The 55,926-nt window shown below is 67.6% G+C and carries 52 protein-coding genes and 1 pseudogene (1 of these 53 only partly in view); 31 read left to right on the top strand and 22 right to left on the bottom strand.

The window, feature by feature from the left end:
• Positions 1–263, top strand: a pseudogene (locus BST28156_RS18460) (hypothetical protein); the annotation flags it as partial.
• A 4-nt stretch (positions 264–267) separates the two neighbouring features.
• On the opposite strand, the gene BST28156_RS18465 reads toward BST28156_RS18460, so the two are convergent.
• On the bottom strand, positions 268–762 hold the full coding sequence (locus BST28156_RS18465; RefSeq protein WP_174903050.1) for a plasmid fertility inhibition factor family protein: 495 nt from the start codon (positions 760–762) through the stop codon (positions 268–270).
• 741 nt (positions 763–1,503) lie between these two features.
• Between BST28156_RS18465 and BST28156_RS18470 the strand changes: the two genes are divergently transcribed.
• Positions 1,504–1,701, top strand: coding sequence for a hypothetical protein (locus tag BST28156_RS18470; RefSeq protein WP_174903013.1), 198 nt, complete (start codon positions 1,504–1,506; stop codon positions 1,699–1,701).
• 60 nt (positions 1,702–1,761) lie between these two features.
• On the opposite strand, the gene BST28156_RS18475 is transcribed toward BST28156_RS18470, so the two are convergent.
• Positions 1,762–2,310: a GNAT family N-acetyltransferase gene (locus BST28156_RS18475; protein ID WP_060241520.1), complete on the bottom strand. Its 549-nt coding sequence runs from the start codon at positions 2,308–2,310 to the stop codon at positions 1,762–1,764.
• Complete coding sequence (locus BST28156_RS18480; protein ID WP_174903014.1) at positions 2,307–2,960, bottom strand: helix-turn-helix domain-containing protein; 654 nt, start codon at positions 2,958–2,960, stop codon at positions 2,307–2,309. Before BST28156_RS18480 ends, BST28156_RS18475 begins: the two co-directional genes overlap by 4 nt.
• A 137-nt stretch (positions 2,961–3,097) precedes the next feature.
• On the opposite strand from BST28156_RS18480, the gene BST28156_RS18485 reads away from it, so the two are divergent.
• On the top strand, positions 3,098–3,334 hold the full coding sequence (locus tag BST28156_RS18485; RefSeq protein WP_060241526.1) for a ParD-like family protein: 237 nt from the start codon (positions 3,098–3,100) through the stop codon (positions 3,332–3,334).
• Positions 3,334–4,140, top strand: coding sequence for a type I methionyl aminopeptidase (gene map, locus BST28156_RS18490; protein WP_174903015.1), 807 nt, complete (start codon positions 3,334–3,336; stop codon positions 4,138–4,140). Before BST28156_RS18485 ends, map begins: the two co-directional genes overlap by 1 nt.
• An 87-nt stretch (positions 4,141–4,227) precedes the next feature.
• Here the strand turns inward: map and BST28156_RS18495 are convergent, their stop codons facing one another.
• Together BST28156_RS18495 and BST28156_RS18500 are read right to left on the bottom strand one after the other, a co-directional pair.
• Positions 4,228–4,731, bottom strand: a complete 504-nt coding sequence (locus BST28156_RS18495) for a GAF domain-containing protein (protein ID WP_060241530.1) — start codon at positions 4,729–4,731, stop codon at positions 4,228–4,230.
• A 192-nt stretch (positions 4,732–4,923) separates the two neighbouring features.
• The gene (locus BST28156_RS18500; RefSeq protein ID WP_174903016.1) at positions 4,924–5,841 is read right to left on the bottom strand and encodes a LysR family transcriptional regulator; all 918 of its coding nucleotides are present in this window, start codon (positions 5,839–5,841) and stop codon (positions 4,924–4,926) included.
• A 110-nt stretch (positions 5,842–5,951) separates the two neighbouring features.
• Between BST28156_RS18500 and BST28156_RS18505 the strand changes: the two genes are divergently transcribed.
• Together BST28156_RS18505 and BST28156_RS18510 are read left to right on the top strand one after the other, a co-directional pair.
• Positions 5,952–6,818 (top strand): pirin family protein, encoded by an 867-nt coding sequence (locus tag BST28156_RS18505; protein ID WP_174903017.1) that lies wholly within the window; start codon positions 5,952–5,954, stop codon positions 6,816–6,818.
• A 155-nt stretch (positions 6,819–6,973) separates the two neighbouring features.
• Positions 6,974–7,465 (top strand): GNAT family N-acetyltransferase, encoded by a 492-nt coding sequence (locus tag BST28156_RS18510; protein WP_060241536.1) that lies wholly within the window; start codon positions 6,974–6,976, stop codon positions 7,463–7,465.
• Positions 7,466–7,498: 33 nt separating this feature from the next.
• Here the strand turns inward: BST28156_RS18510 and BST28156_RS18515 are convergent, their stop codons facing one another.
• From BST28156_RS18515 to BST28156_RS18525, 3 genes are read right to left on the bottom strand one after another with little or no spacing between them, the layout of a single operon-like run.
• Entirely contained in the window at positions 7,499–8,371 is an 873-nt protein-coding gene (locus BST28156_RS18515) for a cytochrome c oxidase assembly protein (RefSeq protein WP_174903018.1), read from the bottom strand.
• Between the two features lie 10 nt (positions 8,372–8,381).
• On the bottom strand, positions 8,382–8,822 hold the full coding sequence (locus BST28156_RS18520) for a copper chaperone PCu(A)C (RefSeq protein ID WP_060241540.1): 441 nt from the start codon (positions 8,820–8,822) through the stop codon (positions 8,382–8,384).
• 8 nt (positions 8,823–8,830) lie between these two features.
• Positions 8,831–9,466 carry an SCO family protein gene (locus BST28156_RS18525; protein ID WP_174903019.1) on the bottom strand — a complete coding sequence of 212 codons (636 nt, stop codon included), beginning with the start codon at positions 9,464–9,466 and terminating at the stop codon, positions 8,831–8,833.
• 391 nt (positions 9,467–9,857) lie between these two features.
• Here BST28156_RS18525 and otsB point away from each other — a divergent pair, with 391 nt between their 5' ends.
• Positions 9,858–10,610 (top strand): trehalose-phosphatase, encoded by a 753-nt coding sequence (gene otsB, locus BST28156_RS18530; protein WP_060242175.1) that lies wholly within the window; start codon positions 9,858–9,860, stop codon positions 10,608–10,610.
• Positions 10,607–11,986: an alpha,alpha-trehalose-phosphate synthase (UDP-forming) gene (otsA, locus tag BST28156_RS18535; protein ID WP_060254971.1), complete on the top strand. Its 1,380-nt coding sequence runs from the start codon at positions 10,607–10,609 to the stop codon at positions 11,984–11,986. The genes otsB and otsA overlap by 4 nt, the downstream gene beginning before the upstream one ends.
• Positions 11,987–12,076: 90 nt before the next feature.
• Here otsA and BST28156_RS18540 read toward each other — a convergent pair whose 3' ends face one another.
• Positions 12,077–13,906, bottom strand: a complete 1,830-nt coding sequence (locus BST28156_RS18540) for an ABC transporter ATP-binding protein (protein WP_060241542.1) — start codon at positions 13,904–13,906, stop codon at positions 12,077–12,079.
• A gap of 567 nt (positions 13,907–14,473) precedes the next feature.
• Here BST28156_RS18540 and BST28156_RS18545 point away from each other — a divergent pair.
• The 3 genes from BST28156_RS18545 to BST28156_RS18555 all read left to right on the top strand — a co-directional run bounded on the left by BST28156_RS18545 (position 14,474) and on the right by BST28156_RS18555 (position 17,097).
• Positions 14,474–15,538 (top strand): glycosyltransferase family 4 protein, encoded by a 1,065-nt coding sequence (locus tag BST28156_RS18545; RefSeq protein WP_009693853.1) that lies wholly within the window; start codon positions 14,474–14,476, stop codon positions 15,536–15,538.
• 235 nt (positions 15,539–15,773) lie between these two features.
• Positions 15,774–16,592: a hypothetical protein gene (locus BST28156_RS18550; RefSeq protein WP_174903020.1), complete on the top strand. Its 819-nt coding sequence runs from the start codon at positions 15,774–15,776 to the stop codon at positions 16,590–16,592.
• 40 nt (positions 16,593–16,632) lie between these two features.
• On the top strand, positions 16,633–17,097 hold the full coding sequence (locus tag BST28156_RS18555; protein WP_040126975.1) for a DUF2214 family protein: 465 nt from the start codon (positions 16,633–16,635) through the stop codon (positions 17,095–17,097).
• A 52-nt stretch (positions 17,098–17,149) separates the two neighbouring features.
• Here the strand turns inward: BST28156_RS18555 and gudD are convergent, their stop codons facing one another.
• Positions 17,150–18,502, bottom strand: coding sequence for a glucarate dehydratase (gudD, locus tag BST28156_RS18560; protein WP_060241549.1), 1,353 nt, complete (start codon positions 18,500–18,502; stop codon positions 17,150–17,152).
• A gap of 372 nt (positions 18,503–18,874) precedes the next feature.
• Between gudD and BST28156_RS18565 the strand changes: the two genes are divergently transcribed.
• On the top strand, positions 18,875–19,636 hold the full coding sequence (locus tag BST28156_RS18565; protein ID WP_009689415.1) for a FadR/GntR family transcriptional regulator: 762 nt from the start codon (positions 18,875–18,877) through the stop codon (positions 19,634–19,636).
• A gap of 201 nt (positions 19,637–19,837) precedes the next feature.
• Here BST28156_RS18565 and BST28156_RS18570 read toward each other — a convergent pair whose 3' ends face one another.
• The 3 genes from BST28156_RS18570 to pdxY all read right to left on the bottom strand — a co-directional run bounded on the left by BST28156_RS18570 (position 19,838) and on the right by pdxY (position 24,631).
• Complete coding sequence (locus BST28156_RS18570; RefSeq protein WP_060241551.1) at positions 19,838–20,986, bottom strand: branched-chain amino acid ABC transporter substrate-binding protein; 1,149 nt, start codon at positions 20,984–20,986, stop codon at positions 19,838–19,840.
• A 349-nt stretch (positions 20,987–21,335) separates the two neighbouring features.
• Positions 21,336–23,489, bottom strand: a complete 2,154-nt coding sequence (locus BST28156_RS18575) for a phosphocholine-specific phospholipase C (RefSeq protein ID WP_174903021.1) — start codon at positions 23,487–23,489, stop codon at positions 21,336–21,338.
• A 281-nt stretch (positions 23,490–23,770) separates the two neighbouring features.
• Complete coding sequence (pdxY, locus tag BST28156_RS18580; protein WP_174903022.1) at positions 23,771–24,631, bottom strand: pyridoxal kinase PdxY; 861 nt, start codon at positions 24,629–24,631, stop codon at positions 23,771–23,773.
• A 175-nt stretch (positions 24,632–24,806) separates the two neighbouring features.
• On the opposite strand from pdxY, the gene BST28156_RS18585 reads away from it, so the two are divergent.
• Positions 24,807–25,871 carry an alpha/beta fold hydrolase gene (locus tag BST28156_RS18585; protein ID WP_059481490.1) on the top strand — a complete coding sequence of 355 codons (1,065 nt, stop codon included), beginning with the start codon at positions 24,807–24,809 and terminating at the stop codon, positions 25,869–25,871.
• Positions 25,872–25,910: 39 nt separating this feature from the next.
• On the opposite strand, the gene BST28156_RS18590 is transcribed toward BST28156_RS18585, so the two are convergent.
• Positions 25,911–26,909, bottom strand: a complete 999-nt coding sequence (locus BST28156_RS18590) for an LLM class flavin-dependent oxidoreductase (RefSeq protein ID WP_174903023.1) — start codon at positions 26,907–26,909, stop codon at positions 25,911–25,913.
• A gap of 643 nt (positions 26,910–27,552) precedes the next feature.
• On the opposite strand from BST28156_RS18590, the gene hpnI reads away from it, so the two are divergent.
• From hpnI to BST28156_RS18635, 9 genes are all read left to right on the top strand, one after another.
• Complete coding sequence (gene hpnI, locus BST28156_RS18595; RefSeq protein ID WP_040126980.1) at positions 27,553–28,728, top strand: bacteriohopanetetrol glucosamine biosynthesis glycosyltransferase HpnI; 1,176 nt, start codon at positions 27,553–27,555, stop codon at positions 28,726–28,728.
• A gap of 187 nt (positions 28,729–28,915) precedes the next feature.
• On the top strand, positions 28,916–30,337 hold the full coding sequence (gene hpnJ, locus BST28156_RS18600) for a hopanoid biosynthesis associated radical SAM protein HpnJ (protein ID WP_174903024.1): 1,422 nt from the start codon (positions 28,916–28,918) through the stop codon (positions 30,335–30,337).
• 3 nt (positions 30,338–30,340) lie between these two features.
• On the top strand, positions 30,341–31,225 hold the full coding sequence (hpnK, locus tag BST28156_RS18605; protein ID WP_174903025.1) for a hopanoid biosynthesis-associated protein HpnK: 885 nt from the start codon (positions 30,341–30,343) through the stop codon (positions 31,223–31,225).
• Complete coding sequence (locus tag BST28156_RS18610; RefSeq protein ID WP_174903026.1) at positions 31,222–32,253, top strand: lysylphosphatidylglycerol synthase domain-containing protein; 1,032 nt, start codon at positions 31,222–31,224, stop codon at positions 32,251–32,253. Before hpnK ends, BST28156_RS18610 begins: the two co-directional genes overlap by 4 nt.
• An 85-nt stretch (positions 32,254–32,338) precedes the next feature.
• Entirely contained in the window at positions 32,339–32,896 is a 558-nt protein-coding gene (locus tag BST28156_RS18615) for an outer membrane protein assembly factor BamE domain-containing protein (RefSeq protein ID WP_009690867.1), read from the top strand.
• A gap of 298 nt (positions 32,897–33,194) precedes the next feature.
• On the top strand, positions 33,195–33,884 hold the full coding sequence (locus tag BST28156_RS18620) for an ABC transporter permease (RefSeq protein WP_009690868.1): 690 nt from the start codon (positions 33,195–33,197) through the stop codon (positions 33,882–33,884).
• Positions 33,881–34,594, top strand: a complete 714-nt coding sequence (locus tag BST28156_RS18625; RefSeq protein ID WP_006401214.1) for an ABC transporter permease — start codon at positions 33,881–33,883, stop codon at positions 34,592–34,594. The genes BST28156_RS18620 and BST28156_RS18625 overlap by 4 nt, the downstream gene beginning before the upstream one ends.
• Before the next feature lie 21 nt (positions 34,595–34,615).
• A complete protein-coding gene (locus BST28156_RS18630; protein WP_174903027.1) occupies positions 34,616–35,416 on the top strand; it encodes an ABC transporter ATP-binding protein in 801 nt (266 codons plus the stop codon).
• A gap of 25 nt (positions 35,417–35,441) precedes the next feature.
• Positions 35,442–36,482 (top strand): GlxA family transcriptional regulator, encoded by a 1,041-nt coding sequence (locus tag BST28156_RS18635; RefSeq protein WP_009693189.1) that lies wholly within the window; start codon positions 35,442–35,444, stop codon positions 36,480–36,482.
• 213 nt (positions 36,483–36,695) lie between these two features.
• Here BST28156_RS18635 and BST28156_RS18640 read toward each other — a convergent pair whose 3' ends face one another.
• Genes BST28156_RS18640 through BST28156_RS18650 form a run of 3 tightly spaced genes read right to left on the bottom strand, consistent with a single transcriptional unit; the run spans position 36,696 to position 38,237 of the window.
• Positions 36,696–37,034, bottom strand: a complete 339-nt coding sequence (locus BST28156_RS18640) for a hypothetical protein (RefSeq protein WP_174903028.1) — start codon at positions 37,032–37,034, stop codon at positions 36,696–36,698.
• Positions 37,031–37,663: a type VI secretion system amidase effector protein Tae4 gene (locus tag BST28156_RS18645; protein WP_174903029.1), complete on the bottom strand. Its 633-nt coding sequence runs from the start codon at positions 37,661–37,663 to the stop codon at positions 37,031–37,033. Before BST28156_RS18645 ends, BST28156_RS18640 begins: the two co-directional genes overlap by 4 nt.
• The gene (locus BST28156_RS18650; RefSeq protein WP_174903030.1) at positions 37,656–38,237 is read right to left on the bottom strand and encodes a PAAR domain-containing protein; all 582 of its coding nucleotides are present in this window, start codon (positions 38,235–38,237) and stop codon (positions 37,656–37,658) included. Before BST28156_RS18650 ends, BST28156_RS18645 begins: the two co-directional genes overlap by 8 nt.
• Before the next feature lie 615 nt (positions 38,238–38,852).
• Here BST28156_RS18650 and BST28156_RS18655 point away from each other — a divergent pair.
• The 7 genes from BST28156_RS18655 (at position 38,853) to BST28156_RS18685 (ending at position 47,129) form a co-directional block, all read left to right on the top strand.
• Positions 38,853–40,085: an aspartate aminotransferase family protein gene (locus tag BST28156_RS18655; protein ID WP_009689374.1), complete on the top strand. Its 1,233-nt coding sequence runs from the start codon at positions 38,853–38,855 to the stop codon at positions 40,083–40,085.
• A 31-nt stretch (positions 40,086–40,116) separates the two neighbouring features.
• Positions 40,117–41,169 (top strand): arginine/ornithine succinyltransferase subunit alpha, encoded by a 1,053-nt coding sequence (gene aruF / locus BST28156_RS18660; RefSeq protein ID WP_009689375.1) that lies wholly within the window; start codon positions 40,117–40,119, stop codon positions 41,167–41,169.
• Positions 41,166–42,197, top strand: coding sequence for an arginine N-succinyltransferase (gene astA, locus BST28156_RS18665; RefSeq protein WP_060241577.1), 1,032 nt, complete (start codon positions 41,166–41,168; stop codon positions 42,195–42,197). The genes aruF and astA overlap by 4 nt, the downstream gene beginning before the upstream one ends.
• A 7-nt stretch (positions 42,198–42,204) precedes the next feature.
• Entirely contained in the window at positions 42,205–43,668 is a 1,464-nt protein-coding gene (gene astD / locus BST28156_RS18670; RefSeq protein ID WP_174903031.1) for a succinylglutamate-semialdehyde dehydrogenase, read from the top strand.
• A gap of 14 nt (positions 43,669–43,682) precedes the next feature.
• Positions 43,683–45,023: an N-succinylarginine dihydrolase gene (astB, locus tag BST28156_RS18675; RefSeq protein WP_060241581.1), complete on the top strand. Its 1,341-nt coding sequence runs from the start codon at positions 43,683–43,685 to the stop codon at positions 45,021–45,023.
• Between the two features lie 7 nt (positions 45,024–45,030).
• Positions 45,031–46,059, top strand: coding sequence for a succinylglutamate desuccinylase (gene astE / locus BST28156_RS18680; RefSeq protein ID WP_174903051.1), 1,029 nt, complete (start codon positions 45,031–45,033; stop codon positions 46,057–46,059).
• 275 nt (positions 46,060–46,334) lie between these two features.
• Positions 46,335–47,129 (top strand): ABC transporter substrate-binding protein, encoded by a 795-nt coding sequence (locus BST28156_RS18685; RefSeq protein WP_174903032.1) that lies wholly within the window; start codon positions 46,335–46,337, stop codon positions 47,127–47,129.
• A 104-nt stretch (positions 47,130–47,233) separates the two neighbouring features.
• Here BST28156_RS18685 and BST28156_RS18690 read toward each other — a convergent pair whose 3' ends face one another.
• Together BST28156_RS18690 and cdpA are read right to left on the bottom strand one after the other, a co-directional pair.
• Entirely contained in the window at positions 47,234–48,718 is a 1,485-nt protein-coding gene (locus BST28156_RS18690; protein ID WP_174903033.1) for an HDOD domain-containing protein, read from the bottom strand.
• A gap of 25 nt (positions 48,719–48,743) precedes the next feature.
• Positions 48,744–50,486: a cyclic di-GMP phosphodiesterase CdpA gene (gene cdpA / locus BST28156_RS18695; RefSeq protein WP_217451813.1), complete on the bottom strand. Its 1,743-nt coding sequence runs from the start codon at positions 50,484–50,486 to the stop codon at positions 48,744–48,746.
• A 277-nt stretch (positions 50,487–50,763) separates the two neighbouring features.
• On the opposite strand from cdpA, the gene BST28156_RS18700 reads away from it, so the two are divergent.
• Positions 50,764–51,312 (top strand): peroxiredoxin, encoded by a 549-nt coding sequence (locus tag BST28156_RS18700; RefSeq protein WP_174903035.1) that lies wholly within the window; start codon positions 50,764–50,766, stop codon positions 51,310–51,312.
• Positions 51,313–51,387: 75 nt separating this feature from the next.
• Here the strand turns inward: BST28156_RS18700 and BST28156_RS18705 are convergent, their stop codons facing one another.
• Positions 51,388–52,017, bottom strand: a complete 630-nt coding sequence (locus BST28156_RS18705; RefSeq protein WP_060241593.1) for an SDR family oxidoreductase — start codon at positions 52,015–52,017, stop codon at positions 51,388–51,390.
• 245 nt (positions 52,018–52,262) lie between these two features.
• Between BST28156_RS18705 and BST28156_RS18710 the strand changes: the two genes are divergently transcribed.
• Positions 52,263–53,738 (top strand): NYN domain-containing protein, encoded by a 1,476-nt coding sequence (locus BST28156_RS18710; protein WP_174903036.1) that lies wholly within the window; start codon positions 52,263–52,265, stop codon positions 53,736–53,738.
• 162 nt (positions 53,739–53,900) lie between these two features.
• Here BST28156_RS18710 and BST28156_RS18715 read toward each other — a convergent pair whose 3' ends face one another.
• Entirely contained in the window at positions 53,901–54,284 is a 384-nt protein-coding gene (locus tag BST28156_RS18715; RefSeq protein ID WP_174903037.1) for a VOC family protein, read from the bottom strand.
• A gap of 116 nt (positions 54,285–54,400) precedes the next feature.
• Positions 54,401–55,926: the 3' end of an efflux RND transporter permease subunit gene (locus BST28156_RS18720; protein WP_174903038.1), read on the bottom strand. It continues 1,783 nt past the right edge of the window; the window shows 1,526 of its 3,309 coding nt (coding positions 1,784–3,309); its start codon lies beyond the right edge, outside the window — the gene reads right to left on this strand; the stop codon is at positions 54,401–54,403.

The following is a 55,926-nucleotide window of genomic DNA, read 5'->3' on the forward strand; positions in this document are numbered from 1 at the left end:
GTCCGCTTGATCCCTTGCTCCACTTGGCACCTCTTCGGTTAGGCGAAAAAGTGTCAACCTATTTCAGGACGGGGCATAGGAAGAGAAAAAGCCCTGAGAAATCAGGGCTTTTTCTTTTTCCGGTTCGGTTTTTTTCTGTGCAGGAAAGTCGCCTGGAGTGGTGCAAAGTCGCTTCGAGCCGACTACGTGCGTGGCCACGCACGACGAACATCGAGGCCGCTCGCGCGATGCTGCAGCGCTATCCGGCGGACGAGATTGCCTGAGGACTCAAAGCAACTTGGGCGTTACGTTATCCAATCGCTCGCCGCAGTAGCGTTCCAGCAAATCGGCTTCTGTTTCATGGACTTCCACCGGCAGGCTTGTCGCGCCTGCAAACGCCAGATAGCGTGCACGATGCTGCCCGTTCCGAAACGAAACGACACCCACCTTCGACAGGCCGAGCATCCCGAACAGGGTCGGTGGCCTTGCCATGCGGAAGGTAACGTAAGGCATGTCGGGAATCCGCTCCTGCCGCGGGTCGAGAAATCCCCGAATGCCATGCGCCTTCCCCTGAGCCCAATACTGAACTGACGGCAGCACGTAGTCCGTCGTGTCGCGGTCGGCGCACGCCAGCAGCTTCTTCGTGTCGACGGTCACGACCCGGTGCCGGGTATCGGTGGACGGAAATACCCGTTTGAGGCGCGCGTAGGTGTACGGCACATGTTCGGGAAGCAGAACAGTCCAGACTTCATCATCCCCGTGCCGCGCGTGATCGATCTCCACCTTATCCTCAGGCGATGTAATTTGAATGATTGATGGTGGATTATCTCCAAAAAAGAAATTGACGAGGTGCTTTCGTCGCCGTCGTTCCGCAGGGACGGGAGGATCACCGGATCCGACGGCGACCGGCCCCGCTGCCGGATGTTTGGCGAGGGCCGGGTTTGAGGGGAGGGGGCTGCGGCCGGATGGGAGCAATTTTCTGAAGTTCATCCCGGCGGTCGTCGAAATAGGAGCGTTCGATTTTATCGGTGCCGAGCAATTGTTGCGGCTGGCGATTTTGGGAAGGGAATAATTGCCGATAAATTCGAGTTATTGTCGATGTGGAAATTTTCGTCAATGAATATGAAATCCTCCGCTTGACTAGTGCGGGGGATTGCCGAATAGACAGTCGCGACTTGAAAACGATTTCGGCTGATTTGCGATGAATTGACCGCCCGAACTCTCCGTCATACCGCCGACACAAGGCGTGTCCCCCGGTGTGCCCTCGCTCGCGGGCTATCGGCCCGTCTTTCGTGTCGATTGCGAGGCGTTGCTAATATGGTATTACCATAAGGATTAAATCTTCTTCGTGTAATCCATGAGGGAATTTCGCGTGTTTAAAAAACTGAGAGTTGTTAATATGGGCGGCCTGGATTTGTTGTTCGGTTAATTGCAGGGTGGGATCAATTGAGAAATCGCCGGTTTCGACCGGACGGGAATCTATTGTCTTCCGCCGCCTTAAATCAGACTATATACGGAACAACCATGCTCAGCGCCCACGAATTTGCAACGCTCATGCTCGTTCAGTCCGCACCGGACCAGATCGATCTCGATCGCGAGGATCTCAATGCGCTGCTCGAGCACCAATTAGTGGCACTGCAAGAAATGGGCAGTGGACGCCGGCGTCCCTGCCTCACGCCGAACGGCCAGTCGTTCGTTCAAGCAGTCGTGCGAGTCCGATGAGTTGCTTCGCCCGTTGACGCGGCACAGTCCTTCTCGTTGTGTGCGCAACGAGAAGGGCGATCAGCCATCCACCGGCTGCACCGGCGTCTCCAGCTTGAGCTGGTAGAACGCCGCGTCGAGCCAGCGCCCGAACTTGAATCCCGCTTCCGCGATCGTGCCCGAGTGGACGAAGCCGAGCCGCGTGTGCAGCGCGATGCTGCCGGCATTGGTCGCATCGATGCAGCCGACCAGCAGGTGCACGTCGGCCGCCCGCGCGCGCCGGATCAGCTCGCGCAGCAGGCATTCGCCGAGTCCGCGTCCGCGCTGGTCGCGATGCACGTAGACGCTGTGTTCGACCGTGTACTTGAACGCCGGAAACGCGCGGAACGTCCCCCAGCTCGCGAAGCCGAGCAGCGTGCCCGCCGCGTCCACCGCGCCGACGACCGGAAACCCGCCCGCGCGCTTGGCCGCAAACCACGCGACCATCGCCTCCGGCGGCCGCGGCCGGTAGTCGTACAGCGCAGTCGAATTGACGATCGCGTCGTTCAGGATCTCGAGAATGGCCGGCGCGTGCTCGGCCTCGGTGCAATCGATCAGACGCACGTCGTCGCGCTGTGTCGGGGAATTCATTCGGGCTCCTTGGTGCTTTGAGCGGGTTGCGCATGCGGGCGCGCGCCGGCGGCGGGTGCGTCGCAGATCGCGACGAGATACCGTGCGGCGTGCGGCGACGGATTGCTGAAAATCAGCGGCTGATCGAGCTGCATCGCCAGGCAGTCGCCTTCATGAAGCGTGTGACGCTGGCTGCCGAGCGTCACGTCGATGCGACCATGCAGCACCCACACCTGCTGGTGCATCGCGCTTTCGCGTCCGCCGGTGTCGTACGCGATGCGCGCGCCGGGCGGGAAATCGACTTCGACGAGCTGGAACGGCGACGGCCAGCCGGGCGGCGACAGGTTGCGCCGCGCATAGCCGGACGCCGGGTCGCGCCATTCGGCCTGTTGCGCGCGGCGCACCAGCGGTTCCGCAGGCGCGTCGTCGCGCTCGCCGCCGAACAGCCCGGCCAGCGACACGCCGAGCCCGGCCGCGAGCTTGTCCAGCACGACGGCCGTCGGGCTCGCCGACGCGCGTTCGATGAGCGAGATCATCGAACGGCTGACGCCGGAGCGCGCGGCCAGCGCGTCGAGCGTGTAGCCTCGGATGGCTCGCAAGTCGCGCACGCGGCGGCCAATGCGTTCGTTGATGCCGGCGTCGTCGGCAGCGGACACGGTGGATTCCTGCATGATGGATTGATTTTCCAGCAAAGTGGAATTTGATGTCAACGCATGTTGCGGCCGATGCCTGCGTGCGAACCGGCTTGCCGGGCCGGCACACGCAGCGTATTATACGCAACGACTATATTTCGTTTAATTGGTGTCATATGGGAATCATCAAGATCTCCGAACACATGCACGAGCGGCTGCGCTCGACGAGCACGGCGCTGAGCCGTTCGATCAATGCGCAGGCCGAGCACTGGCTGCGCGTCGGGATGCTGGCGGAACTCAATCCTGCGCTGTCCTACGGCGAGATCTGCAAGATGCTGATCGACGCCGAGGCCCGCGGCGGCGAAGCGGGGCACGCAGAGCCGGTCGCGCACCGTATCGAGCAGGTGGCGTAATGGCGAAGCGCGATATCCCGATCCGCGGCAGCGAAGAAATCGCCAAGTCGCGCGAGGCCGCGAAGCTCGCGTCGCAGGTGCTGACGATGATTGCCGAGCATGTGAAGCCGGGCGTCTCCACCGACGACCTCGACGCGCTCTGCCGCGACTACATCGTCGACGTGCTCGGCGCGATCCCGGCGAACATCGGCTATCACGGCTATCCGAAGACGGTGTGCGCGTCGGTCAATCACGTGGTCTGCCACGGCATTCCGTCGTCGCGGCCGCTGCGCGACGGCGACATCGTGAATCTCGACATCGCGGTGATCAAGGACGGCTGGTTCGGCGACACGAGCCGCATGTATTTCGTCGGCGAGCCGGGCGAACTGGCGCGGCGCCTGGTCGCGGCGACCTACGAGGCGATGCACGCGGGCATTCGCGCGGTGCGTCCGGGCGCGACGCTCGGCGACGTCGGCTACGCGATCCAGCAGGTCGCGCATCGCGAGGGGTTCAGCGTGGTGCGCGAGTATTGCGGGCACGGGATCGGCGACGTCTATCACGACGAGCCGCAGGTGCTGCACTACGGCCGCCCGGGCACGGGCCTGCCGCTGCAGCCGGGGATGATCTTCACGATCGAGCCGATGCTCAACGCGGGCAAGCGCGAGACGCGCGTGCTCGGCGACGGCTGGACGGTCATCACGAAGGACCATTCGCTGTCCGCGCAATGGGAGCACATGGTCGTCGTGACGGAGCAGGGCCATGAGGTACTGACCGAGGACGTGAAGCCGCAGGCGTTCGCCGATCTGCCCGGCGCGCACATCGCCTGACGCACTGCATCGCGCGGGGCAGCGCCGTCGCCGCGCATGCGGCGCGGCAGCCTCCGGCCCAGCCGCCGCTACCGGCGCCTGCGGGCCTTACCCGCGCGCTTTCTGCCACGCGTGTTCGACGAACACGCGGCACAGTGCCTCCATCCCGTTGCGGTCCTCGTCGTCGAAACGCTCGGCGACCGGGCTGTCGACATCCCACACGCCGATCAGCGTGCCGTCGTTCGCGACGAGCGGCACGACGATTTCCGATTCCGACGCCGCATCGCAGGCGATATGGCCGGGGAACGCGTGCACGTCGCGCACGACCTGCGTTTCCCGCGTCTGCGCGGCCGTGCCGCACACGCCCTTGCCGAGCGCGATCCGTACGCAGGCGGGCTTGCCCTGGAACGGGCCGACCACGAGTTCGGTGCCGTCGAAGAAATAGAAGCCGGCCCAGTTGAGGCGGTCGAGCGAGTGATAGACGAGCGCCGAGAAGTTCGCGGCGTTCGCGATCAGGTCGCGTTCGGATTCGACGAGCGCGCGCGCCTGCTCGACGAGCGTCGCATAGTGTTCGGCCTTGGAGGCGTGAGAGTCGTTGGACAGCGTGAACATGGCTGAAAGGCGAAGGAGGTTGCAAAAGTGCGCGGTGCGCGTCCCGCAGTCTACGGCACGCGCGGCCGCCGTGCAGGATGATCTCGACGGGACCGGCAACCATGCGGCAGCGCCGGGCGTTCCTTCGATCCGGTGCGATGTCGCACGCCCGGCCGGCATCGCATGGCCGTCGACAAGACGGGCGCGATCCGCTCAATCCGGTTCGAGTTCCGCGAACCGCTCGCCGAGAAAATCCAGCAGCGCACGCACCGCGGGCAGCAGGCCGCGCCGCGACGCGAACACCGCATGGACGATTTCGCGGCGCGGCGCCCAGTCCGGCAGCACGGTCGCGAGTTCGCCGCGCGCGACTTCGTCGCGCACCATCATCGTCGGCAATTGCACGACGCCGACGCCGGCGACGGCCGCCGCGCGCAGCGCCAGCATGCCGCCGGTCACGAAGCGCGGCTGGTGATGGATCTCCGCGTGCGCGCCGTCGGGCCCGCGCAGCTTCCACACATGCGCGGCCTGCGGTGCGCCGTGATCGAGGCTCGGCAAGCGGGCGAGATCGGCGGGAACGGCCGGCACGCCGCGCTCGCGCAGCAGTGCGGGGCTCGCGACCAGACACTGGCCGCGCTCGGCCAGCACGCGCAACGCGAGATCGCTGTCCTCGAGCGGCGGCGGGCGCACGCGGATCGCGACGTCGATTCCTTCGCCGACCACGTCGACGCGCCGGTTGGTCGCCTCCAGATGGATTTCGACGCGCGGGCACGCGGCCATGAACGCCGCGATCATCGCGCCGACCAGCGAATCGAGCAGCACGATCGGGCAACTGACGCGCACGGTGCCGCGCGGCTCCTCGTGCATCAGCGCAATGGCCTCGTCGGCGGCGTCGGCCTCGACGAGCATCGCGCGGCAATGCGCGTAATAGGTCTGGCCGACGTCTGTGATCGTGAAGCGGCGCGTCGAGCGCTGGATCAGCCGCATCCCGAGCCGCGCCTCGAGCAGCGCGATGCGGCGGCTCAGCTTCGATTTCGGCAGGTTCAGCGCCCGGCCCGCCGGCGCGAAGCCGCCATGCTCGACGACCTGCACGAAGTAATAGAGATCGTTCAGATCCCGTGCTTTATCGTTCATCAAATAGAACGCTGAGTGTGATTTTCGCAGTCTACCGGACCGATCGTTCCACCACTATATTGCTATCCAGGATGCGAAACACCGGTTTCGCCGCAATACGGAGAAGGGCAATGAAGAAGATCCAGGGTGTGTACAGTGCGCCGCGCGGCCATTGGGTCGGCGACGGTTTTCCGGTGCGCTCGATGTTCAGCTACCAGTCGCACGGCGCGCATCTGAGCCCGTTCCTGCTGCTCGACTATGCGGGGCCGGCGACGTTCGAGCCGGCGTCCGCGCGGCGCGGCGTGGGCCAGCATCCGCACCGCGGCTTCGAAACGGTGACGATCGTCTACGACGGCGAAGTCGAGCACCGCGACTCGACCGGCGCGGGCGGCGTGATCGGCCCGGGCGACGTGCAGTGGATGACGGCCGCGCGCGGGATTCTCCACGAGGAATTCCATTCGGACGCGTTCACGAAGCGCGGCGGCCCGCTCGAAATGGTGCAGCTGTGGGTGAACCTGCCCGCAGCCGACAAGATGGGCGAGCCCGGCTACCAGACGCTGCTGAACGCGGATATCCCGACGGTCGAACTGCCGGACGGCGCGGGGCGCGCGCGGATCATCGCGGGCGAACTCGACGGGCGGCGCGGTCCGGCGCGCACGCACACGCCGATCGACGTGTGGGACGTGCGGCTCGTCGCGGGCGGCCGGGCGCGGTTCCCGGTCGCGGAAGGGCGCACGCTCGCGGTGGTCGTGCTGGCCGGCACGGTGCTCGTGAACGGCGAGACGGTCGCGCGCGAAGCGCAGTTCGTGCAGTTGAGCCGCGACGGCCGCGACGTCGAGATCGAGGCGAACGGTGATGCGAAGCTGCTGATCCTGAGCGGCGAGCCGATCGACGAACCGATCGTCGGCTACGGGCCGTTCGTGATGAACTCGCAAGCGGAGATCCGCACCGCGATCGACGACTTCAACAGCGGCAGTTTCGGCCGGATGCCGGGCTGATCGGGCCGATCGGACCGGTTACCGGCTGGATGACGAGGGCCCCGCGCAATGCGGGGCTTTTTTTGCGCGTGGCAGGCCGTCGCGCGCCGCGGGCGCTTCGAGGCATAATCGTCGATTGCCGCGCGCCGGCCGGCGCGCCCGAATCAGGACCGCACATGAACGCTTCCGCCTCCGCCGCCCCCGCGACCGCTGCCGATCTCGAGTGGCGCTGGAAATCCTTCGACGCGCTGACGGCGCGTGAAATCTATTCGATTCTCGAGGCGCGCAGCGCCGTGTTCGTCGTCGAGCAGAACTGCGTGTATCGCGACATCGACGATGCGGACCAGGCCGCCTGGCATCTGGCCGCATACGATCCGGCGGGGCGTCTGGCCGGCTATCTGCGCGTGCTGCTGCCCGATGCGCACAATACCGACGTGCGGATCGGCCGCGTGCTGACGACCGCCGCGTTTCGCGGCGCGGGGCTCGGCAACGGGCTGCTGTCGCGCGCGCTCGCGCATATCGGCGAGCAGTGGCCGGGCGTGCCGGTGAGCCTGCATGCGCAGGCCCATCTGCAGCGTTTCTACGGCGCATTCGGCTTCGCGCCGAGTTCGGACGTGCACGACGAGGACGGCATCCCGCACGTGTGGATGCGCAGCGCACGCGCGTGACCGCGCACGGCGGCGCGCTGCACGGCCGGCCGCTCAGTGCGCCGGCCGCGCGGCCGCCGGGTTGTCCGCGCGCGCCCTCGCGGCCCGCTCGTCGATCAGCCGTCCGCGGGCGGACAGCCGCAACCAGTGCCGCAGCGCGATCAGCGCGCCGATCACGCTCATCATCGAGCCCGGAATCCACAGCAGCAGCCCGCCGATCTGCTGGTCGCGCAGCGGGCTCAGCCACGTGAACGCGCGGCCGCAGATCGAATAGATCGGATACAGCTCGTGCGGCGTGAAGAAGATCAGCGCGCCGAGCGCGATCTGCGGCGGAATCGCCGCGACGACGATCAGGATCCGGCGCCCCGGCGACAGCCGCGCGGGCGGCGCCGGGCGCGGATCGACGACGAGCCACCAGAACAGCAGCCCGTCGATCACCATGCTCCAGTTCATCACGCGATACAGACGCCAGTCGAGCATCGCGACGAAGTGGATCGGCGACAGCAGCCAGAAATAGATCAGCCCGACGAACAGCACGACCGCGACGACGGGATGGAACAGCACGTCGAGCGTCGCGCGCACCGGCGCCCATGCGAGTGCGGGGCGCACGAAGCGCTGCCGCCAGCCAAACGGGATGCCGGCGCGGATCGCCGCGCCCGGATACGCGAGCGCAATGAAGAACGGCCCGAGGTGGTGCAGCACCAGGTGCTGCGCGCGGTGCATGAAGAATTCATGCTCGAAGAAATAGTCGAGCCGCGTGTGCAGCGCGACGTACAGCGCCGTCAGCCCGAGCCAGAACGAGAACTGCCGCAGCGGCGACACCTTCGCCTTCTTCACGCCGCGCGCGAACAGCACGGCGGCCGTCAGCACCGCGACGACCACGGTCGGCGACGGTTCCCACGGATCGAGCCAGTACAGGAGGTTCATCGCGCGCGCATCACTTTGCCTGCGCCGGCGATTTCACCGCGAACGGCGTGTCGAGCGTCTCGCCGTCGGAGAACTTCAGGCGCAGGTGCACGGTGTCGCCCGGCTTGATCGCGTGCTGCGGCTCCTCGAGCATGAAGTGATAGCCGCCCGGCGCGATGTCGACCTTGCCGCGCGCGGGGATCGTCAGCTTGTCGACCATCTCCATCTTCTGCGTGGAGCCGTTCGACACGGTCTGGTGCAGCATCGCCATTCCGTAGTCGGGGCTGTCGACGTCGACCAGATCGACCGGCTTGTCGCTCGTGTTGACGAGCGTCACGTAGCCGCCGGCCGGCAGCTTGTTCGGCAGCCAGCGCACCCACGCGCCCTGCGCGGTGATCGCGCCGGCTGCGTAGGCGTGGGCGCCGGCGCACAGCGCGGCGACGAGGGCGAAGGTCTTGAGGGTCGTCTTCATGTCGGGATTCAGGTAGTGGAGGCGGGGTCGATGATCCGGCGCACGTCGTCGGCGATGGCGTCGGGCGAGTCGCGGTCGGTCGCGAGCAGGCGCGCGCGACCGTTCGCATCGAAGATATAGACGGCCGAGCTGTGCGTGACTTCGTAACCGCCCGATGCGTCGCGCTTTTCCATCTGATATGCGACGCGGTAGCGCTTCGCGAGCGATTCGATCTGGCCGTCGGTGCCGGTCAGGCCGCGTGCGTGCTCGGCGTCGAACGCGGCGACGTACGACTGCATCGCCTGCGGCGTGTCGCGGGCGGGATCGACCGACACGAACAGGATGCGCACGTCCTTCGCCTGCGGGCCGAGCTTCGCGAGCACTTCCATCAGCCGCGCCATCGTTTCCGGGCAGACGTCCGGGCAATGCGTATAGCCGAAGTAGACGAGCGCGACATGGCCGCGGAACGCGGCGGCGTCGACCGGGCGGCCGTCGCCGCCGGTCAGCGTGAACGACAGGTCGGGCAGGTGGCCCGTGACGTCGGTCAGGTGCCAGCGCGGCTCGTCATGCGAGCACGCGGCGAGCGTCACGGCGGCGGCAAGGGCCGCGGCTGCGCGGATCAAGCGGGACAGGCGCCGGTGCGGCGCCGGAAGGGCAGACGACATCTCGGGGTCTGTTTCCATATGGGTTGCAAGCGTGGCAACCCCAAAGTAAAAAGTGCGCTCCAGGGGAAGGTCCGTCGGGCATTCGCCTGGTGTTCCATTGGGAAACGGGCCCTCAAGCCTTCGAGCCCGACCGGACGGAACGCTGGTCGGCCGGCGCGGCGCGATGCGCTGCGCGGCCGGCGGTTGCGACTGTAGCGCAATTCCCGCGCCGGCGTCCTTTCGAAACCCGTACGGTGCGGACCAGCGGGGCAATATGTCGCAGTTGACGCGGCGCGTGGCACGACGCTTGCGACGCACCGGTTTCGCCCATCTCCGCGCCGAGGCGCGGTAAGATGCGCACAATTCCATGCGCAGCGGCGGCCTCGCCGGCCGTCCTCACACTATCGAATCGATGCAATCCGTTCCGGCCTCCCTGTCTCTGACCGATACCGCGTTCTTCTTCGACTTCGACGGCACGCTCGTCGAGCTGGCGCCGACCCCCGACAGCATTCACGTCCCGCCACCGCTGCCGACGCTGCTCGACGAGTTGCGCCGCCGCTCGCACGGCGCGGTCGCGATCGTGTCGGGGCGCGGCATCGACAGCATCGACACGTTCCTGAAGATGCCCGACCTGCCGGTCGCCGGCCTGCACGGCGCCGAGCGCCGCGATGCGAACGGCGACACGCAGCGCATCGGCTTCAACGATGCGCGGCTGCTGCGCATCGAGCGCGAGCTCGCGGCCGTGGTCGACCGTCACGCGGGCATGCTGCTCGAAATCAAGGGCGCGGCCGTCGCGCTGCATTACCGCAACGCGCCCGAGCGCGAACCGGTGGCGCGTGAAGCGGCCGAGCGCCTCGTCGCCGAATACGCGGACGCGTACGTGCTGCAGCCCGGCAAGATGGTGTTCGAGATCAAGCCGAAGGGCGTCGACAAGGGGCGCGCGCTGGCCGCGTTCCTCGACGAACCGCCGTTCGCGGGCCGCGTGCCGCTGTTCGCGGGCGACGACCTGACCGACGAGAAGGGCTTCGCGGTCGTCAACGCGCGCGGCGGCCTGTCGATCAAGATCGGCGCCGGCGAGACCTCGGCGCGCATGCGGCTCGACTCGGTCGACGCGCTGCATGCGCAGCTCGCGCGCTGGCTCGGTGCCGGGCAGCCCGGCGCATGAGCCGGCTCATCATCGTTTCGAACCGCGTCGCACCGATCTCGGAAGGCGAACCGGCGGCGGGCGGCCTCGCGATCGGCGTGTACGACGCGCTGAAGGAGACCGGCGGCATGTGGTTCGGCTGGAGCGGCGAAGTCGTCGCATCCGGCGCGCCGCAGATGCGCGTCGAGGAGCACGGGCCCGTGACCTTCGCGACCATCGGCCTGTCGCGTCGCGACTACGACCAGTATTACCGCGGCTTCTCGAACGCGACGCTGTGGCCCGCGTTCCATTACCGCGCGGACCTGATCCAGTACGACCGCCACGAGTTCGACGGTTATCGCCGCGTCAACGTGTGGCTCGCGCAGCAGCTCGTGCCGCTGCTGCAGGACGACGATGTGATCTGGGTGCACGACTACCACCTGATCCCGTTTGCGCGCGCGCTGCGCGCAGCCGGCGTGAAGAACCGCATCGGCTTTTTCCTGCACATTCCGTTTCCGGCCGCGCAGGTGCTCGTCAACGTGCCGCCGCATCGCGAGCTCGTCGAGTCGCTGTGCGCGTTCGACCTGCTCGGCTTCCAGACCGAGCCCGACCTGCGCGCGTTCTGCGACTACGTCGAGTTCGAGGCGGGCGGCGAAGTCGAGCGCGACGGGCGCACGGTGCGCGTGCGCGCGTTCGGCCAGACGCTGCGCGCGGCCGCCTATCCGATCGGCGTGTATCCGGACGAGATCGCGTCGCTCGCGCAGGCGGGCGAGAACGGCAAGGCCGTGCGCACGCTCGCGACGTCGCTGCGCGGGCGGCAACTGATCATGAGCGTCGATCGGCTCGATTATTCGAAAGGGCTGGTCGAGCGGTTCCGCGCGTTCGAGAAGCTGCTCGAACACCAGACGTCGTTCCGCAATCGCGTGTCGTTCCTGCAGATCGCGCCGTCGACGCGTGCGGACCTGCGCGCGTACCAGGACATCCGCCTGCAGCTCGAGGCGGAGTCGGGGCGCATCAACGGACGTTATGCGGAGCTCGACTGGGCGCCGATCCTGTATATCCACCGGCAGTACGAGCGGCAGGTGCTTGCGGCGCTGTACCGGCTCGCGCGCGTCGGCTTCGTGACGCCGCTGCGCGACGGGATGAACCTCGTCGCGAAGGAATACGTGTCCGCGCAGGATCCGGACAATCCGGGCGTGCTGGTGCTGTCGCGTTTCGCGGGCGCCGCGCGCGAGTTGACGGGCGCGCTGATCGTCAACCCGATCGATATCGAGGGCATGGCCGACGCGCTGTCGCAGGCGCTGACGATGCCGCTCGCCGAGCGGCGCGCGCGCTATGCGGACATGATCGCGCAACTGCGCGAGAACAACGTGTCGGTGTGGCGCGACCACTTCCTGCGCGATCTGCAGCGCGTATGACGGCGCGCGCGGATTGCCGCGCGCGACGCGATGAAAAAAAGCCGCCGTGCGCGATGCACGGCGGCTTTTTTGTCAGGCCGGCGCCGGCCGTCAGGCCACGCGCTCGCCGGTCGGCGCGTTGCCGTCCGCCGCGTGATGGCGGCCGTGCTGCTTCGCGAGCAGGTCGCGATACAGGCCCGGGCGGCTGCGCAGCACGTCGGGGCTGCCGTCGTCGATCACCTTGCCGTTGTTCATCACGATGATGCGGTCGAAGTTGCGCAGCGTCGACAGGCGGTGCGCGATCGCGATCACCGTGCGGCCGACCATCAGGCGGTCGAGCGCGCTCTGGATCGCTTCCTCCGATGCGCTGTCGAGTGCGGACGTCGCTTCGTCGAGCAGCAGGATCGGCGCGTCCTTCAGGATCGCGCGCGCGATCGCGATGCGCTGGCGCTGGCCGCCCGACAGCTTGACGCCGCGATCGCCGACGATCGTGTCATAACCTTCCGGCATCGCCTCGATGAATTCCGCGCAACGCGCATCGCGCGCGGCGGCCAGCACTTCCTCGCGGGTCGCGTCGGGGCGGCCGTACGCGATGTTGTCGTAGATCGTCCGGTGCAGCAGCGAGATGTCCTGCGGCACCAGCGCGATCGCGTGGCGCAGGCTGTCCTGCGTGATCGTCTTCACGTCCTGGCCGTCGACCTTCACGGTGCCGTCCTGCGTATCGTAGAAACGCTGCAGCAGCGCGAGCACGGTCGACTTGCCGGCGCCCGACTTGCCGATCAGCCCGACGCGCTGGCCCGGCTCGATGTGCAGGTCGAAGTGGTCGAGGATCGCGCGGCGGTGCGGATATGCGAACGTCACGCGCTCGAAATCGACGCGTCCGCCCTTGGCCGACAGCGGCACCGCGTCCGAGCGGTCCGGCATCCCGTGCGGTTCCAGCAGCGTCTTCACGGCTTCGGACAGCCGCGCGACGTGCTGCGTGACGTCGACGAGCGCGACCGCGAGGTCGCGCGTGCCGTGCAGGATCGTGAAGCCGAGCGAGCTGACCAGCACGATGTCGCCCGACGTCGCCTGGCCGCGGTCCCACAGCCACAGCGCCCAGCCGAGCAGGCCCGCGGACAGCATCGCGGTGATCACCGCGTGCAGCAGGCGCAGTTTTTCGAGATAGAGCAGGCTTTGCTGGCGCGCATCCATTTCCGCCTTGACGGTCGCGCCGAAGCGCTTCTGCTCGCGCAGCGTCATCCCGAACGCGCGCACCAGCCCCATGTTGCCGATCACGTCGACGAGCTCGCCGTCAACCGCCGCGGCCTTCGCCGCGAACGCATGGTGGCGCGCGGAACCGCGCCCGGCGAGCTTGAACAGCACGATCGCGAGCACGGCCGAGCAGCCGAGCAGGCCGGCCGCCATCAGCGGGTTGACGACGATGATCATCAGGATCGCGCCCATCACGGCGATGCACGGCGGCAGCACGTTCCACGCCATCGTGTTCTCCGACGTGTAGACGGCGTTCGAGGTGGCCGTGATGCGGCTCGCGAGCGTGCCGGGCTGCTTTTCCGAGTAGTAGGTCGGCGAATGGCCGATCAGATACTGGAACAGGTCGCGCCGCAGGTCGCCGGTGACCGCGACGAACGTATGCGCGGCGACCCAGCCGCCGACGCGCCACAGCAGGTTGTCGGCGGCGATCAGCCCGACGAGCAGCGCGAACGCGCTCCATAGCGGGCCCGGATGATGGCGCCCGGTCGCGAGCACGTCGATCAGGTGCTTGATCGCATATTGCGAGCCGAGCGCGCAGCCGACGGCGGCCAGCACACTGACGAGCACGACCAGGTGCGCGACGGGATGCAGGCGGATGTAGCGGAACAGGAACGCGATCGGCCGATGCGCGTAGCTCGACAGCTTCGCGTTGTGGGCGTTGCGCTGGGCGGGGGTGAGAGATTCCAAAATATGCGTGCGGTGATTCGGTGATTGAGCGTTGCGGCCGGATCGCATGCCGGCCCTGACCCGGACGTTAATCCGGCATTGTAAACAAGGCCACGCCTGGCGCTGCGCGAATCTTGCCGTGGCCTGCGGCTCGCGATCAATTTTGAGATAAAATCCGGCGTCTCGTCCTGTGTCGCGCGGGCCGGCATCCGGTGCCGGGAGCTGCGCAGGGCGGCGGGAGCGCCAAAAGGTCTCCCACTCTAGAACGGACACCCGAGTCCGCGGGTTGCAAAGTGTTGCACCTTTGTAACAAAGTAAAGAGTTTGAAATGTCGTGGGCCGTATTGGGATAAACCCTAGATAATCGGCTCCGGGTTCGCATCCAGGTTTATTTACGAACCCCTGTCAACGGGTCTTCGTTTCAAACGTTCTTAGCCTGTCGCGTCGCCGACGCTCCTTTGAGCAGCGCGGGTTCGACGCTCCCTGGCAGGCCGATTCGTCCGACGGTCGGACGAAATGCACCCAGCCCGGACCGCCGGCAGGTTGCCGACCCAAGCCTGGTTTTTAGCCGATTTTTTAGGAGTTACGCATGCGAATCGCCCAAATCGCTCCGTTGCACGAAGCGGTACCCCCGAAGCTGTACGGCGGCACCGAACGGGTGGTGTCCTACCTGACCGAAGCACTTGTCGAGATGGGGCACGACGTCACGCTGTTCGCGAGCGGCGATTCGCAAACCTCCGCGAAGCTCGAAGCCTGCTGGCCGCAGGCGCTGCGCCTCGATCCGACGATCCGCGACGTGATGGCCCCGCACATGCTGCTGCTCGAGCAGGTGCGCCGCCGCGCGGAAGAGTTCGACGTGCTGCATTGCCATATCGACTACTACCCGTTCTCGCTGTTCTCGCGCCAGCCGGTCCCGCATCTGACGACGATGCACGGCCGTCTCGATCTGCCGGAACTGCAGCCGATCTTCAACGCGTTCAGCGACGTGCCGGTCGTGTCGATCTCCGACAACCAGCGCATCCCGCTGCCGCAGGCGAACTGGCTGTCGACCGTGTACCACGGCCTGCCGGAAAACCTGCTGACGCCGATCCCGAACGTGAAGCCGAGCTACCTCGCGTTCCTCGGCCGCATCTCGCCGGAAAAGCGCGTCGACACGGCGATCCGCATCGCCGAGCAGGCCGGCCTGCCGATCAAGATCGCCGCGAAGCTCGACAAGGCCGACCGCGCGTACTACGAAGAGAAGATCAAGCCGCTGTTCTCGCTGCCGCACGTCGAGTACATCGGTGAAATCAGCGAAGCCGAGAAGACCGAATTCCTCGGCAACGCGCACGCGCTGCTGTTCCCGATCGACTGGCCGGAGCCGTTCGGCCTGGTGATGATCGAGGCGATGGCCTGCGGCACGCCGGTGATCGCGTTCAAGCGCGGCTCGGTGCCGGAAGTGATCGATAACGGCGTGTCGGGCTTCGTCGTCGAAGACGAGCTGTCGGCCGTCGCGGCGCTCAAGCGCCTCGACACGCTGCCGCGCGAGAAGGTGCGTGCCGCGTTCGAAGCGCGCTTCTCGTCGAAGGTGATGGCGCAGAACTACGTGAAGGGCTACGAGGAACTGCTGCGCCAGAAGCGCCGCACGGTGCTGCGCGAAGTCAACGCAGGCTGACCGCCGGGCCGCCGGCCGCTCGCTGCGCGGCCGTCACCGACGCCCCGTCCGGATTTCCGGCGGGGCGTTGTCACATCCGCGGCGCGGATCTGTTGTATTCTCGCCGCGCCCGATACCGGGAACGGCCCCGGAAGCGGCCTGGCAGCCCATCCTGGCGTCTGTCCAGACGGTAATGTCCCTATAATGGCCGTGCCGTGAAATCCGGCCCCGCACGATCATCCAGAGGAGAGCAGTCTTGGCGAGAACGAAAACCACGCGCGCAGCGCCGGCCCCCGGCGCCGGCGTGATCTTCGCGTTGCGCGCGATCGGTCTCGTGCTGTTCGCGCGCTGGCTGTTCTCGATGTCGGAGATGGGCTATCGCGCGTCGCTGTCGGCGATGATGTCGTCGCCGTGGGCGTTCATTTATCTGGTGCTGATCTTCCTGCTGCTCGCGCTGCCGGGTGCCGTCGCGCGCGCCGAGCGGCCGTTCCATCCGCTGCCGCAGTGGCTGCGCCAGGCGCTGCGCCTGCTGGCGCTGATCGGTTTCCTGTTCGCCGTCTGGTCGATCGGTGCGTTCGCGTGGGCGGCCGGCTGGCGGCGCGCGCTGCATGCGGTGGCGGCCACCAACGGCTGGCTCGTCGCCGCGCCAGTGCTGTATGCGGCCGTCGTGTGGATCTGCCGGCCGCGCCCGCTGTGGCGCACCAACGTCGCGGCGCGCCGCTTCGCAGTGGGCCGCTATGCGATCTCGCTCGATACGCTCACGCGTACCGTGATCGTGTGGATGGAAAGCCGCAAGGTCGGCCAGTACGATGCGCGCGAGCTGTCGGTGCGCTGGCCCGGCCGGCGCGCGGCGAGTGGCGAACCGTCGGGCGGCGAACAGTCGGGCGGCGAACCGTCGGCCGCCGTGCTCCCGCCGCGCGGCGGTCCGTTCCGGCGGCCGAAGGTGGAGTTGCTGTGGGATTCGCCGGCGGCCGTCGGCCACAACCGGCAGATCGTGATGCGCGCGCCGCTCGCGACCGAGGGCGACCGCGTCGCGGTGCTCGCGCTCGACGCGGCGCTCAAGCAGATCGTCTGACAAGGCCTGCGCACGGTGCGCGGGCGTCGAGGGAGGCGTGATGATCGTCCGTTGGTTGCTGGCGGCTGTCCATCTGAGTGCATTCGGCGTCGCGTTCGCGGCGATCGCGGGGCGCAACCGCGCGTTGCGCCGGCTGATCGCGTCGGCGCAGGCCGCCGATCTGCCGGGCGTGTTCAAGGCCGATGCGGTGTGGGGGCTGTCGGCGCTCGTGCTGATCGCCACCGGCCTCGCGCGTGCGTTCGGCGGGTTCGAGAAGGGCAGCGCCTATTACCTGCACGAGCCGCTCTTTCACCTGAAGATGACCGCGCTCGTGCTGATCCTGCTGCTCGAGGTCGTGCCGATGCTCGGGCTGATCCGCTGGCGCGCCGCCGCGCGGCAGCAGCGGATGCCCGATATCGGGCGCGCCCGCACCTATGTGAGGATCGGCCACTGGCAGGCGATGCTCGTGATCGTCATCGTGTTCGCGGCGTCGGGGATGGCGAGGGGGATTGGCGCGGCCGGCTAGGCGCGGCCGGCCACGCGCAACCGGCGCTCGCGCCATCCGTCCCGCCCCGCCTTCACCGCACGAGGCAGGGGCGCTTGTTGTCGAAGGTCCAGCCCGGAATCAGGTACTGCATCGCCGCCGCGTCGTCGCGCGCGCCGAGCGCATGCTGCTTGTACAGTTCGTGCGCGTGCGCGACCGCATCCATGTCGATGTCGATGCCGAGCCCCGGCCGCTTCGGCACCTCGACGAGCCCGTTCTCGATCTTCAGCGGTTCGCGCGTCAGCCGCTCGCCGTCCTGCCAGATCCAGTGCGTGTCGATCGCCGTGACCTTGCCCGGCGCGGCAGCCGCGACATGCGTAAACATCGCGAGCGACACGTCGAAGTGGTTGTTCGAATGCGAGCCCCACGTGAGGCCCCAGTCGCGACACATCTGCGCGACGCGCACCGAGCCCTGCATCGTCCAGAAGTGCGGATCCGCGAGCGGGATGTCGACCGCCTGCAGCTGCACCGCGTGCCCCATCTGCCGCCAGTCGGTCGCGATCATGTTGGTCGCGGTCGGCAGCCCCGTCGCGCGGCGGAACTCGGCCATCACCTCGCGGCCCGAGTAGCCGTTCTCCGCGCCGCACGGGTCTTCCGCGTACGCGAGCACGTGATGGAGGTCGCGGCACAGCCGCACGGCTTCGTCGAGCGACCACGCGCCGTTCGGGTCGAGCGTCACGCGCGCGTCCGGGAAGCGCTCGGCGAGCGCCGTGACGGCGTCGACCTCGCGCGCGCCTTCGAACACGCCGCCTTTCAGCTTGAAGTCGTTGAAGCCGTAGCGCGCATGCGCGGCTTCCGCGAGCCGCACGACCGCCTCGGGCGTCAGCGCGGGCTCGTCGCGCACGCGTGTCCAGTCGTCGGTCGCACCACGCCCGTCGCGATAGGGCAGCGCGGTTTTAGTACGATCGCCGACGTAGAACAGGTAGCCGAGCATCTCGACGCGCTCGCGCTGCTGCCCTTCGCCGAGCAGCGCGGCGACCGGCACGCCGAGGTGCTGGCCGAGCAGGTCGAGCAGCGCGGCTTCCAGCGCGGTGACCGCGTGGATCGTCGTGCGCAGGTCGAAGGTCTGCAGCCCGCGGCCGCCCGCGTCGCGATCCGCGAAGCGGCGGCGCACGTCGTTGAGCACCGCGTGATGGTTGCCGACCGGTTGGCCGACCACGAGCGCACGCGCATCGTCGAGCGTGCGGCGGATGCTTTCGCCGCCCGGCACTTCGCCGACGCCGGTGCGGCCCGCGCTGTCCTTCAGGATCACGAGGTTGCGGGTGAAGAACGGGCCGTGCGCGCCGCTCAGGTTGAGCAGCATGCTGTCGTGGCCGGCGACCGGAATCGCTTGCAGGTCGACGATGCGCGGCGTGTCGTGGGAGGGCGGGGCAGTGACGGCGTTCATGGCGGCGATGACGATAGAGTGGGCGGCGCCGTGCGGCAAAAGCTTTGCCGCGCGCGGCAGGAGGTGCGATCATTCGACAACCGACGTGCGCGGTCGCTCACCGGCATGTCGACTGCAACCCCGGATGGCGGGGCGATACGTTCGATGCCGGCTTCCAGTCCGACCGCAACACGCGATGCGCGTATTCCGGCCGTGCGCGAAGCCCGGGACCGGTGCAAGCGGGACTGCGTTCGCACCGGCCGACAGGAGACAAATACAGCGATCATCAGTCGTCGGATGACTTGTGACGCAGTATAATGAAACATCGGCTTTCGCTCAAACCCCGCGTAAACCCTCGGCTCACATTAGATCATTCAAAAAGGAACCGGCCTCATGTCCGTGCCAACGCTTCCCGCAGCGCCGCGCCGTCGCGCGCGCAGCCTCGCACAAGATGTCGTCGACGCGCTGACCGCGCAGATCGAAAACGGCACGCTGCGTCCTGGCGACAAGCTGCCGACCGAAACCGAAGTGATGGCGGCGCAGGGCGTGAGCCGCACGGTCGTGCGCGAGGCGATCTCGCGGATGCAGGCGAGCGGCCTGATCGAGACGCGGCACGGCATCGGCAGCTTCGTGCTGGAGCCGTCGCGCCGCCAGGCGCTCGGCATCGATCCCGCGACGATCACGACGCTGCGCGACGTGCTCGCGGTGCTGGAACTGCGCATCAGCCTCGAAAGCGAATGTGCGAGCCTCGCCGCGCAGCGCGCGAACGACGCCGATCTCGCCGCACTGCGCCGCGCGCTCGACGCGATTGCGGCGGGGGCCGGCGGCGGCCGCGACACCGCGCAGCTCGACTACCAGTTCCACCTGCAGATCGCGCAGTCGACCGGCAACCGCTATTTCGTCGACATCATGACGCAGCTCGGCACGTCGATCATTCCGCGCACGCGCGTGAATTCCGCGCGTTTCGCCGGCGACGACCTCGAGCGTTACGTCGGCCGGCTGAATCACGAGCACGAGGACATCTACGAGGCGATCGCGCGCCACGATCCCGAGGCTGCGCGCGCCGCGATGCGCACGCACCTGACCAACAGCCGCGAACGGCTGCGCCGGGCGCACGAGGCGGCCGAGGCGGAGCGCGATACGCAGGCGACATGACGCGATAACATCAGTCGTCATATAACATAGGCGGGCAATTCTCGATCGATCACGCGGCGGGGCGACGGCGAGACGCACATGGCCGGCATCCGATGCGCGCCGCGCCGCCGGCTTGCCGGAACGGCGCCGTACTTCGCGGGCCGGCCGGCCCGGCCGGCGTGAACGCCGCCGGCCGCCTCATCGCTTTTCGCGCGCGTCCGCTCAACCTCCCTTCGTCACGATCGTCTTCCAGGTGCCGCCCTTCACCTGATACAGCGTCGACATCCCGCTCTTCAGCGAGCCGTCGTTCGCAAAGGAGATGCGGCCCGTGATGCCCTCGAAGTCGACCTTCTTCAGCGCCGGGCGATAGACCTTCGGATCGGTCGAGCCGGCCGCCTGCATCGCCTTGATCGCGGCCCAGGTCGCGTCGTAGCCGAACTGCGCGTACGACAGCACGTCCACGCCGAAGCGCTTCCTGAACCGCTGCTCGAAATCCTTGCCCTGCGGCAGCTCGTCGAGCGGGCGCCCGTACTCCCACGCCATCGCGCCTTCCGCGGCCGGGCCGGCGATCTTGATGAACTCGTTGTCCTTCACGCCGCCGCCGCCGACGAACTGCGCGTTCAGCCCGAGCTGGCGCATCTGCTTGATGAAGTTCGCGGCGAGCGAGTCGAGGCCGCCGAAGAAGATCAGGTCGGGGTTCTTGCCCTTCAGGCTCGTGATCTGCGCGCGGAAGTCGACCGCCTGGTTGCTGGTGAACTCGCGGCCGATGATGGTGCCGCCGGCGGCCTTCACCGCCTTCTCGAACTCGTCGGCCTCGCCCTGGCCGAACGCGGTGCGGTCGTCGATGATCGCGATGCGCTTCGCCTTCGTCACGTCGACCGCGTACTTGCCCGCGTTGCCCGCGTTCTGGCCGTCGGTCGCGATCACCATGAACATGTTGGCGAGCCCGCGCGACGTGAGCGTGGGGTTGGTTGCGGCCGGATCGATCACCGGGATGCCGGCCTTGTCGTAGACGACCGAGGCCGGAATCGTCGTGCCCGAGTTGAAATGACCGATCACCACCGACACGTTCTGGTCGACGAGCGCCTGCGCCGCCTGCACGCCGATGCGCGGGTCGGCCTGGTCGTCCTGCACGACCAGGTTGAAGTGCGCGGGCTTGCCGGCGATCTGCACCTTCTGCGCGACGGCGTCGTCGAGCGCGAGCTGGACGCCGTTCTGCAGGTCCTTGCCGTAGCCGGCGTTCACGCCGGTGAGCGGTGCGGCGAAGCCGACCTTCACGACGGTCTCGTCGGCGGCCTGGGCGGCCTGCTGCGCGAAGAGGGCAAGCGCGGATGCAATCGACACGGACAACAGCGAATGACGGAATTTCATGTTCGATCCTCTTGTTCGACACCAGCGGTGGGTAGCGCACGCGGCCGGGCGCGTGCGGTGGGCGGGCGGTTCGACCGCTTCTCGGTATCGGGCGGGGAGGCCGGCATGATGCTTCTCGGAAGCTGCCCCCGTCAGGCTCGTCGGCGAGCCCCGATCGCCTCGATATATAGGTCGCCGATATGCGTGGGTCTTGGCTGTTTGCCGCGCATTCGATGCGGATTTGCGCATAGCTTCCGCGCGTGCGCGGGCGGCCGGTATCGGGAGTTTCCCGCCGCGAAAGGGCGGGGAAAGGCGGCAGTCGGGAAAGGCGTGCGGCGCAGCCCGCCGGGGCCGCGCCGCGTCGTCGCCGTCAGTCCGACGACATGGACGACGATTCGGACAGGGCGTCCGGGGCCGCGTCGAGATCGTGCGCGGACGCGCTCGTGCGGATCAGCGGGTCGCTCATGCTCGGGCGGCCGGTTTCGACGTGGCCGGCGAAGCGGCGCAGGAAGCCGAGCAGCCGGCCGTCGCTGACGGTCAGGTCGTACCAGCCGTGACTGCTGCGCAGATCCCAGTAGTCGTCGACCTGCGCGCCCGGCGCGAGCTCGAAGGTGCGCGCGGCGCCGTGGCCGTACGCGTTCGCGACCTTGAGCCGCACCGTCTTGTGGCCGCGGTTCATCAGGCGCAGCGTGATGTTGCCGTTCGCGACGTCGTACCCGTAGATCACCTCGGGGTTCACGCTCGCGTCGCCGATGCCGGTCGCGAACGGGCCGCGGAAGCGGCAGTAGAAGCCGTTCGGGCCGTACACGTCGAGATCGTACAGGCCGAGCGAGGCCGCGGCGCTCCACGTGTCGGCGAGTCGCTTGCCGGCTTCGACCGTGTAGGTCCACGGGCCGTCGAGACGGTTGCGCGACTGCACCTGGAATGCCGCGCCCACGCGGCCGGTATTCGCGAAGCTGAGCCGGAACGGGCCGTTGGGCGTGTCGACGCGGCCGTGCACGAACAGTTCGTACGGCAGCGCGCGCGCCGGGCGCAGCCCGGCTTCCTGTTTCGGCAGCGTCTGCAGCAGCGGCGGCACCGGGATGTAGTCGGGATGGCGCAGGCGATCGGGCGGCGCGTAGCCGCTCGTGTCGGGCAGCGTCGGCACGCCGGCGTCGGCCGTCGCGAAGTCGAATGCGGACGTCAGGTCGCCGCACACCGCGCGCCGCCACGGCGACACGTTGGCGGCCGGCGCACCGAAACGCGCCTCGAGGAATTGCAGCAGCGACGTGTGATCGAAGGTCTGCGAGCACACCCAGCCGCCCTTGGTCCACGGCGACACGACGAGCATCGGCACGCGCGGCCCGAGCCCGTACGGACCGGCCATGTGCGTCGCGTCGCCGGGGAACACCTCGTTGGTCGTCGCGACCGTCGACAGCCCGTTGTCGCGCGACTGCGGCGCGAACGGCGGCGGCACGTGGTCGAAGAAGCCGTCGTTCTCGTCGTAGGTGATGAACAGCGCGGTCTTGCTCCATACGTCCGGGTTCGACACGAGCGTCTGCAGTACCTGCTCGATGTACCACGCGCCGTAGTTCGCGGGCCAGTTCGGATGCTCGGAATACGCCTCCGGCGCGCAGATCCACGACACCTGCGGCAGCGTGCCGTTCTTCACGTCCTGCTGCAGCACGTCGAACAGCGTGCCGCCGGCGCTGATATTGGTGCCCGTGCGCGCCTTGTCGTACAGCGGCGTGCCGGGCAGCGCGGTGCGGTACTGGTTGAAGTAGAGCAGCGAGTTGTCGCCGTAGTTGCCGATGTACGGGTTCTGCGTCCAGCCCCACGAGCCGTTCGCGTCGAGCCCCGTGCCGACGTCCTGGTAGATCTTCCACGACACGCCGGCCTGTTCGAGCACTTCCGGATAGGTCGTCCAGCCGTAGCCCTTTTCCTCGTTGCCGAGCACCGGGCCGCCGCCCGCGCCGTCGTTGCCGACGTAGCCGGTCCACATGTAGTAGCGGTTCGGGTCGGTCGAGCTCGGGATCGCGCAGTGGTACGCGTCGCAGATCGTGAACGCGTCGGCGAGCTGGTAGTGGAACGGGATGTCGTCGCGCTTCAGGTAGGCCATCGTCGTGGTGCCCTTGTTCGGCACCCACTGGTCGTAGCGGCCCTTGTTCCATGCGGCATGCATGTCCTGCCAGCCGTGCGGCAGGTCCTGCAGGAACTGCAGCCCGAGCTTGTCCGCGCCCGGATGGAACGGCAGCACCTCGGCCGGGCCGACCGGCTGATGGAACACCGACTTGCCGTTCGCGAGGCGCAGCGGGCGCGGATCGCCGAAGCCGCGCACGCCGCGCAGCGTGCCGAAGTAATGGTCGAACGAGCGATTCTCCTGCATCAGGATCACGATGTGTTCGATGTCGCGGATCGTGCCGGTACGGCGGTTCGCGGGAATCGCAAGCGCATCGCGGATCACGGGCGGGAACAGGTTCAGCGCGGCGGCGCCGGCAGTGCCGGCGGCGACGCGCAGGAAGTCACGACGGTTCGATCGGGTCATGGTCGTTATCGTGCGGTAAAGGAGGGAGCCGATTGGCGGGACCTGCGGGAATGGACGCGCCCGCGACGCAGGATGCGGCTGCGCCGGGTCGTGCCGCCGCGAGCATAGCGAGGATTCGGTGTCATTCATGTGAAGTCCGAAAACGTTTGCAGCGGCGGGCAGGCGCGGTTTTTGTCGACGTTTCGGCATGGCGGCGGCCCGTCGGCCGCGCGAGGCGGGCGGGGGAGCGGGGCGGGATAAGGGGGGCGCGCGACGGCGGCGCGCGGCACGGCGCGGACGCGTCAGGCGTCGGTCACCCACGCGCCGAACCATTCGCTCGGGCGGGCGATTTCGTCCTGCGCGGCGACGAGTTCGAGTTCGTAGCGGCGCGCGTCGTAGGTGGCCTTGACGACCGCGTGCACGGCCGCGAGCGTGTGCTCGAACGCGGCGCGCACCGAGTCGCCGCGCAGCCGGCGCGCGACGAAGATCGCGCTGGTGAGGTCGCCGACGCCGACCGGATGGCGCGGAAACGCATACAGCGGCCGCTGGCCGATCCATGCCTCGGTTTCGGTGACGGCGAGCATGTTGAAGCGGTCGGCGGGGCTGTTGCGGTCGTGCAGGTGCTTGACGAGGATGATCTGCGGGCCGCGGCGGATCAGCGTGCGGCACGCGTCGACGGCTTCGGCCACGGTCTCGATGCGCCGCCCGGCGAGCTTCTGCAGCTCGGTGTGGTTCGGCGACATGCCGTCCGCAAGCGTCGGCATTTCGTGGACGATGAATTCCTCGACGCCGGGCTCGGGCCGGATGCCGCCCGTCTGGCCCATCGCCGGATCGCAGAAGTACCACGCGTTCGGGTTCATCGCCTTCACCGCGCGCACGATGTCGACCGTCGCGCGCGCCTGCGCCGGCGAGCCGACGAAGCCGGACAGCACCGCGTCGCAGCGCTTGAGCGCGCCGATCGCCGCGATGCCGTCGACGAGCTGCTCCATCTTCGCGGCGTCGATCGCGCTGCCCGCCCAGTGGCCGTACTGCATGTGATTCGACAGCTGGACGGTGTTGAGCGGCCAGACGTTGACGCCGAGGCGCTGCATCGGGAACACGGCCGCGCTGTTGCCGGCATGGCCGTAGATGACGTGCGACTGAATGCTGAGGACGTTTTTCATGGGAATTCGCCTGCACGCGTTTCAGGGGTCACGTCACACGATACCCGAGTTCGTCGCGCGCGCGGAAGTCGCGCCGGCCCGGGTGTTGCGCGGCGTCGTCAGCGCCGGGCGCGTAGAATCGCGGGGCGCGGCGCCGATCGGCTGCCCGCGAGCGTCTTCAATTACCGTGACCGTCATGATTCCGATCTGCAAGATGTTGTCCGTCGTGCGCGCCGCGCTGCTCGGCGCGGGCGTTGCCGTCGCCTGCGCCGCGACGCCCGCGGGGGCGGCCGCGCCGGCTGCCGCCGGCAACGACGGGCCCGAGTATGGCCCGCGCCTGGAAGGCTTCACCTATCCGGCGCCCGTGCACCGCTACGCGTTCACGTCGCAGCGCGACACGCTCGAGATGATGTACATGGACGTGCAGCCGGCGCACCCGAACGGCCGCACCGTCGTGCTGCTGCACGGCAAGAATTTCTGCGCGGGCACCTGGGAAGACACGATCGGCGTGCTGAGCCGCGCCGGCTACCGCGTGATCGCGCCGGACCAGATCGGCTTCTGCAAGTCGTCGAAGCCCGAGCGCTACCAGTACAGCTTCCAGCAGCTTGCGCGCAATACGCATGCGCTGCTCGAATCGATCGGCGTGAAGTCGGCGACGATCGTCGGCCACTCGACCGGCGGGATGCTCGCGATGCGCTACGCGCTGATGTATCCGAAGGCGACCGAGCAGCTCGTGCTCGTGAACCCGATCGGCCTGGAGGACTGGAAGGCGCTCGGCGTGCCGCCGCTGTCGGTCGACTACTGGTATGCGCGCGAGCTGAAGACAACGGCGGACGGGATTCGCCGCTACGAACAGTCGACCTACTACGCGGGCAAGTGGTCGCCGTCGTACGAGCGCTGGGTGCAGATGCTCGCGGGGATGTACCGCGGCCCCGGCCGCGACATCGTCGCGTGGAACTCCGCGCTGATCTACGACATGATCCTCACGCAGCCGGTCGTCTACGAGCTCGGCGCAATCCGCGTGCCGACGCTGCTGCTGATCGGCGACAAGGACACGACCGCGATCGGCAAGGACGTGTCGCCGCCCGACGTGCACGCGAAGCTCGGCCACTATCCGGAGCTCGCGAAGCGCACGCAGGCCGCGATTCCCGGTGCGCAGCTGGTCGAATTCCCGACGCTCGGGCATGCGCCGCAGATCCAGGATCCGGACGCGTTCCACAAGGCGCTGCTCGACGGGCTGGAGGCCGTGCATCCGCAGTGACGCGGCGCCGCTGCGCGACGCGCGGCGGCGGCCTGGCCGTCAGCGCGCTTCGTTCGCGAGCTCGTCGCGGATCTGCGCGGTCAGTTCGAACGAGCGCAGCCGCGCCGCGTGGTCGTAGATCTGCGCGGTGACGATCAGCTCGTCCGCGCCCGTCTGCGCGATCCGCGCGCGCAGCTTGTCGCGCACCGTGTCGCGCGAGCCGACCGCCGCGAACGACAGCGAATGCGCGACGTTCGCGAGTTCGAGCTCGTTCGCCTCGAGCACGTCGACGGGCGGCGGCAGCTTGCCCGGCGTGCCGCGCCGCAAGTTGATGAACTGCTGCTGCAGCGACGTGAACAGGCGCCGCGCTTCCTCGTCGGTATCGGCCGCGAACACGTTGACGCCGACCATCGCATGCGGCTTCGGCCACGCGGCCGACGGCCGGTACTGCGCGCGGTAGATCTCCAGCGCGCGCATCAGGTAGTCCGGCGCGAAGTGCGACGCGAACGCGAACGGCAGGCCCATCATCGCGGCGAGCTGCGCGCTGAACAGGCTCGAGCCGAGCAGCCAGACCGGCACCTCGAGCCCCGCACCGGGCACCGCGCGCACGCGCTGGCCGGGCGCCGGTTCCGCGAAATAGCGCAGCAGCTCGGCGACGTCGTCCGGAAACGAGTCGGCGCTGCCGATCAGGTCGCGGCGCAGCGCGCGCGACGTGGTCTGGTCGGTGCCGGGCGCGCGGCCGAGGCCGAGGTCGATGCGTCCCGGATAGAGCGACGCGAGCGTGCCGAACTGCTCGGCGATCACGAGCGGCGCGTGGTTCGGCAGCATGATGCCGCCGGAGCCGACGCGGATCGTCTGCGTGCCGCCCGCGACGTGGCCGATCACGACCGCGGTCGCCGCGCTCGCGATGCCGGGCATGTTGTGGTGCTCGGCGAGCCAGTAGCGCCGGTAACCCCAGCGTTCCGCATGCTGCGCGAGATCGAGCGTGTTGCGGAACGCCTGCGCGGCGTCGGCGCCGGCGGGAATGGGGGCGAGGTCGAGTACGGAGAACGGTGTCATCGGATGGCCTTCGAAGGGGCGTGCGGTGATGCGCATACGCAACAGATGCGTGTGATTTTGCCAAAGGGTTCCGGAACGCGCTGACGGTGCGCGGATACCCATGCGGCTGGCAGGGCCGCCGGGCGACCCGGCTCGATTGTTGCAAAAATCAATCCAATCTCCGATTTATTACGATTCTTTACCGAGATTGGACGCGAATCCGCATCGACATACAAAATTGCACGAAACGTTTGATTTTCAAGACTGCAATACGCCTGCAAAGCGCTTACGCTAACGTGAACGTGGTGGCGTCGAACGGGTTCGCCGGCCGGACAGCTTTGCGGGAATTGCACCAGTGCGTTTCGCGCAGTGCCAAGCGCGGGGTGCCGTGGACTGTTAAAATCCGGCGCCTGTCCATGTTGTGCCGATGGCAACCATTCGATCTTCTCGCGCCCCGTCCGGGTGCCGCGCGAAGTGGCTCGCGCCGCCCGAAACGGGGCATGGCCGCCGTCGGGAAAATGGGCCGAGCCTCCCTCAAATACACAGACGCTGCTGGAACAAGGAGTCGGGTCGTGCCCGCGTTCGTTGCTGTCGGATCATCCAATCAAGCTGGACCACGCTCAATCGACTGCCGGCTCGGCTGCCTCGACGGGGGGCGCTGCGCATGACGCCTGCCGTATCGCTGCTCGACTGGCTCCTGATCGCGTTCACGCTGGCGGCGGCCGGCTATGCACTCGTCGCGGCTTTCGCGCCGCGCCCGCGCACGCCGCGCACGGCCGCGCGCGACGGGTTCGAGCCGGTCAGCGTGCTCAAGCCGCTGTGCGGCGCGGAGCCGCATCTGTACGAGAACCTGTCGACCTTCTGCGAGCAGCGTCATCCGCGCCATGAAGTGCTGTTCGGCGTCGCGTCGGCGGCCGATCCGGCCATCGCGGTCGTCGAGCGGCTGCGCGCTGACTATCCGGAGTGCGACATCGGGCTCGTGATCGACGCGCGCGTGCACGGCAAGAACCTGAAGGTCAGCAACCTGATCAATCTCGCCGAGCGTGCGAAGTACGACCGCATCGTGATCGCGGACAGCGACATCGCGGTGAAGCCCGACTACCTGGAGCGCGTGACGGCGCCGCTCGCCGACGCGTCGGTCGGCGTCGTCACCTGCCTGTATCATGCGCGCAGCGTCGGCGGCTTCTGGACGCGGATCGGCGCCCAGTTCGTCGATGCCTGGTTCGCGCCGTCGGTGCGGATCACGCATCTCGGCGGTTCGAGCCGGTTCGGTTTCGGCGCGACGCTGGCGCTCACGCGCGACACGCTCGACCGGATCGGCGGCCTGTCGGCGCTGAAGGACGAACTGGCCGACGATTTCTGGCTCGCCGAGTTGCCGCGCCGCCTCGGGCGGCGTACCGTGCTATCCGAGGTCGAGGTCGCGACCGACGTGATCGAGGCGTCGTTCGGGCCGCTGTGGCACCGCGAGACGCGCTGGCTGCGCACGATCCGTTCACTGAACCCGGCCGGCTTCGCGTTCCTGTTCATCACGTTTACCGCGCCGTGGCTCGCGATCGGCGCGGCGCTGGCGTTGTCGCTGGACGGCACCGTCGCGGGCCTGGTGGCCGGCTGGGCTGCCGCCGCGGGCGCGTTCGGCCGGCTCGTGCTGCACGCGCGCGGCGAGGACGGCTGGCGCGCGTTCTGGCGCGACCTGCCGCTGGTCGCTGTGCGCGACACGCTGCTTGCGCTCGAATGGCTGGTCGCCGCGTTCGGCACGCACGTCGTGTGGCGCGGCGCGAGGATGACGGTGGTCGGCGGCGAACGCGCGACGGCCGCGGTGGAAGGGGGCGACGGCCGTTAGGCCCGCTCCGTGCCGGCATGGCGGGCGCAGGCCCGTGCGCTGGCGGAATTCGGCCCGACGGGCCGCGACGTGCCGCGCGAGCGTTGCGGCACGACATGACAGAGAGGCGGGCGCCCGCGCGGCGGCCCGCGGTTTTTTTGACTGAATCGTTGAATCGAATCGAACTATGCAGGCTACCGGAGCATTCATGAAAACGCTGTTCTTGCAGGCCCCTTCGTATGACGGCTTCGACGGCGGAGCCGGCTCGCGCTATCAGGCGAAGCGCGAAATCCGTTCCTTCTGGTATCCGACCTGGCTCGCGCAGCCGGCCGCGCTGGTGCCGGGCAGCCGCGTCGTCGATGCGCCGGCCGACGGCCTGTCGGTCGAGGAAACGCTGAAGATCGCCAACGACTACGATCTCGTGATCATCCACACGAGCACGCCGTCGTTCCCGACCGACGCGATGTTCGCGCAGGACCTGAAGAAGATGAAGCCGTCGATGCTGGTCGGCATGGTGGGCGCGAAGGTGATGGTCGATCCGCACAACTCGCTGACGGCGAGCGATGCAATCGACTTCGTGTGCCGCGAGGAATTCGACTACACCTGCAAGGAAATCGCCGAAGGCAAGCCGTTCCCCGAGATCAAGGGCTTGAGCTGGCGCGCGAAGGACGGCTCGATCGAGCACAACGAAGCGCGTCCGATCCTCGAGAACATGGACGAACTGCCGTTCGTCGCGCCCGTCTACAAGCGCGACCTGAAGATCGACAACTACTTCATCGGCTACCTGAACTACCCGTACGTGTCGATCTACACGGGCCGCGGCTGCAAGTCGCGCTGCACGTTCTGCCTGTGGCCGCAGACGGTCAGCGGGCATCGCTACCGCACGCGCTCGGTCGAGAACGTGCTCGCGGAAGCGAAGTGGATCCGCGACAACATGCCGGAAGTGAAGGAACTGATGTTCGACGACGACACCTTCACCGACGACCTGCCGCGCGCCGAGGCGATCGCCATCGGCCTGGGCAAGCTCGGCATGACCTGGTCGTGCAACGCGAAGGCGAACGTGCCGTACAAGTCGCTCAAGATCATGAAGGAAAACGGCCTGCGCTTGCTGCTGGTCGGCTTCGAATCCGGCGACGACCAGATCCTCGTGAACATCAAGAAGGGCGTGCGCACCGATTTCGCGCGGCGCTTCAGCGCGGACTGCAAGAAGCTCGGCATCAAGATCCACGGCACCTTCATCCTCGGCCTGCCGGGCGAGACGCAGGAAACCATCAAGAAGACGATCGAGTACGCGAAGGAAATCAATCCGCACACGATCCAGGTGTCGCTCGCCGCGCCGTACCCGGGCACGACGCTCTACAAGCAGGCCGTCGAAAACGGCTGGATGGAAGAGAACAAGACCATCAACCTGGTCAGCAAGGAAGGCGTGCAGCTCGCGGCGATCGGTTATCCGCACCTGTCGCGCGACGAGATCTATCACCATCTCGAGCAGTTCTATCGCGAGTTCTACTTCCGCCCGTCGAAGATCTGGGAAATCGTCCGCGAGATGCTGACCAGCTGGGACATGATGAAGCGCCGCCTGCGCGAAGGTGTCGAGTTCTTCCGTTTCCTGCGCGCGCACGAGGCCTGATTCGTGACGACACGGCGGGCGGCGCGGGCGCTCATCTTCACCGCGGACGATTTCGGGCTGCATCCGCGCGTGAACGCGGCGGTCGAGCGCGCGCATCGCGACGGCGTGCTGAACGCCGCGAGCCTGATGGTCGGCGCGCCGGCCGCGCAGGATGCGATCGAGCGCGCGCGGCGGCTGCCGTCGCTCGCGGTCGGCCTGCATCTGGTCCTCGCGGACGGCCCGGCCACGCTGCCCGCGCACGAGATTCCCGCGCTCGTGGGACGCGACGGGCGGTTCGGCGACGCGATGGCGAAGGACGGCTGCCGCTTCTTCTTCCTGCCGCACGTGCGCGCGCAACTGCGCCGCGAGATCCGTGCGCAGTTCGACGCGTTCGCGGCGAGCGGCCTGCCGCTCGATCACGTGAACGCGCACAAGCACTTCCATCTGCATCCGACCGTGCTGTCGATGATCGTCGAGATCGGCCGCGACTACGGGCTGCGCGCGGTGCGGCTGCCTTACGAGACGAGCGCGCCCGCGTGGCTCAGGCCGTGGATCGCGCTGGTGCGCGCGCGGCTCGATCGCGCGGGGCTCGCGCATAACGACTACGTGGTCGGGATCGAGCACACCGGCGCAATGGACGAGGCCGTGCTGCTCGACGCGCTGGCGAAGCTGCCGCCGGGCGTCGGCGAGATCTACTGTCATCCGGCCGAAGCGGGCGACGGCCCGATCACGCCGACGATGGCGGCCTACCGCCCGGCCGACGAACTGGACGCGCTGCTGTCGCCGCGCGTCGCGGCCGCGCTGAAGGCGGCGGGCGTCGCGACCGGCGGCTTCGCGGACGTATTCGGCCAGGCCGCGGCGACGCGTGCCGCGCGCGCGTCGCGCCGGCCGGGAGCGCAGCCGTCATGATGAAGTGGATCAAATGGCTCGGCTGGCCGATCGGCATCGGCATCCTGGTCGCGCTCGGGCTGCGCGACGGCGTCGGCGACGTGATGCAGATGCTCGCGCGCGCCGGCTACGCGCTGCTGTGGCTCGTGCCGTTCCATGCGCTGCCGCTGCTGCTCGATGCGTATGCGTGGCACCGGCTGCTCGACCGGCGCGCGTCGCTGCCGTTCCTGTGGTGGATCGCGACCGTGCGCGAGGCCGTGAACCGGCTGCTGCCGGTGGTCGGGATCGGCGGCGAACTGGTCGGGATCCGGCTCGCGCGCTGGCAGGTGCCGGACGCGAGCCGCGTGACGGCGTCGGTGATCGTCGAGGTGCTGGTGACGATCGTCGTCCAGTATGCGTTTGCCGCGCTCGGCCTCGTGCTGCTGCTCGCGACGACGCACGACATGGGCGGCGGCACGATCGGCGTCGCACTGCTGCTGACGCTGCCGCTGCCCGTGCTCGGCGTCGTGCTGATGCGGCGCGGCGGGATCTTCCATGCGATCGAGCGCTTCGCGGGCCGCCTGCTCGGCGATTCGCACCGGCTGCTGCAGGGCGTCGACGGCAAGCGGCTCGACGCCGACATCGACGCGCTGATGTCGCGCACGCCGTTGCTGTTCGGCGCGTTCTTCTGGCAGCTGGCCGGCTACGTGCTCGGCGCGCTCGAAATCTATTGGGCGCTCGCGCTGCTCGGCCATCCGGTGTCGATCGGCGGCGCGATCGCGATCGAGGCGATGACGCAGGCCGTGCGGCATGCGGCGTTCATGGTGCCGGGCGGGCTCGGCGTGCAGGAGGCGACCGTCGTGCTGCTCGCGCAGATGTTCGGCGTCGACCGCGATACCGCGCTGTCGCTGGCGCTCGTCAAGCGCGGCCGCGAAGTGCTGTTCAGCAGCCTGTCGCTGGTATCGTGGCAGCTCGCCGAGCTGCTGCGCACGCGCCGGCGGATCGCTGCACCGCCGGTCGCACCGCATGCGGCGGCGCAGCGGGTGGCCGAAACCGAAACGACGCATTGAACGAGACGGGCCGCGCGCCCGTCTCGCGCTTTTGGCGTCGCGCGGGTATGCTTGCCGCGTGTTTTCTCGACATGCATTTCTTCCGATGATCTTTCGTTTCCGGCTGCTTCCCGTGACGCTGCTGGCCGCTGCGCTGGCGCTGACCGGCTGCGACGACAAGCAAGGCGAGTTCGACGTGCAACGTATCAGGGACTTCTTCAACGCGATCAAGCCCGCGCCGCTGCTGCTCAAGGGGCTGAAGGTCGGCGAGTCGACCGAGGCCGACGTGCGCGGCACGATGGGCAGGCCCGAGACCGAGCGCACGTTTACCGACGGCTCGAAGCGGCTCGAATATCCGCGCGGCCCGATGGGCAACCAGACCTGGTTCGTCGACCTCGATGCGAACGGACGCTACACGGGCGCGACGCAGGTGCTGACCGCCGACAATTTCGCGAAGGTGCGCCCCGGGATGACCGAGGACGAGGTGCGGCGGCTGCTCGGCAAGCCGGGCGAGGTCGCGCAGTATCCGCTGAAGCCGGAGACGGTGTGGAGCTGGCGCTGGCTCGAGGACGGCGTGAACACCGACGCGTTCTTCAACGTCCATTTCGGCCCGGACGGGCTGGTCTACACGACGTCGCGCTCCGACATCCTGAAAGGGCGCTGAGCACCGCCGCGAGCGCCTGCCGCCGGTTCGCGACCGCCCCTCGTCGCTATATCGAAAAAGCGACCGGAAAATTGCAAAAAGTCCGCTTCCCGACGTGTTATCCGGCTGTCAGGAAGCGGCTTTTTTCCTTTTGAAACAGGGCGGTAGGGCACGGTTTCAAATAACGGGAAGATTTGCTGCGACGCAGCAAACGGGCGCACGGTGATTTGAGGCAATCCTTTTCGCTTGCGACTATCCGCGTCAGCCCGGCGCGTGACACGCATTCGCGTCGGCAACCATTCCAACTCTGGAGACGCGCGTGTTCCTTTACGGCTTTGGCCCCGTCCTGTGGGCCGGCACCGTGCAGACCATCGAGCTGTCGGTCCTGTCGCTTGCCACCGCGGTGGCGCTGGGATTGATCGGCGCGGTGGCGAAGCTGTCGCACAACCGGGTGCTGCGAGCGATCGCGACCGGTTATACGACGCTGATCCGCTCGGTGCCGGATCTCGTCCTGATGCTGCTGCTGTTCTACAGCATCCAGATCTGGCTGAACCAGTTCACCGACCTCGTCGGCTGGGACCAGATCGACATCGATCCGTTCGTCGCCGGCGTACTGACGCTCGGCTTCATCTACGGCGCGTACTTCACCGAGACCTTCCGCGGCGCGTTCCTGTCGGTGCCGCGCGGCCAGCTCGAGGCGGGCGCCGCGTACGGGATGAGCGGGATGCGCGTGTTCGTGCGGATCATGTTTCCGCAGATGATGCGCTTCGCGCTGCCGGGTATCGGCAACAACTGGCAGGTGCTCGTGAAGGCGACCGCGCTGGTGTCGATCATCGGTCTCGCGGACGTCGTGAAGGCCGCGCAGGACGCCGGCAAGAGCACCTTCAACATGTTCTTCTTCATTCTCGTCGCGGCGCTGATCTATCTCGCGATCACGACCGTTTCCAACCTCGTGCTGATCCAGCTCGAGAAGCGTTATTCCATGGGCGTGCGGCACGCAGAACTATGATCGAGATCCTCCAGGAATTCGGCAAGGCGTTCCTTTACTGGGACGGCCAGCGCCTGTCCGGCCTTGCGGTGACGCTGTGGCTGCTCGTCGCGTCGATCTCGCTCGGCTTCGTGTGCGCGGTGCCGCTCGCGGTCGCGCGGGTGTCGAAGAAGAAGTGGGTGTCGATGCCGGTGCGGTTCTACACCTACGTGTTTCGCGGCACGCCGCTGTACGTGCAGCTGCTGCTGATGTACACGGGCATGTACAGCCTCGAGTTCGTGCGCTCGCACTCGCTGCTCGACGCGTTCTTCAGGAGCGGCTTCAACTGCGCGATTCTCGCGTTCGCGCTGAACACCTGCGCGTACACGACCGAGATCTTCGCGGGCGCGATCCGCGCGATTCCGCACGGCGAGGTCGAGGCCGCGCGCGCGTACGGGATGACGCCGTTCACGATGTATCGCCGCGTGATCCTGCCTTCGGCGCTGCGCCGTGCGCTGCCGCTGTACAGCAACGAGGTGATCCTGATGCTGCACGCGACCACCGTCGCGTTCACGGCGACCGTGCCGGACATCCTGAAGGTCGCGCGCGATGCGAATTCGGCGACCTACATGGCGTTCCAGTCGTTCGGGATCGCCGCGCTGATCTATCTTGCGGTATCGTTCGCACTCGTCGCGGCGTTTCGCCGCGCGGAGCGCCACTGGCTCGCGTATCTCGCGGCCGGCCGTCATTGATTTCACTTCGAGGAGAGCCAGTTGGCCGAGATCACTCAAACGAGCGCGTCCGCTTCCGTGAAGCTTGCCGCGGTCGACATTCACAAGCGCTACGGCGACAACGAGGTGCTCAAGGGCGTGTCGCTGAACGCGAAGGCCGGCGACGTCATCAGCATCATCGGCGCGAGCGGCTCGGGCAAGAGCACGTTCCTGCGCTGCATCAATTTTCTCGAGCGGCCGAATGCGGGGCAGATCGTCGTCGACGGCGAGGCCGTGCGCACGAAGGCCGACAAGACCGGCGCACTCGAGGTGGCCGATCACAAGCAGCTGCAGCGCATTCGCACGAAGCTCGCGATGGTGTTCCAGCACTTCAATCTGTGGGCGCACATGAACGTGCTCGAGAACGTGATGGAAGCGCCCGTGCACGTGCTCGGCATTTCGAAGAAGGAAGCCGAGGATCGCGCGCGCGAGTATCTGGAGAAGGTCGGCCTGCCGCCGCGCGTCGAGAAGCAGTATCCGTCGCACCTGTCGGGCGGCCAGCAGCAGCGTGTCGCGATCGCGCGTGCGCTTGCGATGCATCCGGACGTGATGCTGTTCGACGAGCCGACTTCGGCGCTCGATCCGGAACTCGTCGGCGAAGTGCTGAAGGTGATGCAGAAGCTGGCCGAGGAAGGCCGCACGATGATCGTCGTCACGCACGAGATGGGTTTTGCGCGCAACGTGTCGAACCACGTGATGTTCCTGCACCAGGGGCGGACCGAGGAACAGGGCGATCCGAAGGAGGTGCTGGTGCGCCCGCAGAGCGAGCGGCTCAAGCAGTTCCTGTCGGGCAGCCTCAAGTAACGGTAACGGAACAGGCAGGCTGCACGTGGTACCGGTGTCCCGTCCCGCAGGCGCCACCCGCACGACGCAGGTGGCGATCGTCGCATTGCCGCCCGTGTCGATGTCGGGTGTGGGCCCGATCGTCGATGCGTTGAATCTGGCGAACGAGATCGACGGTCGCTTGCTGTACCGCTGGCAGGTGTGTTCGTGGGACGGGCGGCCGGTGCCGCTCGCCGGCGGCGCGCAGTGGCATGCCGATGCGGCGTTCAACGATGCGATCGCGTGCGACTGGCTGATCGTCGTGTCGGAGCGGTTTCAGCAGTTTGCCGATTACCGGCTGTTTCTCGCGAGTCTCGCGCGGGTCGGGCCGCGCACGCCGCTGGTGAGCGGGATTCATCACGGCGTGTGGTGGCTCGCGATGGCGGGGCAGTTGTCCGGGTATCGCGTGAGCGTGAACTGGGAGACGTATCAGCAGTTTGCCGAACAGTTCGAGCGGTCGATCGTTACGCAGCAGATCTTCGAGATCGATCGCGATCGGGCGACCTGTGCGGGCGGGCAGGCCACCGTCGATTTCATGCTGGCGATGATCGGCCGCGAGCACGGGCCGGAGCTTTCGGAGCGGATTGCCGATGCGCTCGGGGCCGGGACGCTGCGTAGCGGCGAGGAGCGGCAGCGGATTCCTTTTGTCACCGCGCCCGGCGAGCGGCATCCTCGGCTCAACGATGCGTTGCTGCTGATGGAGGCGAATATCGAGGATCCGCTTACGACCGATGAAATCGCCGGGTTGGTCGGGGTGTCGCGGCGGCAGCTCGAGCGGCTGTTTCGGCAGTATCTCGGGGCGATGCCCTCCAAGTATTACCTCAATCTGCGATTGCTCAAGGCGCGTACCCAGTTGCAGCGGACCAGCAAGTCGGTGGTGCAGGTGAGCCTCGCTTGCGGGTTTTCTTCGGCTGCGCATTTTTCCAATGCCTATCGGGAGCGGTTTGGCGTGACGCCGCGGGAGGATCGAAGGGCGTGGCTCGAGAAGCAGACGGGTGGGGGCAGTGAACCGCGGGCGGGGGCGCTCGTCGAGCGCGGGAAGGACTGAGGGTGGGTTGTTGGGGGTGGGGTCGGGTGGTGGTCCGCTTTGGGTGGTCGTGAAGCACCTGTGATCGTGTCGGTCTATTAGCGTCGCCCCTGCGCGGGGCGGCGGTTACTTTTCTTTGTCTTGCCAAAGAAAAGTAACCAAAAGAAAGGCGCTGTGAGCGCTAGCGGCTGGGCCGCGGGGCGGTGGGCTCAATTGGCTTTCCTTAATGCAGTATTAGTCGTGGGCAAGCCCAAATGCGGGTATGGCGTAGGGGGCGACATAGAACAGGATCGCCAGCAGCGTCGCGACGCCGAAAGCGATAGACCAACTGCGCCCCGACCATCGTTGATAGGCCACGGCGTTCAGCATACCGAACACGGCGGCAGGCCATAGCAGTGACACAAGCAATTCGGCGACGAATCTCGCATGCGGTGCGCAGTGCTCCATATCGTTGCATCCGGTTGCGTGTGATTTCACTTCGGGCCAGTGAATATGATTCGCTGCATAGATGGACGCCCATGTGACGAACAAGCCCCATGCAATACCTAGAACCGCCAGTACCGTACGCTTCATTTCACTTCCCAAAAGAGGATTTCTTTCGAATTCGATAGATCGGAAAACCAGTTATCGTCGCTGCCGGTCAGGTAGGAGCGAAGGCTGCGGAACTGCGACATGCCGACGCGGAATCGAAGGAAGTTCACGAGCGAAGGCGTGAGCGTGTCTTTGTTCCAGAGATCGATATGGCCACCGCTCAGCGAGTCGGCTGAGTCGCCCTCCTGACGCCAGTAGCCGAAAAAGTAGATGATACCGGTTCGATTTTTTACCTTGTCCTGCCAATCCGAACCGGTAATGTTTTCAGATTTGCCGAGACCGAGGAACGGGCGAAGCTTCAACCATTCAGCGAGTTCGTAAGCGCGCGTCGCTGTCGCTTTCCCGCCAAGTAGCAGGCGCCCCAGTGTCTTCTTGCCAGGCATCGGCTTCAGCACGTTTTGAGAAAACGACTTCATGTCGCTTCCAATGCCGTGAAACGCGACGCTCATGCGAATGGCGCATTGATTGGCATATTCGCCGGTCGGGTCATCGTAGGGGTCTTTCTTCGGGTACGCGTTCCAAAGCGCTTGGAAGGACAAGGCTTGTAGTTGCACGGGCTTCTTTGAATTTGGGGTGTCGTTCGTGCGGACCTTTGTAGGTCGATTAGGCATGGCTCACCCCGCAATATTTTTTTGCTATGGCTTCGTCACCCCAATACACGGTGTAGTTTCCCGATTCATCGCCGGTGTTGATGCGCGGTAGCTCGCCGCTTGCGTCGAGTACGCCAGAATGGATGCGGCCGTCGGCTGTCTCGATGTAATACGGGTAACCGTCCGGGCCGACGGGAATACTGCCGTCAGTCGCCGCCTTGATCTGTTCATCAAATGCACCCTTCTTGAGCGACCTGACACCGCCCGTTGCCGTGCGGCTGGAAACGACTTCTCCCAGACCCTTTAGCCGATCATCGCACCACGCTTGATCTGCAAGCTCAGCAACGATGCTTGGTGGAGTCGAGCAGCCGCACAGGACAATATCGCCGTCGAGCGCAACCTCGCCCTGAAACTTGAGTCGATAGGGGCCGCCAGCTTTTGCGATGATGCCGGTGCTTTGGCAGGCCGAGCAGAATGCACTACCGCCGATCAAGGCTACTTGATGCCCGCGAACCAGGAATCGTGGTCCGTCATATGAGCGGATTGTTCCGCCGCTTGACAGGCTATCGCCGACGACTGCAATTCTTCTATTCATGTTCGGTCCCTCGCGGAAAGTCTCAATCGTAGTCGCGCGGTGCAAAGGGCCATCTCGATATTGTTCGAGACGTTTGAGATCGCGCCACGTCGAACGATTGCGCCACCCCGAAGGGCGAACTTGGAGCGCGCGGGGGGAGGGTCGCCATTTTTGGCATCCGGCGCCGCCGTCCCGCTGGCGGCAATTAACCGACTGCGTTGTTTGAGGGGTGTGTCCCCGTCGGCCGAGCGCAGCGAGGGCGGAGCTAGCGGGCGGTACACCACTTCGTTGGGTGGTGCGACGGGCCAGATCCGTTGCTCGAACCACTCCGCGCTCCCGACTGGCGCGGACACTTAGGCGCGATCCACTCCGCTGGCCACGGCACCGGGAGGTCTTGCGATATCCCCAGCGCCTTTCTTTTGGTTACTTTTCTTTGGCAAGACAAAGAAAAGTAACCGCCGCCCCGCGCAGGGGCGACACTAATAGACCGACACGATCACAGGCAATCCACGCCCCAAGGCAAAATACAAAAAAAGCGCTTCCGATAGAACCCGTCGCAATTCCGCAAGACGCTTGCGTCACCCTTACCTAAACTTGATCCTGTTGAACCCTCTTACGAAATCGAAAGGAACCACCATGACGACCTCGACCGTGACCCGCCAGACATTCGACGAAGTGATGGTGCCGGTATTTTCCCCCGCGCCGTTCGTGCCGGATCGCGCCGAGGGCTCCCGCGTATGGGACACGGCTGGCCGCGAATACATCGACTTCGCGTGCGGCATCGCGGTGACGTCCCTCGGCCACGGCCACCCGGAACTGCTGAAGGTGCTCGACGAGCAAAGCCGCAAGCTCTGGCACATCGGCAACGGCTACACGAACGAGCCGGTCCTGCGCCTCGCCAAGCGCCTCGAATCGCTGACCTTCGCCGACCGCGCGTTCTTCGCGAACTCGGGCGCGGAAGCGAACGAAGCCGCACTGAAGCTCGCGCGCCGCGTCGCGTTCGATCGCCACGGCGCCGACAAATTCGAAATCATCTCGTTCGTGCAGTCGTTCCACGGCCGCACGTTCTTCACGGTCAGCGTCGGCGGCCAGCCGAAGTACTCGGAAGGCTTCGGCCCGGTCCCGGCCGGCATCAAGCACCTGCCGTACAACGACATCGAAGCCGCCAAGGCAGCGATCGGCCCGCAAACCTGCGCGGTGATCGTCGAGCCGGTACAGGGCGAGGGCGGCGTGATCCCGGCCGATCCGGCCTTCCTGAAGGCGCTGCGCGAAGCGTGCGATGCCAACGACGCACTGCTGATCTTCGACGAAGTGCAGACCGGCGTCGGCCGCACTGGCCAGTTCTACGCGTACATGGACACCGGCGTCACGCCCGACATCCTGACGACCGCGAAGGCGCTCGGCAACGGCTTCCCGATCGGCGCGATGCTGACGACCAACGAACTGGCCGCGCATTTCAAGGTCGGCGTGCACGGCACGACGTACGGCGGCAACCCGCTCGCATCGGCGATCGCGGACAAGGTCGTCGAACTGATCGGCAATCCGGAACTGCTCGAAGGCGTGCGCGAACGCAGCGTGCGCCTGAAGGGCGCGCTCGAACGCATCAACGCACGCTTCGGCATCTTCAAGGAAGTGCGCGGCAAGGGCCTGCTGGTCGGCGCGGAACTGACCGCCGCCTTCGACGGGCGCGCGAAGGACTTCGTGACCGCGGCCGCCGAGCACGGCGTGATCATGCTGATCGCCGGCCCGAACGTGCTGCGCTTCGTGCCGTCGCTGGTGATTCCGTTCGACGAGCTCGACGAAGGCATGAAGCGCTTCGAGAAGGCGGTCGAACAGGTGCTCGCCGCACAGGAAGCCACCGCGCGCTGAGCGGCGCGCCCATCGCAGAACAGGAACGACGATGCTATTTGTTCGCCCCGGCAAACTCACGGATCTCGATGCGCTCGCGCACATGGCGCGCACCGCGCAGCCGGTCCTGCACTCGCTGCCGCACGACCGCGCGGCGCTCGAAGCGCGCGTCGCGCTGTCCGAGGATTCGTTTCGCGCGGACGTCGACTTCGCCGGCGAGGAGTTCTACCTCTTCGTGCTCGAGGATTCGACGACCGGCAAGCTGCTCGGCACCGCTAGCATCGTGGCCGCGGCGGGCTACTCGGAGCCGTTCTACGCGTTTCGCAACGACGCACTGATCCACGCGTCGCGCGAACTGCACGTGAACCGCAAGATCCACGCGCTCACGATGTCGCACGAGCTGACCGGCAAGAGCCGGCTCGCGGGCTTCTATGTCGACCCGTCGCTGCGCGGCGACGCGGCCGCGCACCTGATCTCGCGCGCGCGGATGATGTACATCGCCGCGAACCGCCGCCGCTTCACACCGGAAGTGTTCACGCTGCTGCTCGGCGTGAGCGACGAAAACGGTGCGTCGCCGTTCTGGGAAGCGGTGGGCCGCAAGTTCTTCGGCCGCGATTTCACCGACGTCGACATCGCGTCGGGCGGTCGCAGCCGCACCTTCATCGCGGAAGTGATGCCGGCCTATCCGCTGTATGTGCCGCTGCTGCCGGAAGCCGCGCAGCGCGTGCTCGGCGAGCCGAACCAAACGGCGCTGCTCGCGTACGACATCCATCTGGAAGAAGGCTTCGAGCCCGACCGCTTCGTCGACATCTTCGATGCAGGCCCGGTGCTGACCGCGCAGGTCGACCGCACCGCATGCGTGAAGCACGGCGCCGAGCGCGTCGTGCGCGAAGCGGCGCATCAGCAGGGCGATGTGGCCTATATGGTGTCGTCCGGCAGCGGCGAATCGTTCCGCTGCGTGCTCGCGGATCTGCCGGGCGATGCGGCCGACGCACCGCTGGCGGGCGACGTGCGCGCGGCGCTCGATGTGAAGGATGGCGATGTCGTGCGCTGCGTGCCGCTGCACCGCCGCGACGATGAGGAATTGAAGGGAGACGCAGCATGATCGTCGTTCGGGTCGTACAAACGGGCGACGTCGACGCGCTCGTGTCGCTCGCCAAGGAAACCGGGCCGGGCCTGACCACGTTCAAGCCCGACCGCGACGCGCTCGCCGCGCGCATCGAGCGCACGCGCCGCACGCTCGCGGGCGAGGCCGCGCCCGGCGAGGCCGGCTACTTCTTCGTGATGGAAGAGTCGAAGACGGGCGACATCGCCGGCGTGTGCGGGATCGAGACGCAGGTCGGCCTCGAGCAGCCGTTCTACAACTATCGCGTGAGCACGGTCGTGCACGCGAGCCAGGAGCTCGGCGTGTGGACGCGGATGTCCGCGCTGAACATCTCGCACGACCTGACCGGCTATGCGGAAGTGTGCTCGCTGTTCCTGAGCCCGCGCTATCGCACGGGCGGCGTCGGCGGCCTGCTGTCGCGCTCGCGCTTCATGTTCATCGCGCAGTTCCGCGACCGCTTTCCGGAGCGCATCTGCGCGGAGCTGCGCGGCCACTTCGACGACGACGGCACGTCGCCGTTCTGGCGTGCGGTCGGTTCGCACTTCTACCAGATCGACTTCAACGCAGCCGACTACCTCAGCTCGCACGGCCGCAAGTCGTTCCTCGCGGAGCTGATGCCGCGCTATCCGGTGTACGTCGACCTGCTGCCGCAGGACGCGCAGGATGCGGTCGGCCTCACGCACCGCGACACGCTGCCGGCCCGCAAGATGCTCGAAGCGGAAGGGCTGCGCTACCAGAACCATGTCGACATCTTCGACGCGGGCCCGGTGCTCGAATGCCATGTGAACGACCTGCGCACGGTGCGCGAGAGCGTCGTCGTGCCGGTCGCGATCGGCGTGCCCGATGCGCGCGAAGACGCGCCGAAGTCGCTCGTGTCGAACACGTCGCTGACCGACTTCCGCGTCGGCGTCGCGCCGGGCGTGGTCGCGAACGGCTCGTTCGTGCTGTCGGCCGACGATGCCGTCGCACTCGACGTGAAGGCCGGCGATCCGGTCCGCGTGCTGCCGCTCAAAGTCAAACAGGGATAAACGAATCATGACGGAACTCTTCATCGACGGCGCCTGGGTCGCAGGCTCGGGCCCCGTGTTCGCTTCGCGCAACCCGGGCACCGACGAGATCGCGTGGCAGGGCGCCAGCGCATCGGCGGCCGACGTCGATCGCGCGGTCGCCAGCGCGCGCCGCGCATTCGCCGGCTGGTCGGCGCTCGACTTCGAAGCGCGCTGCGCGATCGTCAAGCGCTTCGCGGCGCTGCTCAACGAGCGCAAGGAAGCGATCGCAACCGCGATCGGCCGCGAGACCGGCAAGCCGCTGTGGGAAGCGCGCACCGAAGTCGCGTCGATGGCCGCGAAGGTCGGCATCTCGATCCAGGCGTATCAGGAACGCACCGGCGAGAAGCGCCAGGACATGGCCGACGGCGTCGCCGTGCTGCGCCATCGCCCGCATGGCGTCGTCGCGGTGTTCGGTCCGTACAACTTCCCCGGCCACTTGCCGAACGGGCATATCGTGCCGGCGCTGATCGCGGGCAACGCGGTCGTGTTCAAGCCGTCCGAGCTCGCGCCGGGCGTCGCGCGCGCGACGGTCGAAGTGTGGCAGGACGCGGGCCTGCCTCCCGGCGTGCTGAACCTCGTGCAGGGCGAGAAGGACACCGGCATCGCGCTTGCGAACCATCGCCAGATCGACGGACTGTTCTTCACCGGCAGCTCGGACACGGGCACGCTGCTGCACCGTCAGTTCGGCGGCCGCCCGGAGATCGTGCTCGCGCTGGAAATGGGCGGCAACAACCCGCTCGTGATCGGCGAAGTCGAGGACATCGACGCGGCCGTCCATCACACGATCCAGTCGGCGTTCCTGTCGGCCGGCCAGCGCTGCACGTGTGCGCGCCGCATCTTCGTGCCGCAGGGCGCGTTCGGCGACCGTTTCCTCGCGCGCCTCGTCGATGTCACGTCGAAGATCACGGCCGACGTGTTCGACGCCGATCCGCAGCCGTTCATGGGCGCGGTGATCTCGGCGCGCGCGGCCGCGAAGCTCGTCGACGCGCAGTCGCGCCTGGTCGAGCAGGGCGCGAAGCCGATCATCGCGATGACGCAGCGCGATCCGCGCCTGGGCTTCGTGAACGCATCGATCATCGACGTGACCGGCGTGGCGAACCTGCCCGACGAAGAGCATTTCGGCCCGCTCGCGCAGATCGTCCGCCATGCGACGTTCGACGAAGCGATCGAGCGCGCGAATGATACGGCGTTCGGGCTGTCCGCGGGCCTGCTCGCCGACGACGCCCGCGCGTGGGAGCACTTCCGCCGCACGATCCGCGCGGGGATCGTCAACTGGAACCGGCCGACCAACGGCGCATCGTCGGCGGCGCCGTTCGGCGGCACCGGCCGCTCAGGCAACCATCGCCCGAGCGCGTACTACGCGGCCGACTACTGCGCATATCCGATGGCGTCGGTGGAAAGCGCCCAACTGACCCTGCCCGCGAGCCTGTCGCCGGGCCTGCATTTCTGATCGACGGAGCGACGATGAACGCACAAGAAGCCAATTTCGACGGACTCGTCGGCCCGACCCACAACTACGCCGGGCTGTCGTTCGGCAACGTGGCGTCGCTGAACAACGAAAAGTCGGCCGCGAATCCGAAGGCCGCCGCGAAGCAGGGGCTGCGCAAGATGAAGCAGCTCGCCGATCTCGGCTTCGTGCAGGGCGTACTGCCGCCGCAGGAGCGGCCGTCGCTGCGCCTGCTGCGCGAGCTCGGCTTCTCGGGCAAGGACGCCGACGTGATCGCGAAGGCCGCGAAGCAGGCGCCCGAACTGCTGGCCGCGGCGAGCTCGGCCTCGGCGATGTGGACCGCGAACGCGGCCACCGTCAGCCCGTCGGCCGATACGAACGACGGCCGCGTGCATTTCACGCCGGCCAACCTGTGCAGCAAGCTGCACCGCGCGATCGAGCATGAAGCGACGCGCCGCACGCTGTCGACGCTGTTCGCCGACCCCGCGCACTTCGCGGTGCACGAGGCGCTGACGGGCACGCCGGCGCTCGGCGACGAAGGCGCAGCGAACCACACGCGCTTCTGCGCGGAATACGGCAAGCCGGGCGTCGAGTTCTTCGTGTACGGGCGCGCCGAATACCGCCGCGGCCCGGAACCGAAGCGCTTCCCGGCGCGCCAGACCTTCGAGGCGAGCCGCGCGGTCGCGCATCGCCACGGGCTTGCGGAAGCGGCGACCGTCTACGCGCAGCAGGATCCGGACGTGATCGACGCGGGCGTGTTCCATAACGACGTGATCTCGGTCGGCAATCGCGACACGCTGTTCACGCACGAGCGCGCATTCGTCAACAAGCAGGCGGTCTACGACACGCTGACCGCGGCGCTCGACGCGCGCGGCGCGCACCTGAACGTGATCGAGGTGCCGGACGCGGCCGTCGGCGTGAACGACGCGGTCACGTCGTACCTGTTCAACAGCCAGCTGCTGTCGCGCGCGGACGGCTCGCAAGTGCTCGTCGTGCCGCAGGAGTGCCGCGAGAACGCGAACGTCGCGGCCTATCTCGACCAGCTCGCGGCCGGCAGCGGCCCGATCCGCGACGTGCTGGTGTTCGATCTGCGCGAGAGCATGAAGAACGGCGGCGGCCCCGCCTGCCTGCGCCTGCGCGTCGTGCTGAACGATGCGGAGCGCGCGGCCGTCACGTCGAACGTGTGGATCAACGACACGCTGTTCGCATCGCTCGACGCGTGGATCGACAAGCATTACCGCGATCGCCTCGCGCCGGAAGATCTCGCCGATCCGGCATTGCTCGACGAGTCGCGCACGGCGCTCGACGAGCTGACGCAGATCCTGCGCGTCGGGTCGCTGTATGAATTCCAGCGCTGAGTCGAACATGTCCGGCGCGCCGCTGCTCGACGATTTTCTCGCGTTCACGCTCGCCGGCGATGCGCCGGCCGTGACGGACGGCGTATGCGCGGGCGGCGCGCTGCGCTGGCACTGGCTCGGCGACGGCCTGCTCGCGCTCGAACCGCATGCGCCGGCCGTTGCGCCGCGCGCGAGCGTGCTGGTGTCGGCCGGCGTGCATGGCGACGAAACCGCGCCGATCGAGCTGTTGTCGCGGCTCGTGCGCGACCTCGCGGCGGGCGCGCTGCCGCTCGCGTGCCGGCTGCTGGTCGTGCTCGGCAACGTGCCGGCGATGCGCGCGGGCGAACGCTATCTCGACGACGACCTGAATCGCCTGTTCAGCGGCCGCCACGCGCAGGTGCCGGCGAGCCGCGAGGCGCCGCGCGCCGCGCAGCTCGAAGCGGCCGCCGGCACGTTCTTCGCGGCGGCGCCGGCGGGCGGCGCGCGCTGGCATGTCGACATGCACACGGCGATCCGCGCGTCGGTGTTCGAGCAGTTCGCGCTGCTGCCGCACACGGGCACGCCGCCGTCGCGCGCGATGGTCGAATGGCTCGGCGATGCACGCATCGCGGCCGTGCTGCTGCATACCGCGAAGGGCAATACGTATTCGCATTTCACGGCCGAGCATTGCGGTGCGCTCGCGTGCACGCTGGAACTCGGCAAGGTGCGGCCGTTCGGTCAGAACGACCTGACGCGCTTCGACGGGGCCGATCGCGCGGTGCGGCGGCTCGTGTCGGGCGCACCGCGCGATGCCGATGCGGCGCTGCCGCGCGTGTTTACGGTGATCGACCAGATCACGAAGCAGAGCGACGCGCTCGAACTGTTCGTCGCGGCCGACGTCGCGAACTTCACCGCGTTCGCGCGCGGCACGGTGCTCGCGCAGGACGGCGACTACCGCTACACGGTGCGGCACGACGAGGAGCGCATCGTGTTCCCGAATCCGGCCGTGAAGCCGGGCCTGCGCGCGGGCCTGCTCGTCGTCGACACGACGCGCGAGACGCTCGCGGCGCTCGTCTGACCTGCCGTTGCACGGCGCGTGGCAGTGGCTGCGCGCCGTGCCTTGCCTGTTTGCGACATCGTCTTGCGAGTTCGGATCGCGGCCCGGTGCGCGCCGCGCGCGCAGCGCAGCATCGCACGCTTTGCCGTGCCGGGCCGCGCGGGTTGGTACAATCGCGGCCTTGCGGCTGTTGCGCCGCATCACGGCGCGGCGTCGCGATTGCCGTTGTCATCCGACCCTGCAATGATGCATGCGCCCGTAGTTCCGGAACATTCGAGTATCGAGGAGAGCATTTGATGAAGTTGGATTGGCGTAAAGTGGCCGCGTACGCGGCGGTGGCGGCATCGGCGGTGGCGGCCGGCAGTGCGGTTGCGGCGGACCTGAAGGAAATCCGGTTCGGCGTCGAGGCTTCGTACGCGCCGTTCGAATACAAGACGCCCGACGGCAAGCTGACCGGCTTCGACATCGATATCGGCAACGCGGTGTGCGCGAAGCTGAAGACGAAGTGCGTGTGGGTCGAGAACGACTTCGACGGCCTGATCCCCGCGCTGCAGGCGCGCAAGTTCGACGCGATCAACTCGGACATGACGATCACCGACCAGCGCAAGCACGCGATCGCGTTCACCGATCCGATCTACACGATCCCGAACCAGCTGATCGCGAAGCAGGGCAGCGGCCTGTTGCCGACCCCGCAGTCGCTGAAGGGCAAGCGCGTCGGCGTGCTGCAGGGCACGATCCAGGAAGCGTACGCGAAGAAGAAGTGGGCGCCGGCCGGCGTCGAAGTCGTGCCGTACCAGACGCAGGATCTCGCGTATGCGGACCTGAAGTCGGGCCGCCTCGACGCGACCTTCCAGGATTCCGAAGCAGGTGCGAAGGGTTTCCTGTCGAAGCCGCAAGGCCAGGGCTTCGGGTTCGCGGGCGGCACCGTCAGCGATACCGAGATTCTCGGCTCGGGCGTCGGCTTCGGCCTGCGCAAGAACGACGCGGCGCTGAAGACCGCGCTCGATCAGGCGCTGAAGGAACTGAAGGCCGACGGCACGATCGACAATCTCGCGAAGAAGTATTTCAGCGTGCCCGTGACGCTCAAGTAAGCGTTTCGTTTCATCGCACGCTCGCAGCCGGCCGCTCATGCGGCCGGTTTGCTTTTGGGGGCGGAGAATCGCCGGCGCGGCTGCGCTGCGGCGAGCGCGATGCGCTACGCGGGAAAGAACCGGCTCAGTTCGCGCGCGAGCTCGTTGAGCACGGCCATTTCCTGCTGCGTGATCTTGCGCGCGGGCTGGGCGCCGGCCCAGTCGCCGTACAGCAGCGCGACCGTCGTCGCGCCGACGCGCACCGGCAGCAGCACGAACGCGCGCGTGTCGTCGAACGCATCGAGATACCACGCGGGCAGCCGCCTGAGCATCTTCGGCTCCTGCGCCTGCTCGATGAAGATGCCGACCGAGTTGGTGATCGCGAGATGGAACACGTCCGGCTCGAAGCGTTCGTCGAAGCGCAGCCGGTCGAGCACCGCGTCGACGTCGGGGCCGAAGCCGAGCCGCGCGGCGAACGTGCCGTCGGCATGCCGCACGAACATCACGGTACGCGTGAATGCGAGGCCGGCGAGCAGGCTTTCGGACGCGAGTGCGAGCACCGGCGTCAGCACGTGTTCCGACGGCAGCGCACGCAGGTCGGCGAGGCCGGCTTCGAGACAGGCCTCGGGCTGCGCCTGCGCGCGCGCGATCGCGTCGGCGTTCGCGCGCAGCTCGACGATCTCGCGCATCACGGTGTCGCTCGCTTCCTCGCGCGCGAGTTGCTCGGCGATTTCCACCAGCGTGTCGGACTCCGTATCGAGTATCGGCGCGTAGTGCTGCGCGAGCGCCGCGATGCGCGCGTCGCGCTGCGGGCTCGCGGGCATCGCGAGCGCGCCCGCGACGTCGGTCGAGCAGCGGCTCACCGCGCGCAGCCAGTGCGCGCGGCCGTCCGGGTCGTCTTCGTCGGCGAGCGCCGCGCCGTCGTCGTGCGCGTCGGCAAGGCTCGCGCGCTCGTCGTCGGCCATGCCGGCGCGGATCAGTTCGGGCAGCCGCCAGCGCGCGGCGGCCTCGAGGCCGATCTCGTCGAAGCCGACGCCGAGCACCTCGACGCACGCGGCCGCTTCGTCGCCGTTCAGCTCGGTCGCGCGTCGGCGGATCCGGTCCCATTCGCTGTCGAGATAACAGACCACCAGCAGCTTGCCGACCTGGCGCATCAGCGTGCAGACGACGGCTTCCTCGCCCGAGCGCAGCTCGGCGCGCTCGGTCAGCTTGCGCGCGACGCAGCCCGACAGCAGCGCGCGGTTCAGTTCGAGCTTCGCGTCGATGCGCCGCGGCGTGCTGTGATGAAAGTGATCGACGAGCTTCAGCCCGACGACCAGATGGCCGACTGCGTCCATGCCGAGCACCATCAGCGCGCGCGTCACGGTCGTGATGTTGCCGCCGAACGCCATGTACATCGCGGAGTTCGCGAGCCGCAGCACCTTCTGCGTCAGCGCGAAATCCGACAGCACGACCCGGACGAGCGCGGTGAAGTCGAGGTCGTCGTTCTTCATCGCGGCCATCGTCGCGCGCAGCGATTCCGACAGCAGCGGGAAGTCGCCCCGTTCGTTCATCCGGGCCCACAGCTTGTCGAGCAGGGCCGTCGGCGGCAGGTGTTCGGTGATTGACATGCGTCTGTCCGGTTCGCGGGCGCGGTCAGGCCGCCGCGTGCAGGCGCAGCTGCTGCGCCTCGAAGCGCCGCGCGAGCTCCTCGGACGGCAGTGCCTGGCATACGAGCCAGCCCTGGATGTGGTTGCAGCCCATCTCGGTCAGCAATTCGCGCTGCGCCTCGGTCTCGACGCCTTCCGCGACGAGTTCGAGGTCGAGCGTCTGCGCGAGGCCGACCACCGCCGACACGATCGCGCGGTCGTTGCGCGACGTCAGCAGGTTCTCGACGAAGCTGCGGTCGATCTTCAGCTTCGCGAGCGGGAAGCGCTGCAGGTACGCGAGGCTCGAATAGCCGGTGCCGAAATCGTCGATCGCGAAGCGGATGCCGAGCTCGGTCAGTTCCTCGAGCAGTTCCTTCGCATGTGCGGGATCGTGCATCAGCAGGCTTTCGGTGATTTCGAGCACGATGCGGCGCGGGTCGATGCCCGTCAGCGTGATCGCCTCGCGCACGCTCTGCGTGAAGCGCGGGTCGCGGAACTGCTGCGGCGACACGTTGACCGCGACGTATTGCAGCGCGAGGCCCTGGCGGTCCCACGCAACGAGCTGCATGCACGCGGCCTTCAGCACCCAGTTGCCGAGATAGTTGATCAGGCCGATCGATTCGGCGAGCGGGATGAAGGTCGCCGGCGGCACCAGGCCGTGCACCGGGTGGCGCCAGCGGATCAGCGCCTCGACGCCGACCACCGCGGCCGACTGGCTGCGCGTGATCGGCTGGAAGTGCAGCGAGAATTCGCCGTTGCGCACGCCGTCGTACAGGTCGGCTTCGAGCTTCAGCCGCTCGGCGTCGGCCGGATCGTCGACCGGCGTATGGAACGCGAGCGCATTGCCGCCCGACGCCTTGGCCTGCGCGAGCGCATGGTCGGCGCGGCGCAGCAGCGGGCTGTGGTGTTGCGCGCGATGCGATGCCGGCCGCTCGTCCGGGTACAGCGCGATGCCGATGCTGGCCGACAGGTGCACGGGCTGTCCGTGGTACACGTAAGGTTCGCGGATCGCGGCCTGCAGCCGGCGTGCGAGCGCGCCCGCCGCGTCGCTGACCCGCGCGCGGTCCGGCGCGCCGAGCACCACCGCGAACTTGTCGCTCGCGACGCGCGCGAGTCGCTCGCCGGGCGACACGAGTGCGCGCAGCCGCTGCGCGGTCTCGCGCAGCAGCGTGTCGCCGGCGTCGTAGCCGAGCGCGCGGTTGATCCGCTGATAGTCGTCGAGATCGAGCAGCAGCAGCGCCGCGCAGGTGCCGCCCTCGTCGGCGGACTGCTGCGCGCGCATCAGCGCGGGCACGAGTGCGGACAGGTTGTCGAGCCCCGTCATCGGGTCGTGGTGCATCTCGTACGTGAGGCGCGCCTCGAGCGCGCGCCACGACGACACGTCGAACGCCGCGATCGCGAAGCCGTCGACGCCGTGGTGGCGGCTCTTGACCGCGCGCACCTCGACGTCGAGCGGATAGGTGAGCGACTTGACGATGCACATCGTCGCCTTCTCGACCTGGCCCGAGCGCGCGGCGCGCGCAAGCAGGCCTTCGAGCGCCGAGGTATCCTGTTCGGCGATCAGGTCGCGCAGCGTCAGCGTATGCAGATAGTCGCGGTGATAGCCGATGAAGCGCAGGCTGGCGTCGGACACGTACAGAAAGCGCAGTTCGCGGTCGACATGGGCGAGGAAGTCCACCGTGCCGACCGTCTGTTCCAGCCAGTTGCGCACGGTGTCGTCGCGGCGCGGCGCGCCGGCGCGTGCGGGCATCAGCGCGCCGCCCGACCATGCGAAGCGGCGCAGCGTACGCAGGGCGCTTCGCCAGTGGCCCTTGCGCGGCGTCTGTTTCCTGTTGGCTTCCATGTTTCTCGCTGACGTGAAGGGCTGGAACCGGTTGTCCGGTAGGAATAACGGCAGACTGCGACGAATCTTTAACGGACCGGCCCGCGGGCGGCGCTGCCGCCGGGCCGGATCGGGTCGCGCAGGCGGCGGTCGAACGCCGGTGCGGCCTGTAACGAGGCTGACTTTATAAGAAATGAGGACGCAGATGAAGCGAAAACTGTTGGTGGGCGCCGTGGCGGCGCTGGTGGCCGGCCATGCGCTGGTCGCGCAGGCGGAACTGAAGCCGGGCGATGCGGCGCCCGATTTTACGACCCAGGCGTCGCTGGGCGGCAAGACTTACACGTATTCGCTTGCCGACGCGCTGAAGCACGGGCCGGTCGTGCTGTATTTCTACCCGGCCGCGTTCACGAAGGGCTGCACGATCGAGGCGCACGCGTTCGCGGATGCGGTCGACCGTTACAAGGCGTACGGCGCGACGGTGATCGGCGTGTCCGTCGACAATATCGACACGCTGACGAAGTTTTCGGTGAGCGAGTGCCGCAGCAAGTTCCCGGTCGCGGCCGACCCGGATGCGAAGATCATCCGCGAGTACGACGCGAAGCTGCCGGCGCTCGACCGCGCAAACCGCGTGTCCTACGTGATTTCGCCGGAAGGGAAGATACTGTACGAATACACGAGCCTGTCGCCCGACAAGCACGTGGAGAACACGCTCGCCGCGGTGAAGGCGTGGGCGGACGCGCATCCGAAGCCGTAACGGCAAGGCGGCGCGAACGCGGCCCGCTCGCGCCGGCAGCGCGCGCCGGCGGTCGCATTGCCGCGTGCGCGCGAATCACGCGCGCAGCGCCTGCTCGATCGGCACGCTGCCGCCGACGAAGCCGATGATCTTGCGCGAGATGCCGAGCTTGATCGCCTCGATCGCGGCCCATGCAACGTCCTGGCGCGAAACCGGCGGCGCGGGCTCGACGCGCTCCTCGGTCAGCGCGATCTTGCCGACGCCCGGTTCGTCCGCGAGCGGGCCCGGGCGCAGGATCACGTAGTCGACGCCCGACGCGATCACGCGCTCGTCGCCTTCGCGTTTCATCTGGGAATAGTGACGCAGCGCGTCGGGGCTGCGTTCGGGCCAGTATGCGGACAGCGAGCTGATCACGACCAGCTTCTGGACGTTGTGCGCGAGTGCATACTCGGCCGCGCGCGCGACCGCGTCGCGGTCGACCTGTTCCTCTTCGGCCGCGCCTTCCGACTCGGCCGAACCGGCCGCGTAGATGACATGCGTGACGCCCTGGAACGCGTGCGAGAAATCGCCCGTCAGATCGGCCTCGACGACCTTCGCGCCCGGCAGCGCGTAGCCGTGCCGGCGCACGAGCGCCGTGACCTCGAATTCCGGCTGCTCGAGCAGCAGATCCGCACAGGCCTGGCCCGTGCGGCCGGTCGCGCCAATCAGCAGTACCTTCGTCGTCATGAAACCGCTCCTTGATCGATGCGTCGTCCTTCCAGATAGGGACGGACGACCGATACTCAAGTGTATGTCGAATTGGGCCGGCGGAGGCGGGGTAAAAGGGGGCATATCGACCACGGTGTGCCCGCGCACATTGCGCCGTGTCGGCGTGCGAATGCGGGCGACGGGCCGCCGACCGGCTATCATGTGCGCCACGCATTTCCTGCCGCTACGCAATACAACGCGTCGGCCAACCGGTTGGAGTACACATGGCATTACCCCTCGACAACATCAGCATGGCCGTGTTCTGCGACTTCGAGAACGTCGCGCTCGGCGTGCGCGACGCGAAGTACGAGAAGTTCGACATCAAGCCCGTGCTCGAACGGCTGCTGCTGAAGGGCAGCATCGTCGTGAAGAAGGCGTATTGCGACTGGGATCGCTACAAGGGCTTCAAGGCGGCGATGCACGAGGCGAGTTTCGAGCTGATCGAGATTCCGCATGTGCGCCAGTCGGGCAAGAACTCGGCCGACATCCGGCTCGTCGTCGACGCGCTCGACCTGTGCTACACGAAGTCGCACGTCGACACCTTCGTGATCATCAGCGGCGACTCGGATTTCTCGCCGCTCGTGTCGAAGCTGCGCGAGAACGCGAAAAAGGTGATCGGGGTCGGCGTGAAGAAGTCGACCTCGGACCTGCTGGTCGCGAACTGCGACGAATTCATCTTCTACGACGACCTGGTGCGCGAGCAGCAGCGTGCGCTTGCCAAGCGCGAACAGCAGCGCGCGGGCAACGGCGGCGCGAAGCGGCCCGACGAGCCGTCGCGCAAGCCCGAGCTGGAGATGCGGCGGGCCGAGGCGATCGCGCTGGCGGTCGAGACCTTCGACGCGCTCGCGTCGGAGCGCGACGACGTCGGCAAGATCTGGGCGTCGGTGCTCAAGAGCGCGATCAAGCGCCGCAAGCCGGATTTCAACGAGTCGTACTACGGATTCCGCGCATTCGGCAACCTGCTCGACGAGGCGCAGGCACGCGGGCTGCTCGAAGTGGGGCGCGACGACAAGTCGGGCGCGTTCGTGTCGCGCGCGCGTCATGCGCCGGCCGCGGAACAGCTTGCCGCGCCGGAGGCCGGCACGGCACAGCACGGGGCGCCCCAGCACGGCGCGCGCGCGGCCGAGCCGGCGCACGGCGAGCGCGAATCGCGCCGTCGCGGCGGGCAGGGCGAGCCGCGCGCGCGGGAAGCCGCGCCGATCGAGCCGGCCTTCGTCGAAAGCGGGGAAGAAGTCGACGCGGCGGTGTCCGTGTCCGGCGAAGCGGCCGACACGCACGGCGACGGCAAGGACAGCCGCAAGCGCGCACGCAAGAGCGCGGCGAAGAAGACCGGTCCGAAGAAGGGCGCCGCCGCGAAGGGCGGCGAGCGTCGCGCGGCACCGAAGGACGAAGATGTTGCGCACGGTGGCGCGATGCCTCACGGTGGCGACAGGCATGGGGACGCGAAGCACGGCGACACCGCGCAGGCGGATGCGAAGCCGCACGACGCCGCGGATGTCGACAGCCGGCCCGCCGAAGCGCGGCAGGCCGAGCCGGTCGTGGCCGAGGCGGCCGCGCAAGCGGTGCTCGAGTTGGCGCACGAAGCGGCGCCGGCCGAACCGGCCGACGACGCACCGGCCGCTGCCAAGCCGAAGAAGCCGGCCCGCAAGACCGCGCCGCGCGCGCGTCGTCCGCGCAAGACGGCCACGACCGCCGAGTAACAGCCGTCGTCGCGGCCGCATGGCCGCACCCGCACCGGTTCGCACGCAGGCGCGACCGGATGCGGGGCCGCGCAGTACATACCGCCCGGCCAGTGCCGGAACGGGGCGGTATCGAATGCCGCCCGGCACACCGGCCGGCGCTGCGCCTGCCCGCCTGCGGCGCTAGCCGGTCAGCGCATACGGCCGAGTCATCACCTCGAGGAAGTGCCCGTCCGGATCGTCGAAATACACGCCGCGTCCGCCGTTGTGACGGTAGATGTCGCCGGGCTGCCGCTTCGCCGGATCGGCCCAGTGCGGCAGCCCGCGTTCGCGCAGGCGCGCGAACACGCGGTCGAAACCGGCTTCGTCGATCAGGAACGCGTAATGCTGGAACGCGATCTCCCCGTCCTTTTCGTAGAAATCGAGCGATACGCCGTTGTCGAGCGGGACTACCAGCATCGCGCCGAACGGCGTCGGCGCCGGCAGTTCCAGCAACTCGACGAGGAAGCGGCTCGACGCGCGCTTGTCGCGGCACCAGACGATCGTATGGTTCAGCTGGACGTTCATGGCGGATTCCCCCCGAAACGGCACGGCAGCGTGCATGCACTGACGATAGCCGATCGCCGCCGGGGTGCAAGCCGCGGCGGTTCGCGCGGACGGCGTGCCGCCCGCGCGGCTCCGCATCACTCGCCCGCCACCGCCGGCCCGCCCGAATTCCCGCGGCGGTTGCGCCGCTGCTCGCTCCACACGCGCAGCCGGTCCATGTACAGATAGACGACCGGCGTCGTATAGAGCGTCAGTACCTGCGACACGATCAGGCCGCCCGCGATCGCGATCCCGAGCGGTGCGCGCAGCTCGGCGCCGTCGCCGTTGCCGAACGCGAGCGGCAGCGCGCCGAGCAGCGCGGCCATCGTCGTCATCATGATCGGTCGGAAGCGCAACAGGCACGCCTCGTGGATCGCGTCGAACGACGACTTGTGGCCGTTGCGCGTCTGGTCGATCGCGAAGTCGACCATCATGATCGCGTTCTTCTTCACGATGCCGATCAGCAGGATCACGCCGATCAGCGCGATGATGCTGAACTCGGTCTTGAACAGCAGCAGCGCGAGCAGCGCACCGACGCCGGCCGACGGCAGCGTCGACAGGATCGTGATCGGGTGGATGTAGCTCTCGTACAGGATCCCGAGCACGATGTAGACGGCCAGTAGCGCGGCCATGATCAGGATCGGCTGGTCGTTCAGCGACTGCTGGAACGCCTGCGCGGTGCCCTGGAAGCTGCCGACGATGGTCGGCGGCACGCCGATCTGCGCCATCGTCTGGTAGATCACCTGCGTCGCCTGCGACAGCGACACGCCCGGCGGCAGGTTGAACGAGATCGTCGTCGCGACGAACAGCCCCTGGTGGTTCACCGACAGCGGTGTCGTGCTCGGGCCGAAGGTCGCGATCGCCGACAGCGGGATCATCGTCGACTTCGACGTCGACACGGCCGCGCCCGACGACGCGCTCGACTTGCCGCTCGACGCGATCGAGTTGAGCGCCTGGTTGCGCGCGGAATCGGACGCGATCGCCGCGGCGCTGGTGGCGGCCGTGCCGGCGCTCGACGTGCCGGCCGCGGTCGCGACGTAGGTGCCGGCCGCCGCGTTGGTCGTCTGCGAGCCGTTCGCGCTGCCGCCCGACGTGCTGATCCACACCTGGTTCAGCATCTCCGGGCTCTGCCAGTATTTCGGCGCGACTTCCATCACGACGTGGTACTGGTTCAGCGGGTTGTAGATCGTCGAGACCTGGCGCTGGCCGAACGCGTCGTACAGCGTGTTGTCGATCTGCGACGGCGTGATGCCGAGCCGCGCGGCCGTCGCGCGGTCGATCGTTACCATCGCCTCGAGGCCGCCTTGCTGCTGGTCGGAGTTCACGTCGGCGAGCTCGGGGCGTTTCTGCAGCGCCTCGGTCAGCAGCGGCCCCCACTTGTACAGGTCGGCGCTCGAATCGCCGAGCAGCGTGAACTGGTACTGCGCATTGCTCTGGCGGCCGCCGACGCGGATGTCCTGCGCGGCCTGCAGGAACGTGCTCGCACCGGCCACGTTCGACAGCGGCCCGCGCAACTGCTGGATCACCTGGTCGGCCGACAGCTTGCGCTCGGTGCGATCCTTCAGCGTGACGAACATGAAGCCCGAGTTGGTCTGCGTGCCGCCCGTGAAGCCCGCGGCGCTCT

The sequence above is a fragment of the Burkholderia pseudomultivorans genome (genome assembly GCF_902499075.1).
GTDB classification, from domain to species: Bacteria; Pseudomonadota; Gammaproteobacteria; order Burkholderiales; family Burkholderiaceae; genus Burkholderia; species Burkholderia pseudomultivorans.

Excerpts from the sequence above, each read along its gene's own strand:
- BST28156_RS18470 (WP_174903013.1), top strand. The coding sequence starts at position 1,504 with ATGCTCAGCGCCCACGAATTTGCAACGCTCATGCTCGTTCAGTCCGCA.
- BST28156_RS18475 (WP_060241520.1), bottom strand. The coding sequence starts at position 2,310 with ATGAATTCCCCGACACAGCGCGACGACGTGCGTCTGATCGATTGCACC.
- BST28156_RS18480 (WP_174903014.1), bottom strand. The coding sequence starts at position 2,960 with ATGCAGGAATCCACCGTGTCCGCTGCCGACGACGCCGGCATCAACGAA.
- BST28156_RS18485 (WP_060241526.1), top strand. The coding sequence starts at position 3,098 with ATGGGAATCATCAAGATCTCCGAACACATGCACGAGCGGCTGCGCTCG.
- map (WP_174903015.1), top strand. The coding sequence starts at position 3,334 with ATGGCGAAGCGCGATATCCCGATCCGCGGCAGCGAAGAAATCGCCAAG.
- BST28156_RS18495 (WP_060241530.1), bottom strand. The coding sequence starts at position 4,731 with ATGTTCACGCTGTCCAACGACTCTCACGCCTCCAAGGCCGAACACTAT.
- BST28156_RS18500 (WP_174903016.1), bottom strand. The coding sequence starts at position 5,841 with ATGAACGATAAAGCACGGGATCTGAACGATCTCTATTACTTCGTGCAG.
- BST28156_RS18505 (WP_174903017.1), top strand. The coding sequence starts at position 5,952 with ATGAAGAAGATCCAGGGTGTGTACAGTGCGCCGCGCGGCCATTGGGTC.
- BST28156_RS18510 (WP_060241536.1), top strand. The coding sequence starts at position 6,974 with ATGAACGCTTCCGCCTCCGCCGCCCCCGCGACCGCTGCCGATCTCGAG.
- BST28156_RS18515 (WP_174903018.1), bottom strand. The coding sequence starts at position 8,371 with ATGAACCTCCTGTACTGGCTCGATCCGTGGGAACCGTCGCCGACCGTG.
- BST28156_RS18520 (WP_060241540.1), bottom strand. The coding sequence starts at position 8,822 with ATGAAGACGACCCTCAAGACCTTCGCCCTCGTCGCCGCGCTGTGCGCC.
- BST28156_RS18525 (WP_174903019.1), bottom strand. The coding sequence starts at position 9,466 with ATGTCGTCTGCCCTTCCGGCGCCGCACCGGCGCCTGTCCCGCTTGATC.
- otsB (WP_060242175.1), top strand. The coding sequence starts at position 9,858 with ATGCAATCCGTTCCGGCCTCCCTGTCTCTGACCGATACCGCGTTCTTC.
- otsA (WP_060254971.1), top strand. The coding sequence starts at position 10,607 with ATGAGCCGGCTCATCATCGTTTCGAACCGCGTCGCACCGATCTCGGAA.
- BST28156_RS18545 (WP_009693853.1), top strand. The coding sequence starts at position 14,474 with ATGCGAATCGCCCAAATCGCTCCGTTGCACGAAGCGGTACCCCCGAAG.
- BST28156_RS18555 (WP_040126975.1), top strand. The coding sequence starts at position 16,633 with ATGATCGTCCGTTGGTTGCTGGCGGCTGTCCATCTGAGTGCATTCGGC.
- gudD (WP_060241549.1), bottom strand. The coding sequence starts at position 18,502 with ATGAACGCCGTCACTGCCCCGCCCTCCCACGACACGCCGCGCATCGTC.
- BST28156_RS18565 (WP_009689415.1), top strand. The coding sequence starts at position 18,875 with ATGTCCGTGCCAACGCTTCCCGCAGCGCCGCGCCGTCGCGCGCGCAGC.
- BST28156_RS18570 (WP_060241551.1), bottom strand. The coding sequence starts at position 20,986 with ATGAAATTCCGTCATTCGCTGTTGTCCGTGTCGATTGCATCCGCGCTT.
- BST28156_RS18575 (WP_174903021.1), bottom strand. The coding sequence starts at position 23,489 with ATGACCCGATCGAACCGTCGTGACTTCCTGCGCGTCGCCGCCGGCACT.
- pdxY (WP_174903022.1), bottom strand. The coding sequence starts at position 24,631 with ATGAAAAACGTCCTCAGCATTCAGTCGCACGTCATCTACGGCCATGCC.
- BST28156_RS18585 (WP_059481490.1), top strand. The coding sequence starts at position 24,807 with ATGATTCCGATCTGCAAGATGTTGTCCGTCGTGCGCGCCGCGCTGCTC.
- BST28156_RS18590 (WP_174903023.1), bottom strand. The coding sequence starts at position 26,909 with ATGACACCGTTCTCCGTACTCGACCTCGCCCCCATTCCCGCCGGCGCC.
- hpnI (WP_040126980.1), top strand. The coding sequence starts at position 27,553 with ATGACGCCTGCCGTATCGCTGCTCGACTGGCTCCTGATCGCGTTCACG.
- hpnJ (WP_174903024.1), top strand. The coding sequence starts at position 28,916 with ATGAAAACGCTGTTCTTGCAGGCCCCTTCGTATGACGGCTTCGACGGC.
- BST28156_RS18610 (WP_174903026.1), top strand. The coding sequence starts at position 31,222 with ATGATGAAGTGGATCAAATGGCTCGGCTGGCCGATCGGCATCGGCATC.
- BST28156_RS18615 (WP_009690867.1), top strand. The coding sequence starts at position 32,339 with ATGATCTTTCGTTTCCGGCTGCTTCCCGTGACGCTGCTGGCCGCTGCG.
- BST28156_RS18625 (WP_006401214.1), top strand. The coding sequence starts at position 33,881 with ATGATCGAGATCCTCCAGGAATTCGGCAAGGCGTTCCTTTACTGGGAC.
- BST28156_RS18640 (WP_174903028.1), bottom strand. The coding sequence starts at position 37,034 with ATGAAGCGTACGGTACTGGCGGTTCTAGGTATTGCATGGGGCTTGTTC.
- BST28156_RS18645 (WP_174903029.1), bottom strand. The coding sequence starts at position 37,663 with ATGCCTAATCGACCTACAAAGGTCCGCACGAACGACACCCCAAATTCA.
- BST28156_RS18650 (WP_174903030.1), bottom strand. The coding sequence starts at position 38,237 with ATGAATAGAAGAATTGCAGTCGTCGGCGATAGCCTGTCAAGCGGCGGA.
- BST28156_RS18655 (WP_009689374.1), top strand. The coding sequence starts at position 38,853 with ATGACGACCTCGACCGTGACCCGCCAGACATTCGACGAAGTGATGGTG.
- aruF (WP_009689375.1), top strand. The coding sequence starts at position 40,117 with ATGCTATTTGTTCGCCCCGGCAAACTCACGGATCTCGATGCGCTCGCG.
- astA (WP_060241577.1), top strand. The coding sequence starts at position 41,166 with ATGATCGTCGTTCGGGTCGTACAAACGGGCGACGTCGACGCGCTCGTG.
- astD (WP_174903031.1), top strand. The coding sequence starts at position 42,205 with ATGACGGAACTCTTCATCGACGGCGCCTGGGTCGCAGGCTCGGGCCCC.
- astB (WP_060241581.1), top strand. The coding sequence starts at position 43,683 with ATGAACGCACAAGAAGCCAATTTCGACGGACTCGTCGGCCCGACCCAC.
- astE (WP_174903051.1), top strand. The coding sequence starts at position 45,031 with ATGTCCGGCGCGCCGCTGCTCGACGATTTTCTCGCGTTCACGCTCGCC.
- BST28156_RS18685 (WP_174903032.1), top strand. The coding sequence starts at position 46,335 with ATGAAGTTGGATTGGCGTAAAGTGGCCGCGTACGCGGCGGTGGCGGCA.
- BST28156_RS18690 (WP_174903033.1), bottom strand. The coding sequence starts at position 48,718 with ATGTCAATCACCGAACACCTGCCGCCGACGGCCCTGCTCGACAAGCTG.
- cdpA (WP_217451813.1), bottom strand. The coding sequence starts at position 50,486 with ATGCCCGCACGCGCCGGCGCGCCGCGCCGCGACGACACCGTGCGCAAC.
- BST28156_RS18700 (WP_174903035.1), top strand. The coding sequence starts at position 50,764 with ATGAAGCGAAAACTGTTGGTGGGCGCCGTGGCGGCGCTGGTGGCCGGC.
- BST28156_RS18705 (WP_060241593.1), bottom strand. The coding sequence starts at position 52,017 with ATGACGACGAAGGTACTGCTGATTGGCGCGACCGGCCGCACGGGCCAG.
- BST28156_RS18710 (WP_174903036.1), top strand. The coding sequence starts at position 52,263 with ATGGCATTACCCCTCGACAACATCAGCATGGCCGTGTTCTGCGACTTC.
- BST28156_RS18715 (WP_174903037.1), bottom strand. The coding sequence starts at position 54,284 with ATGAACGTCCAGCTGAACCATACGATCGTCTGGTGCCGCGACAAGCGC.